47 protein-coding genes, 1 tRNA gene, 3 pseudogenes and 1 other annotated feature (1 of these 52 running past the window's edge) are annotated in these 57,671 nt (G+C 57.0%); of the genes and pseudogenes, 24 read left to right on the top strand and 27 right to left on the bottom strand.

Going from position 1 to position 57,671, the window contains the following annotated elements; genetic code table 11:
• The first annotated feature begins 313 nt into the window (after positions 1–313).
• The 3 genes from ACN0VD_RS13620 (at position 314) to ACN0VD_RS13630 (ending at position 7,001) form a co-directional block, all read left to right on the top strand.
• Positions 314–1,405 (top strand): efflux RND transporter periplasmic adaptor subunit, encoded by a 1,092-nt coding sequence (locus tag ACN0VD_RS13620; protein WP_417595167.1) that lies wholly within the window; start codon positions 314–316, stop codon positions 1,403–1,405.
• Positions 1,402–4,518 (top strand): efflux RND transporter permease subunit, encoded by a 3,117-nt coding sequence (locus ACN0VD_RS13625; RefSeq protein ID WP_417595169.1) that lies wholly within the window; start codon positions 1,402–1,404, stop codon positions 4,516–4,518. Before ACN0VD_RS13620 ends, ACN0VD_RS13625 begins: the two co-directional genes overlap by 4 nt.
• Positions 4,519–4,775: 257 nt before the next feature.
• Complete coding sequence (locus ACN0VD_RS13630; protein ID WP_417595171.1) at positions 4,776–7,001, top strand: hypothetical protein; 2,226 nt, start codon at positions 4,776–4,778, stop codon at positions 6,999–7,001.
• A gap of 14 nt (positions 7,002–7,015) precedes the next feature.
• Here the strand turns inward: ACN0VD_RS13630 and ACN0VD_RS13635 are convergent.
• The 7 genes and pseudogenes from ACN0VD_RS13635 to ACN0VD_RS13665 form a co-directional block, all read right to left on the bottom strand.
• Positions 7,016–8,234: pseudogene (locus ACN0VD_RS13635) on the bottom strand (IS3 family transposase).
• Positions 7,838–7,954: a sequence feature (AL1L pseudoknot), on the bottom strand. It overlaps the preceding pseudogene by 117 nt.
• Before the next feature lie 442 nt (positions 8,235–8,676).
• On the bottom strand, positions 8,677–9,063 hold the full coding sequence (locus ACN0VD_RS13640; RefSeq protein WP_417595301.1) for a MarR family winged helix-turn-helix transcriptional regulator: 387 nt from the start codon (positions 9,061–9,063) through the stop codon (positions 8,677–8,679).
• A 143-nt stretch (positions 9,064–9,206) separates the two neighbouring features.
• Positions 9,207–9,779 carry an NADPH-dependent FMN reductase gene (locus tag ACN0VD_RS13645; RefSeq protein ID WP_417595173.1) on the bottom strand — a complete coding sequence of 191 codons (573 nt, stop codon included), beginning with the start codon at positions 9,777–9,779 and terminating at the stop codon, positions 9,207–9,209.
• A gap of 23 nt (positions 9,780–9,802) precedes the next feature.
• Positions 9,803–12,052, bottom strand: a complete 2,250-nt coding sequence (locus tag ACN0VD_RS13650) for a TonB-dependent receptor (RefSeq protein ID WP_417595175.1) — start codon at positions 12,050–12,052, stop codon at positions 9,803–9,805.
• 26 nt (positions 12,053–12,078) lie between these two features.
• Entirely contained in the window at positions 12,079–13,656 is a 1,578-nt protein-coding gene (locus ACN0VD_RS13655) for a sulfatase-like hydrolase/transferase (RefSeq protein ID WP_417595177.1), read from the bottom strand.
• Between the two features lie 281 nt (positions 13,657–13,937).
• Entirely contained in the window at positions 13,938–15,206 is a 1,269-nt protein-coding gene (locus ACN0VD_RS13660) for a hypothetical protein (RefSeq protein WP_417595179.1), read from the bottom strand.
• Between the two features lie 93 nt (positions 15,207–15,299).
• Positions 15,300–15,773 (bottom strand): MarR family winged helix-turn-helix transcriptional regulator, encoded by a 474-nt coding sequence (locus ACN0VD_RS13665; RefSeq protein WP_417595181.1) that lies wholly within the window; start codon positions 15,771–15,773, stop codon positions 15,300–15,302.
• Positions 15,774–16,030: 257 nt separating this feature from the next.
• Here ACN0VD_RS13665 and ACN0VD_RS13670 point away from each other — a divergent pair.
• The 3 genes and pseudogenes from ACN0VD_RS13670 to ACN0VD_RS13680 all read left to right on the top strand — a co-directional run bounded on the left by ACN0VD_RS13670 (position 16,031) and on the right by ACN0VD_RS13680 (position 18,558).
• Positions 16,031–16,948, top strand: a pseudogene (locus ACN0VD_RS13670) (transposase).
• 219 nt (positions 16,949–17,167) lie between these two features.
• Positions 17,168–18,160 carry a lyase gene (locus ACN0VD_RS13675; RefSeq protein ID WP_417595183.1) on the top strand — a complete coding sequence of 331 codons (993 nt, stop codon included), beginning with the start codon at positions 17,168–17,170 and terminating at the stop codon, positions 18,158–18,160.
• Between the two features lie 92 nt (positions 18,161–18,252).
• On the top strand, positions 18,253–18,558 hold the full coding sequence (locus ACN0VD_RS13680; RefSeq protein WP_417595185.1) for a c-type cytochrome: 306 nt from the start codon (positions 18,253–18,255) through the stop codon (positions 18,556–18,558).
• A 186-nt stretch (positions 18,559–18,744) separates the two neighbouring features.
• Here ACN0VD_RS13680 and ACN0VD_RS13685 read toward each other — a convergent pair whose 3' ends face one another.
• From ACN0VD_RS13685 to ACN0VD_RS13695, 3 genes are all read right to left on the bottom strand, one after another.
• Positions 18,745–19,305 carry a manganese efflux pump MntP family protein gene (locus ACN0VD_RS13685; RefSeq protein WP_417595187.1) on the bottom strand — a complete coding sequence of 187 codons (561 nt, stop codon included), beginning with the start codon at positions 19,303–19,305 and terminating at the stop codon, positions 18,745–18,747.
• Between the two features lie 211 nt (positions 19,306–19,516).
• Positions 19,517–19,759: a hypothetical protein gene (locus tag ACN0VD_RS13690; RefSeq protein ID WP_417595189.1), complete on the bottom strand. Its 243-nt coding sequence runs from the start codon at positions 19,757–19,759 to the stop codon at positions 19,517–19,519.
• A gap of 66 nt (positions 19,760–19,825) precedes the next feature.
• A complete protein-coding gene (locus ACN0VD_RS13695) occupies positions 19,826–20,404 on the bottom strand; it encodes a tyrosine-type recombinase/integrase (RefSeq protein ID WP_417595190.1) in 579 nt (192 codons plus the stop codon).
• A 64-nt stretch (positions 20,405–20,468) separates the two neighbouring features.
• Between ACN0VD_RS13695 and ACN0VD_RS13700 the strand changes: the two genes are divergently transcribed.
• Together ACN0VD_RS13700 and ACN0VD_RS13705 are read left to right on the top strand one after the other, a co-directional pair.
• Positions 20,469–20,789, top strand: coding sequence for a hypothetical protein (locus ACN0VD_RS13700; RefSeq protein ID WP_417595191.1), 321 nt, complete (start codon positions 20,469–20,471; stop codon positions 20,787–20,789).
• A gap of 355 nt (positions 20,790–21,144) precedes the next feature.
• Complete coding sequence (locus ACN0VD_RS13705; RefSeq protein WP_417595193.1) at positions 21,145–22,467, top strand: tyrosine-type recombinase/integrase; 1,323 nt, start codon at positions 21,145–21,147, stop codon at positions 22,465–22,467.
• 122 nt (positions 22,468–22,589) lie between these two features.
• Here ACN0VD_RS13705 and ACN0VD_RS13710 read toward each other — a convergent pair whose 3' ends face one another.
• The 5 genes from ACN0VD_RS13710 to ACN0VD_RS13730 form a co-directional block, all read right to left on the bottom strand.
• Positions 22,590–26,834, bottom strand: coding sequence for an NACHT domain-containing protein (locus ACN0VD_RS13710; RefSeq protein WP_417595195.1), 4,245 nt, complete (start codon positions 26,832–26,834; stop codon positions 22,590–22,592).
• A 121-nt stretch (positions 26,835–26,955) separates the two neighbouring features.
• Positions 26,956–30,894 carry a hypothetical protein gene (locus tag ACN0VD_RS13715; RefSeq protein WP_417595197.1) on the bottom strand — a complete coding sequence of 1,313 codons (3,939 nt, stop codon included), beginning with the start codon at positions 30,892–30,894 and terminating at the stop codon, positions 26,956–26,958.
• Entirely contained in the window at positions 30,887–31,966 is a 1,080-nt protein-coding gene (locus ACN0VD_RS13720; RefSeq protein WP_417595199.1) for a nucleotidyl transferase AbiEii/AbiGii toxin family protein, read from the bottom strand. Before ACN0VD_RS13720 ends, ACN0VD_RS13715 begins: the two co-directional genes overlap by 8 nt.
• Positions 31,963–32,490, bottom strand: a complete 528-nt coding sequence (locus ACN0VD_RS13725; RefSeq protein ID WP_417595201.1) for a DUF6088 family protein — start codon at positions 32,488–32,490, stop codon at positions 31,963–31,965. The genes ACN0VD_RS13720 and ACN0VD_RS13725 overlap by 4 nt, the downstream gene beginning before the upstream one ends.
• Positions 32,491–32,708: 218 nt before the next feature.
• Positions 32,709–34,238 carry an SAVED domain-containing protein gene (locus ACN0VD_RS13730; protein WP_417595203.1) on the bottom strand — a complete coding sequence of 510 codons (1,530 nt, stop codon included), beginning with the start codon at positions 34,236–34,238 and terminating at the stop codon, positions 32,709–32,711.
• Positions 34,239–34,285: 47 nt separating this feature from the next.
• On the opposite strand from ACN0VD_RS13730, the gene ACN0VD_RS13735 reads away from it, so the two are divergent.
• The 13 genes and pseudogenes from ACN0VD_RS13735 to ACN0VD_RS13795 all read left to right on the top strand — a co-directional run bounded on the left by ACN0VD_RS13735 (position 34,286) and on the right by ACN0VD_RS13795 (position 44,950).
• Positions 34,286–34,969, top strand: coding sequence for a pyridoxal-dependent decarboxylase (locus ACN0VD_RS13735; RefSeq protein ID WP_417595205.1), 684 nt, complete (start codon positions 34,286–34,288; stop codon positions 34,967–34,969).
• Positions 34,970–35,075: 106 nt separating this feature from the next.
• Positions 35,076–37,739 (top strand): toprim domain-containing protein, encoded by a 2,664-nt coding sequence (locus tag ACN0VD_RS13740; protein WP_417595207.1) that lies wholly within the window; start codon positions 35,076–35,078, stop codon positions 37,737–37,739.
• A 321-nt stretch (positions 37,740–38,060) separates the two neighbouring features.
• The gene (locus ACN0VD_RS13745; RefSeq protein ID WP_417595209.1) at positions 38,061–39,029 is read left to right on the top strand and encodes a DUF2493 domain-containing protein; all 969 of its coding nucleotides are present in this window, start codon (positions 38,061–38,063) and stop codon (positions 39,027–39,029) included.
• A complete protein-coding gene (locus ACN0VD_RS13750; RefSeq protein WP_417595211.1) occupies positions 38,953–39,819 on the top strand; it encodes an NAD(P)H-binding protein in 867 nt (288 codons plus the stop codon). Before ACN0VD_RS13745 ends, ACN0VD_RS13750 begins: the two co-directional genes overlap by 77 nt.
• 131 nt (positions 39,820–39,950) lie before the next feature.
• Positions 39,951–40,055: pseudogene (locus ACN0VD_RS13755) on the top strand (transcriptional regulator domain-containing protein); the annotation flags it as partial.
• 4 nt (positions 40,056–40,059) lie between these two features.
• Positions 40,060–40,665 (top strand): DUF2285 domain-containing protein, encoded by a 606-nt coding sequence (locus tag ACN0VD_RS13760; protein ID WP_417595213.1) that lies wholly within the window; start codon positions 40,060–40,062, stop codon positions 40,663–40,665.
• Between the two features lie 202 nt (positions 40,666–40,867).
• Positions 40,868–41,587 carry a hypothetical protein gene (locus ACN0VD_RS13765; RefSeq protein WP_417595215.1) on the top strand — a complete coding sequence of 240 codons (720 nt, stop codon included), beginning with the start codon at positions 40,868–40,870 and terminating at the stop codon, positions 41,585–41,587.
• 155 nt (positions 41,588–41,742) lie between these two features.
• The gene (locus ACN0VD_RS13770) at positions 41,743–42,027 is read left to right on the top strand and encodes a helix-turn-helix transcriptional regulator (RefSeq protein WP_104829948.1); all 285 of its coding nucleotides are present in this window, start codon (positions 41,743–41,745) and stop codon (positions 42,025–42,027) included.
• Positions 42,024–42,530 (top strand): DUF2840 domain-containing protein, encoded by a 507-nt coding sequence (locus tag ACN0VD_RS13775; RefSeq protein WP_417595217.1) that lies wholly within the window; start codon positions 42,024–42,026, stop codon positions 42,528–42,530. Before ACN0VD_RS13770 ends, ACN0VD_RS13775 begins: the two co-directional genes overlap by 4 nt.
• Positions 42,527–43,084 carry a S26 family signal peptidase gene (locus ACN0VD_RS13780; RefSeq protein ID WP_417595219.1) on the top strand — a complete coding sequence of 186 codons (558 nt, stop codon included), beginning with the start codon at positions 42,527–42,529 and terminating at the stop codon, positions 43,082–43,084. The genes ACN0VD_RS13775 and ACN0VD_RS13780 overlap by 4 nt, the downstream gene beginning before the upstream one ends.
• A 34-nt stretch (positions 43,085–43,118) precedes the next feature.
• Entirely contained in the window at positions 43,119–43,466 is a 348-nt protein-coding gene (locus ACN0VD_RS13785) for a DUF736 domain-containing protein (RefSeq protein WP_121212513.1), read from the top strand.
• A complete protein-coding gene (locus ACN0VD_RS13790; RefSeq protein ID WP_417595221.1) occupies positions 43,453–44,175 on the top strand; it encodes a lytic transglycosylase domain-containing protein in 723 nt (240 codons plus the stop codon). The genes ACN0VD_RS13785 and ACN0VD_RS13790 overlap by 14 nt, the downstream gene beginning before the upstream one ends.
• 247 nt (positions 44,176–44,422) lie before the next feature.
• A complete protein-coding gene (locus ACN0VD_RS13795; RefSeq protein ID WP_417595223.1) occupies positions 44,423–44,950 on the top strand; it encodes a hypothetical protein in 528 nt (175 codons plus the stop codon).
• Here the strand turns inward: ACN0VD_RS13795 and ACN0VD_RS13800 are convergent.
• Together ACN0VD_RS13800 and ACN0VD_RS13805 are read right to left on the bottom strand one after the other, a co-directional pair.
• Positions 44,924–45,415, bottom strand: a complete 492-nt coding sequence (locus tag ACN0VD_RS13800) for a hypothetical protein (protein WP_417595225.1) — start codon at positions 45,413–45,415, stop codon at positions 44,924–44,926. The genes ACN0VD_RS13795 and ACN0VD_RS13800 overlap by 27 nt on opposite strands.
• A 13-nt stretch (positions 45,416–45,428) precedes the next feature.
• A complete protein-coding gene (locus ACN0VD_RS13805; protein ID WP_417595227.1) occupies positions 45,429–46,115 on the bottom strand; it encodes a DUF4386 domain-containing protein in 687 nt (228 codons plus the stop codon).
• 140 nt (positions 46,116–46,255) lie between these two features.
• Between ACN0VD_RS13805 and ACN0VD_RS13810 the strand changes: the two genes are divergently transcribed.
• A complete protein-coding gene (locus ACN0VD_RS13810) occupies positions 46,256–47,149 on the top strand; it encodes a LysR family transcriptional regulator (protein WP_417595229.1) in 894 nt (297 codons plus the stop codon).
• 25 nt (positions 47,150–47,174) lie between these two features.
• On the opposite strand, the gene ACN0VD_RS13815 is transcribed toward ACN0VD_RS13810, so the two are convergent.
• The 10 genes from ACN0VD_RS13815 to dapB all read right to left on the bottom strand — a co-directional run bounded on the left by ACN0VD_RS13815 (position 47,175) and on the right by dapB (position 56,582).
• Positions 47,175–47,251, bottom strand: a tRNA-Arg gene (locus ACN0VD_RS13815).
• A 271-nt stretch (positions 47,252–47,522) separates the two neighbouring features.
• On the bottom strand, positions 47,523–47,930 hold the full coding sequence (locus ACN0VD_RS13820; protein WP_417595231.1) for a hypothetical protein: 408 nt from the start codon (positions 47,928–47,930) through the stop codon (positions 47,523–47,525).
• Between the two features lie 82 nt (positions 47,931–48,012).
• Entirely contained in the window at positions 48,013–48,672 is a 660-nt protein-coding gene (gene nth / locus ACN0VD_RS13825; protein WP_417595233.1) for an endonuclease III, read from the bottom strand.
• A gap of 5 nt (positions 48,673–48,677) precedes the next feature.
• The gene (locus tag ACN0VD_RS13830) at positions 48,678–48,938 is read right to left on the bottom strand and encodes a hypothetical protein (protein ID WP_417595235.1); all 261 of its coding nucleotides are present in this window, start codon (positions 48,936–48,938) and stop codon (positions 48,678–48,680) included.
• 91 nt (positions 48,939–49,029) lie between these two features.
• Complete coding sequence (locus ACN0VD_RS13835) at positions 49,030–49,332, bottom strand: hypothetical protein (RefSeq protein ID WP_417595237.1); 303 nt, start codon at positions 49,330–49,332, stop codon at positions 49,030–49,032.
• Between the two features lie 47 nt (positions 49,333–49,379).
• Positions 49,380–50,207, bottom strand: a complete 828-nt coding sequence (locus tag ACN0VD_RS13840; RefSeq protein ID WP_417595239.1) for a hypothetical protein — start codon at positions 50,205–50,207, stop codon at positions 49,380–49,382.
• A 122-nt stretch (positions 50,208–50,329) separates the two neighbouring features.
• Positions 50,330–51,994 (bottom strand): hypothetical protein, encoded by a 1,665-nt coding sequence (locus ACN0VD_RS13845; RefSeq protein WP_417595241.1) that lies wholly within the window; start codon positions 51,992–51,994, stop codon positions 50,330–50,332.
• 144 nt (positions 51,995–52,138) lie between these two features.
• Positions 52,139–54,094 carry a putative bifunctional diguanylate cyclase/phosphodiesterase gene (locus ACN0VD_RS13850; RefSeq protein WP_417595243.1) on the bottom strand — a complete coding sequence of 652 codons (1,956 nt, stop codon included), beginning with the start codon at positions 54,092–54,094 and terminating at the stop codon, positions 52,139–52,141.
• Positions 54,095–54,574: 480 nt separating this feature from the next.
• Positions 54,575–55,804 (bottom strand): aspartyl protease family protein, encoded by a 1,230-nt coding sequence (locus ACN0VD_RS13855; RefSeq protein WP_417595245.1) that lies wholly within the window; start codon positions 55,802–55,804, stop codon positions 54,575–54,577.
• 49 nt (positions 55,805–55,853) lie between these two features.
• Positions 55,854–56,582: a 4-hydroxy-tetrahydrodipicolinate reductase gene (gene dapB / locus ACN0VD_RS13860; protein ID WP_417595247.1), complete on the bottom strand. Its 729-nt coding sequence runs from the start codon at positions 56,580–56,582 to the stop codon at positions 55,854–55,856.
• 133 nt (positions 56,583–56,715) lie between these two features.
• Here dapB and ACN0VD_RS13865 point away from each other — a divergent pair, with 133 nt between their 5' ends.
• The gene (locus tag ACN0VD_RS13865; RefSeq protein WP_417595249.1) at positions 56,716–57,432 is read left to right on the top strand and encodes an NAD-dependent deacylase; all 717 of its coding nucleotides are present in this window, start codon (positions 56,716–56,718) and stop codon (positions 57,430–57,432) included.
• Between the two features lie 51 nt (positions 57,433–57,483).
• Positions 57,484–57,671, top strand: partial view of a hypothetical protein gene (locus ACN0VD_RS13870; protein WP_417595251.1) — the start only. Its footprint extends 934 nt past the window's final position; only the first 188 of its 1,122 coding nucleotides appear in the window; it begins with the start codon at positions 57,484–57,486; the stop codon falls past the right edge of the window.

Genomic DNA, 57,671 nt, shown 5'->3' on the forward strand with positions numbered 1-57,671 from the left:
TTCGTCACTACGACGAGACCCAAATCCTCCTTAACTTACAACATCAAATTTGTGCCACAGGTGCTGACGGGGAACAGCCGCACAAGCGTCCATAATGTCATCGACCTTTGTCGCTTGGACGATCTGAAGGCGCACGCAATCCGCTAACGTTCGGCATCTCAACTACAGACTCTAATAGACTAGGATGAGAATGCATTATGATATATCGAATTGCAGATATTCTGGACGACGTGATTGGCGTCACGTTTTTCGGAGTTTGCAAATAAATGCGGAAATTTGATTATTTTGGATTAGTTTCAATGGATTTCTCAATATGAGCTTGCGCAAATTCTGGTTCGCCGGATTGATCTCAATCGGACTAGCGGCCTGCAGCGGTGGAGGTGATGAGCGCAGCGAACGGGGTGATGCGCCAACCGTCGTCGGCGGCACCGTTACTCAGGCTGAGTTTACAACCGATATCGAGGCTGTTGGCACCGCCTTTGCCAATGAACAGACCGTTATAACCTCTCCGGTAACCGAACGAATTGAGCGGCTCGGTTTTTCCGATGGCGATATTGTACAACGCGGCGCGATGATCGCGCAATTGTCACGTGGCGAAGAATCGGCTGACCTCAGCGCTATAGAGGCCCGCGCGAGGGAGGCTAACCAGCAACTCGAACGCTTGGTCTCCCTGCAAAAACGGGGCTTTGCGACCAATGCCGCCGTTGATCAGCAAACCGCATTGCGCGACGGAGCCATAGCCGACGCCAATGCTATTCGTTCACGCATTTCAGACCGGATCATCCGCGCACCTTTTGACGGTGTACTCAGCCTGCGAACCATTTCTCCAGGCACGGTGGTAACCTCCGGTAGCCCGATTGCCACGATCAGCGATATTTCCGCAATAAAGCTCGATTTTACTGTGCCCGAAGCTTATCTGACCGCCATCGAAAAAGGCCAGGTGATCGAAGCAATATCAACCGCCTATCCCGACCAAATCTTTTTCGGCACGATTAACAATATCGACCCGCTGGTGGACCCGCTTTCGCGCAGCGTAACTGTGCGCGCCATATTGCCGAACAACAGCCGTTTGCTTCGTCCGGGTATGTTGCTGACCGTAAAGATCGTTTCGGACAGTCGCATCAGTCTTGCAATCCCTGAAACCGCGCTAATCGCGCAAGGAGACGAGAACTTTGTCTTTGTCGTAGACAAGGAAAGAATTGCCCGGCGAACGTCCATCAAGACTGGTCTGCGTTCAGACGGTATGATTGAAGTCAAAAGCGGCGTCCGAAAGGGAACCAAGATTGTTGCCGACGGGACCGTGAAGGTTCGGGATGACGCACCAATCAATGCGGTTGTTCCGGGTCAGCAGAAACGACAGAAATCGGCCGGCCCAACTACGAAAGCAACTGGTGCATCGCGATGATCCTGTCTGATGTTTCTGTAAAACGGCCCGTTTTTGCGGTCGTTCTTAGCTTGGTGCTGGTACTTGCCGGAATAGTCGCCTTCCTGCAGCTACCGGTACGACAGTATCCTGCCATCGAGCCGCCCATTGTGTCGGTTGACGTCAATTATCCCGGAGCTGCGGCCAATGTGGTGGAATCGCGGATCACCCAGATTCTCGAAGATCGTATCGCAGGGATTGAGGGGATTGAACAAATCCGTTCCTCTTCGCGTGACGGCAGATCGGATATTACGGTTGAGTTTGCGCCCGACCGCGATGTCGACTCCGCGGCCAACGATATCCGTGATCGAGTGTCCGGCGCGCTTGATAACCTGCCGGAAGAATCCGACCCGCCCGAAATTAACAAGGTGGACGCCGATGCTCGTCCGATCATGTGGCTCAACCTCACTGGAAAAGGCCGGGATTCACTTTGGCTTGCTGATTATGTCGATCGCGTTCTGGTTGACCGATTTTCGTCGATAGATGGGGTTGCCCGTGTTCAAGGCGGCGGCGCCGCGCGACCTGCCATTCGCATCTGGCTCGATCGCAAATTAATGGCCGCGCGCGGTCTGTCTCCCAATGATATTGAGACCGCATTGCGCCGCGAAAATGTTGAATTGCCGGCAGGCCGTGTTGAATCATCTGATCTCAATCTGACCGTCCGTGTCGCCAGAGCCTATGAAAATGTCGATGATTTCAAAGCGCTGGTTATTCGACGCGGAGCTGATGGATCACAGTTGCGACTTGGCGATGTTGCACGGGTCGAACTGGGTCCGGAAAATGTTTATAGTCATTTCCGGTCCAACGGTCTTCCCGGTGTCGGCCTTGGCATCATTAGGCAATCTGGCGCCAACGAGCTCCAGGTCGCGAACGATATCAAGGACCGCATCGAAGAGATTGGTCCTCTCCTCCCGGACGGCGTTGAGCTCGCGGTCAGCTATGACAGCAGTGTTTTTATTCAAAAAGCGATTGAAAATGTTTGGGAAACTCTCGCCTTTGCCGCGTTTCTCGTGATCGCTGTCATTTACCTGTTTCTGGGGTCGCTACGCGCCACAATAATTCCAGCGGTTACGGTTCCAATTTCGCTGATTGGCTCCTTCTTCGTTCTCTGGTTACTTGGACTGTCGATCAACTTGCTAACATTGCTCGCTCTGGTGATGGCCATCGGTCTGGTGGTGGATGATGCCATTGTGGTGCTCGAAAATATCTATGCGCGAATCGAGCGCGGAGAAAGCCGCTTGGTCTCCGCTTTTGAAGGGGCGCGGCAGGTCGGTTTCGCTGTCATTGCAACAACCGCGGTCGTGATCGCGGTGTTCGTGCCCGTCATGTTTCTGCCCGGAGAAACGGGACTCTTGTTCCGCGAACTTGCGATCACGATGATTGTTGCCGTCTCGATTTCAACCTTTGTCGCCCTGACACTAATCCCGGTCATGTGCTCGAAAATTCTGAAAAAGGGTGGCGGGGAAACCCGATTGAGCCGCTATGTCGATGCCAAGTTTCAGGACACCAGCAGCGGCTATGAAAGCATATTGTCGCGTTGGATCCGCAGGCCGTTGCTACTCGGCGGAGTGGCGTTCGGATTGGCGGCTGTGTTGTCTGTCATCGGTTTGAGCACGCTCAAATCGGAAGTCGCACCGCCCGAAGATACAGGTTTCATGTTTGGTAATGCCTCGATATCCGAGGGCGCGGGCTGGGATAGGCTGGTCAAAGTTATGCTTGATGTCGAAGAAATATCAATGCCCTTCACCGAAGAGGAAGGGCCCCTGCGCCGGATGCTGTTCCGCGCACCAGCATCCTTCGGCCCTACCGGCGATTTCTCCGAAGGACGGATCATCATGTTTCTAAAGCCCTGGGACGAGCGGACCATGACCACCGCAGAGACCATCTCCGAACTGAATAAGCGTTTCAGCGAATATCCCGCGGCTAGAATATTTGTATCGGGCGGTTCCACGATTGGCGGACGCGGCGGGGAAGCAATTCGTTTCGTGATCGCGGGCGATACTTATGAAGAACTGACCCGGGCCCGAGACGCCCTGTTTGTGGCCGCCGATGAATATCCCGGCATTGCGACACTGGAATCCGATTACAAGGAAACCCGGCCGCAGGTGGTGGTGAATGTCGACACTGTCCGTGCGGCTGATCTGGGCGTTTCTGTTCAAGAAATCGGGCGAACGCTTGAGACGATGATGGGTTCGCGCAATGCCGGAACCTATGTCGATCGAGGCGAGGAATATGAAGTGATCATGCAGGCAGAACCGGAGGACCGGGTCACGGCCGAAGATCTGTCGAATGTTTATGTCCGCGCGCGCGAGGATATGCTGGTGCCTCTATCAGGACTGGTGACGCTGACCAACCGGGCAGAGGCCGGCGAACTCAACCGTTTTAATAAGCTGCGCGCGATAACGCTCGAAGGCACAGTGGCTGACGGCTATTCGCTTGGCGAAGCACTGACATTTCTGGACGAAGAAGCAGCATCTCTTCCCGAAGTTGTCGCCATTGGCTATGAAGGGCAAAGCCGGGCATTGCGGCAAACCGGCGGTTCAATATGGCTCGTTCTGGGATTTACGATCATTCTCGTCTATCTGGTACTCGCCGCGCAGTTTGAAAGTTTTGTCAGTCCACTGATTATCATCCTCGGCGTCCCGTTGGCCGTTAGCGGGGGCTTGTTGGGCCTCACGGTGATGGGCGGCACACTCAATCTCTACAGTCAGATCGGGTTGATCATGCTGGTCGGCCTAGCGGCTAAAAACGGCATTTTGATCGTCGAATTTGCCAATCAACTTCGCGATGAAGGCTTGGAATTCGAAAAGGCAATCCTTGAGTCTGCCAAACGCCGCTTCCGTCCGGTACTAATGACATCGATTGCCACCATTGCAGGTTCCATCCCGTTGATGCTGGCAACCGGAGCGGGGGCAGGGAGCCGCGAGGCGATAGGCGTTGTGATAGTCTGGGGTGTCGGTGTTTCGACCCTACTGACCCTGGTGATCATTCCGTCCTTCTATTACCTTTTGGCCAGGAAAACCGGAAGTCCCCTGGCAGTGACCCGACGACTCAGAGAGCAGCGGGAAGGAGCAGAAGCGGTTGAGGCGCTATGACTTATTAGTTATCGAAAAATTTGCAGTGCTTGAAAGCGCACAAGGATAGGGTTTTGTGTGTCTACTTTTGCGCCAACAGCTGACTCTAGAGCAGGATAATATGAATAGCCGGAACTTAGACGGAAGCGGAAGTTCCTGAAACGCAAGTCGCAACGTCTGCTTTGCCGGTTTGCAGATTAAATGCGGATAGTGGCGCAAGCTCTTGAGCGAATGCCGCCTGCTACGTTCGACAGTTTTGTCAAAATTCCAACCGCCGGTTGCAGAAATCTATCAGTCGAAGGTTAGGCTATCTGCATGACAGCCAGGATGCCGTCGCAACTGTGGGCCGTTGGCTTCAAACGGGTGGGCCCGTCGGCGATTTGCTTTGCGGCGATGACGAGGCTCTCCAAATACTCAAAAACATTGCACCGGTCGCGCCCGAAGCCGTCTTGTCTAAGATCGAGCAGGCCATTGCGGGCACAGACGGCCCAATCGTTTTGGACCCGCGCCGGGCTGGCCGTTGGCAAATCGCAGTAATCCTGAAATCGTTAGCTTACGATCCCCAGCTATTTGATCGAGCTGCAATCGCATTGGCAAAGCTCGTTGCAAGCGAGGCCGCCAACGAAAATCAAAACTCGGTCGAAGGTCTGTTCGAGGAGCTGTTCCATCTCTACCTTTCAGGAACTCAAGCGTCGCCTGCACAGCGTAGACAGCTAGTCGAGAGCATGTTCGCGCGAACAGACTTCGAAGGAAAGTCTTGCGGCGAGATTGCCGTAGCCGCATTGCTGAAATCTCAAATGTTCTCGTCGACTTCCAGCTTTGACTTCGGTGCGCGACCTCGAGATTTCGGGTGGCATCCCTCCACTCACAGCAACATTTGGAGTTGGTTTAGCGAGGCAATTGATTTGGCGGTCAAGCTCGGGCTTGAGCCTACCCAAAGACTCGCAATGCGAAGGATGCTCGGCGGTGCTCTCCGCGGGATATTGGACATCGAAGCTTGTCTAGATTCTATTGAGGCCGCCGTTGCCGAATTCCTCAAGGACGGTGAGTGGAGCGAAGCTTGGCTGACCGTTGGAAGTGCAATGAGATTTGACCAAGCCGAATGGCGTCCCGCTGTTCAGCAGAGAGTGTTGAATCTTGAGGCGCGACTTCGGCCTACCGATCCGCTTAATTTGGCGAGAGTATATGTCATCGAGGCACGCGGGTCAGGGTACAGTCTTGTGGACGCCGAAGAAGACGGCACAGATAGCCCTTCAGCCGCTTGGGAGCGTCTCAAAGTTAAAGTAGAAGAACTTGGGCAAGAGCTTGCGACACTCCCTGATGTGTTGAGCAGTTTCCTTCCGGAGGTCATGGTCGAAAGACAAGCGCCGGGTGCGTTTGAATTTGGCAGGGGGCTGGCCAATTCGGGAGCTGGCCGGAGTGAGATATGGGATCAGTTTCGTCGGGTCCTGGATGGATTGCCCGTCGGCCGGAGGAATGCGAGCGTCATGGGCGGCTTCATCTCGGTAATTGCCAAGGATGATAGCGAGCTTGCGGCAACGCTTTTGGAAGCAAGCATGGAAGACCACGCTATTCTGCCTCATTTCGTCTATCTGCAAGGCGTAGCCGGAATTGATTCCGCAGCCATTGGTAGATTGAGGCAGCTCATCCGGGATCATAAGCTCGAAGCGCACAACCTTTATGCGCTGGCCAATGGGCATGTCGCCTCAGCGCCACAATCGGATTTGTGTGATTTGCTGCGCGACATTGCCACACTCGAGCATGGCACGGACACTGCGATCGAAATTCTGCAAATGGCAATTTTCTGCCACAAGTCAGATAGCGTCGAAACCGATAGTCGGTTGTTCGACCTCGGCAACCAGCTGCTTATGCAGGCAGATTATGGCAGGGACGGCGGCATGCGAGAGTATCGCACACAAGAAACCAAAAAGGCTTGTTATGCTGGTCCGCGGGGTGAAGCCGGTGCAGCAGAGCTTTGTCGCCATATGTTTGCCCTGATCGACAAAAGAACAGTCTACTCGTTTCAACTCGATCATGTGATTGATGCTCTGTTTGAGGTTCAGCCAACAGTCACGCTCGATGAGCTGTTGCTCACCAATATTGAAGACGTGGATCATCCGATCTTCGGCAACTCGCCTATGTCGGGTCAGGGGCCCTTGGGGAAGGTCGATGACGCTGTTTTATGGGCTTGGGCAGACGTTGATCCGGCGGTGCGTTATCCCATTCTATCCCGTACTCTCGATCTCTTCGCTGGTGAGCGTTATGGCGACGACAAAGGTTTGTCAGACACATTCGTCGAGGCAATTGAACGCGCTCCTGATCGTGCTGCATTCCTTGACAATTTCGGCGGTCTCTTGAGTCCGAGCGGATGGTCTGGAAATCTTTCAGCCATTCTCGATAGGAGAGCTGAGTTTCTCATGCCTTTGCTGGAGCACTCAGACCCAGCAGTAGTTGGATGGGCGACTGAAGAGCGAAACGCCCCGGGATTGCCGGAGGCCATTTGATTTAAGTTAAGCGGTCATGTTGGTTTCGTCCAGCACGCGTAGTAGTTTTTCTCAGCTTCCACGGGCGGGATATTGCCGATGGGTTCCAGCAGCCTTTTATTGTTGAACCAGTCTACCCATTCCAGTGTGGCATATTCGACGGCCTCTAACGACCGCCATGGTCCGCACCGGTGGATTACCTCTGCCTTGTAAAGGCCATTGATTGTTTCGGCCAAAGCGTTGTCATAGCTGTCGCCGACGCTGCCGACCGATGGTTCGATGCCTGCCTCGGCCAAGCGTTCAGTATATTTGATCGATACATATTGACTTCCGCGATCGCTGTGATGGATCAGGCCGCCGCGATGCGTGGGCCTGCGATCATGTAAAGCCTGCTCCAAAGCATCGAGAACAAAGCTGGCATGGGCGGTTTGGCTCACCCGCCAGCCAACAATGTAGCGGGCGTAAACATCGATCACGAAGGTGACATAGACAAAGCCAGCCCAGGTTGCGACATAGGTAAAATCTGACACCCACAGCATATTGGGCGCTGGCGAGTGGAACTGCCGGTTCACATGGTCAAGCGGACAAGGCGCTGCTTTATCATTGACCGTGGTGCGCACTGGCTTCCCTCGTATCACGCCTGCCAAGCCCATGTCGTGCATCAGCCGTTCGACCGTGCAACGTGCAATATCATAGCCTTCACGCATCATCTGCCGCCAGACCTCGCGCACGCCATATACCCCGAAGTTCTCGGCAAACACTCGGGCCACCTCCGGCTTCAGCATTATGTCGCGCTGCGCGCGGGCTGACATGCGTGATGGATCCTGCCGCTTGGCCACATGACTATAATAGGTTGACGGGGCGATCGGCAGCAACTTGCAGATCGGCTCGCCCCCATAATATCCACGGTTATCGTCGATAAACGTGATCATCGCTTGAACGGGCGGTCGAACTCCGCCTGAGCAAAACAAGCCGATGCCTTACGTAAAATCTCGTTGGCCTGACGCAGTTCGCGGTTCTCGCGTTCCAGTGTTTTTAGCTTGTCAGCAACATCGCTGGGAACACCGGCGCGCGTGCCGCTATCCACTTCCGCCCGCTTGACCCATTCATGCAGTGTCGGCGGTGAGCAGCCGATCTTCTGAGAAATGGACACCACCGCTGCCCAGCGCGATGGATAATCCTGTCGGTGCTCCAGCACCATGCGGGTCCCCGTTCGCGAACCTCCGGTGAAAACTTGTTTGTGGTCTTGCTCATAATAGCTCCTTCTACTCAAGAGTTGGAGCCTCCGGCAATCCCGGGGCGGTTCAGTTCGCTTCGATTTCTAAAGTTCACTTACTGGTTTCTTTGCGACTCTTAGCCTAGAGGGCACCGAACAACTGAGACAAGGAAAGAGTAAATTATTACAAATCTTATCGTAATCAGTCTTACATGACCTTTACTGGAAAATTGTCCCGGTCAGCATTCGACAGACAGTGTTTGTTATCCCGGATGTGAGTGTTTTGGCTTCATCATAGTGACGTAAGGAACGAAGATGAGACCACAATATTTCCTGACCAACAACTTCAATTTTGGGACACACGCGGTGATCAAACAACAGACATCCAGGCAACGGCGTTTGCGCCACAGCAGGAGCGCTGCCTGATATCAGGCAAACAGACGGTGCCAAACACTCAACATAGAAAAAGACACATCTATCTCAAATCATCGGACGCCAGCCACTAGGAAGGTCCCTTTCCCCGGTCGCCAAATTGGCGATAGACCGCAGCAAAAGAGAGCGCAATATGTCGATCTCTTTGTCCGAGAAACCCTCCGTCGCTAGACTTTGGATATCAGCGGCGATGGTTAGCAGCGCCCGTTCCAAACGCTTGGCCTTTGGTGCAATGAATACGAGTTTTTCATGCCGGTTCAAGCGATTGACACAGCGATAAATTAATGAGGATTTCTCCATCGCTTGCAATGAAACGGATACTGTTGCGTCGCTGAGCGCCAACCGGAAACTGAGCTCTTTCTGGCTGATACCATCCTCGCGCCAAAGCTGACGCAGCAAGGCCCATTGTCCACTCGATATACCATATTCCCGCATCCGTACTGCTCGCAACTTTGAATAAAGCAGGAAAATATCGCGCGCTAAATCGCATAAATTGGATGCAATTATTACTGTCTCCTGACTATGCTCGGATAGGTGCCCGTTAACAATTATCACCACGTTACCGCGACAACTATTGTCTACGGCCCTGCCGCCGCGGCGACCGATTGCCCTATCTGGACAAGCAAATCCCGTAATTTGGGGTCTACCAGTTCGCCGTCAGCATCAAATGCACGATGGGCATGGGGAATGCTAAGCTGTTCCGGAACGACCCAAGCGTTGACCATGGTCAGAATTTGACGGAGCTGAGACAAACCACGCAGCCCACCAAAAGGACTGGATGATGCGGACAACATACCAAATGCCTTGCGACGAAAGGCGCTGTAAGCCTGAGGTGCCTCTCCCGGACCGGGACAGGACAGCCAGTCAATCGCATTCTTCAGCATCGCAGTGACCGAACCATTATGTTCGGGGCTTGCAACGATGACCGCATCGTGCCGCATAAACATCGATTTGAGCGCCAGCGCCTCTGGCACATCATCGATCCTTAGATCCTCCACACCATATAGGGGCAAGCGATAATCTGACAATGACAGGCGTGTCGCGCCAAGCCCCAACTCGTTCACGACACCGGCAGCACAACCAATCAGCTTTTCGTTAAGTGAGCCATTGCGAATTCCGCCGGCCAGCAACAAAATCTGCACCTTTTCCATCCCGCCCCATCCCGCTCTTGCCGTCAAAAATTTATCGACATTTGCACGGTCACAGTGCGCGGGGCCCCGACCAGAGCAAAATGGCTATTGCCGCCAAAAACCGGCGTGTTGAAACCCTGAGTGGTTGTGACTTTATTGGCGAGATTGCGTCCAATGAGCGCCAGTTCCCATTTACCATCTTGGTGGCCGACAGCCAGACGCGCATCAAATTTTACAAAGCCTGACTGTGAATTCAATGGATCCAAATCGGGTTGAAAATAGGATCGGGATTGCTGCGTCGCCGACACATGACCGAGCGCATAAAGGCTAGATGATATTGGATATTTGGCTTCAACAAATCCGCTCGTCGACCATTCAGGAGCCCGTGTCAGCCGTTCTCCGGCCAAGTTGTTGGTCACCGGCGAACAGGTGGCTGGGGCGTCGTAAAGGCAGGCACCGCCCGGATAATCCTTATAATGAGCATCAACATAACCCAGGCTGCCGCCAACACGCCAGAAATCACCAATCTTTATGTTGGTGTCAACTTCTACACCTCGCGAAATAGCCGACGCGGCATTCCCCGTAATGAAAGCAGTCCCATTATATTCGGACACCTGCAAATCACTAAAGTTGGTGTGGAACAGTGCCACGTTCAACTGCCCACGACCATCCATGAAACGGAATTTCCCGCCAAGCTCCCACGAACGAGCCCGCTCAGAACCATATTGGTACTTCGCGATACCTTTGTTGATATTGTCCAGCAACAAGGCATCGTTCGAGACAAAACCGCCGCCTTTGGTTCCTGTGGCGTAGCTCAAATAGACATAGGCAGATTTGGAGAATTCATAACGTGCTCGCATCGAATAATCCCACAGGCTTTCAGGACGCGTCTCGGTCAAATCAAAGGGAAGATAGGTCGGAGGGAATACACCGACATTCTGCGATCGAGCGCGCCCGACACGACGTTCTTTCGAATAGCGCAGACTGCCGCTCAACATGATCTGTTCGGATACCGGCACCTCCAGCGACAGGAAAGGTGACCAGGATTTTGCACTTTGATCAAACTGACGCCTCGACAGTCCGTTCAACGGAATTGGGAGTCCAGCGCTCGCCGCGTCAAACAGCGAAGCTTGTTGTACATGAAGATCGGCATCAATGTAGGTCAGGCCCGCGATGAACGAACCGCCGTCACCAATGTCACGCTGGGCCCGCACTTCTTGAAACACGGCATTTGACTGTTCGGTAATGTCGGATTCCAGAAAGGTCAGCGGGCCATCGTAATCGGAATTCACCCCCGCATTGAGCTTTTGATAGGCAGTGACCGATGTAAATGCCCAATCGCCGAGCGTCAGGTTCATCGTCAATTGCGCTAATGTCGTCCGGGTGTTGTCATATTCGGGATTGACCGTATTAGAGACTCGACTGAAGGAAGGATATTCAGGCGTATTCGTACCGGAATTGCGAACCTGGTTGCATAAGAAGCAACTGGCATCGCCAATATTATTGAACACAAGCGCGCCGCCGTCCATACGGTTGGACGCATGCTCGACCTTGACCAGCGCGTTAAAATTGTCGGATGGTTCCCATAGCAATTGACCGCGGACACCCTCATAACGTGATCCATTTTCATGGCGCTGCGCAAGGGTGTTATACATGGTATCGCCGATGGCCCCGATGCGCCCCGTTAAACGGACGCTGACAGTATCCGAAACGGGTCCCGATACGGCACCTTCCAGATTCCAGCCACCATGTTCGAGTTCACCACTTGTGCGGGCAAAGCCCTCCAAATGGCGCGTGGGTTTGCGGGTGATGACGCTAATCGCTCCAGCATTGGTGTTTTTCCCAAACAAAGCCCCCTGCGGACCACGGACTACTTCGACCCGTTCGACATCGAGAAGCGGATTCTGGAACGACCGGGCGCGACTAAGATAGACGCCGTCGAGGAACAGGCCAACCGACTGATCAAACGAAAGATTACCTGTCCCCGCACCGAGACCACGCATCGTGATCGCAAAATTACCATTGGTGCGGTCTATCTGCAGGTTCGGAACGGATGCCTGAAGATCGTCAAACAACAAAATGCCCGACGTTTCGATCTGCTCACCACCGATCACCGCGACTGAGATCGGCACTTCCTGCAATGTCTGCTCGCGCCGCGTCGCGGTTACGACGATCGTTTCCGAATCACTCCGTGACGCGGCAGTTTCTGTCCCCATGTCCTGCACAGTGTCTTGTGCGACTGCCGGCGACGAGATTGCCACTGCCAATGCGCTGCTAAAAAACAAATATTTCATAACTATCCCTCCCAAGATTGCGTAAATTATATGAGTTTTAATGTGTTATATTGCGAAGCTGGGCCCGGATATTCTGCCCCATTATCGACACCAATCTCATTGCTGATCAGAGCATTGGTTTGCTCATTCAAACTCATGATGATTTTTTTATGCGCTTCAGGTTTCCACGCGAGGTTATTGAGCTCGTCGGGGTCAGTCTGCGTATCGTAAAGCTCAAGATCATTATAGGTGACAAGGTCATCCCATCTCTGCGGGATATGATGTTGAGCAGGAGCGAAATATCGCGCAAATTTATACCGTCCATCATGAACACCGCGATGAAGACGGCGAAGCATTAGATCGGGCTTCGGCAGAACTTTGGTTTCCTTCACACCGTCCGGTACGTTCGGGGCACGCCAGCCATAGCGGACCGCAAAATTATAAAGGACGCCGGCTTGATCGCGAGCTGTCCGCGCATTTGATGAAAAAATGGCCGCTGAAAGATCGTGACCTACCAACCGCGGATGATGTTGGCGCCGCTCATCCTCGGTCACACCCGCAAGCGATAGCATCGTCGGTACGAGATCGACAGCACTTCCAAGCGCGGCCCTCGTCTGTCCCCCGGGTACATCGGGATGGACGACGATCAATGGTACGCCCACATCTTCCTTATAAATTGTGCCACCTTTTTGGCGCATTCGGTGAGCACCGGCCCTTTCACCATGATCGGCAGTGAACAGGATGATTGTATTGTCGAGTTGACCCGACGCATCCAGCGCATCGAGCACTGTTTTCATGTGCCTGTCGACATCGCGTATACAGTTAAAATAGTAATTTTGATTGCGCTTCCAGACCGCTTCGTCCTCGTGTCGCATCCGGCCGTAAAAGCCCCCTCCACTAGCCGTAATTGCCATATGGGCCGACGGCTTGCGCGAGAGATCATCAAGGTAATAGCTGCGCGGAAGGGGGAAATCCCAATTGTCATCATATATGGGATCACCTGGTTCAGCGAGGAGCGGTGAGATTAGATTCGGCTGTGCCCGCGTTTCTTCGCCGACCCCGGTTGAGTCAAAAAACATAATGTCGTGCGGATTAACGAAATTGACCGCCATGAACCAAGGGGCCGCATCATCGCCGTCGACATAGGCCCGCAACTGGTTGACCGCTTCGGCAGCCGTTGCGCCATCGGACATAAAACCGTCCCAAGTCAATCCGACGCGTTCACCGTCGAAATTATAGTGGGAGAAGCCATAAGGTTCGAGACTGTCCTCCGTGTTGGGGAAAACACCACCTGCGACACCGCCAAAATGCAACCCCTCGTTGATATTGGATACATGCCATTTACCTTTATAGGCGGTGCGATATCCCACGCGCCGCAGCATCGTACCGATCGTCGGAATTTCAGTGCTGAGTTGCGGGTGAGGTGGCGAATTGGGGTTTGCATAAACGCCGGTATGCTGCGTGTGCAATCCGGTATAGATGGTCGAACGAGACGGCCCGCACGGAGTTGTATTCACGTAGAAGCGGTCAAACGAAACCCCCTTTCGCCGAAGCCAGTCATGCCCAGGCAAAGGCAATTTAGACGGAATGTCGGCGAGCGCGCGCTCCTGATCATTGACGATCAAAAGGATGTTCGGCCGTCGCCCGCTCGCCGATTTTGGCTTTTGGGCCGCCGGATCCATTGCGTCCGCAGATCCAGCGATAGCACTTCGCGAGGAAGCCAAGGCTAAAGCGCTTGCCGCCAATACAGTTCGCCGATTAACCCCACTTTTTTCGCGCATGCCGCATCCCCTAAGCCCAACACATTTTTGCGTTTAGTTAGTAATCTAACCTACTCCCGCGCTCTAAATTTGTCAATTATTTTGCACATATTTCTATCAGGCACGTGGAGCTTGACGTCCCGCAGTCAGAAGACTCGTGTATTAGGCTCCAGCCCGATCATTGATCGACCAAGCAGCTCGGTCGCACCATCAAAGTCATATACGATATGGCTCGCCATAACGTTGATATCACGCAAAGCTCTCTGCAGCGGGTTCGCCGTCATATGGGCGCTGGAGCCAGAGCCCTCAGCAACGAGGCGAACGGCCTTGCGACACAAATCCATGGCAAGCGCAACTTGGGCGCGCATTGCGATCCGGTCTTCCGCACCCACAAGCCCGTCCTGTGACGCCAATGCCACATTGCGATGGCCGACTTTGCGCAATATCATTTCCGCCGTCTCGGTCAACGCGGCAGCTTCTCCCAACCGCATATGCGCTGACGCCTTTTCACTTTGCTTTACCGTTGTTCCAAGCATCACCCGGACACCGATTCGCTCCTTGAAATGATCCAGCGCCGATCGTGCCACGCCCACGGCAGCAATAGCAGCAGTAATGGCCAGAAATGGCGTCATCGGCATCCGATATATTGGGTTGTTCCCATGGATTTTGGCGCCTGGAGCGTTGCCCATCCGCATCTCACCCATATCCATGACGCGATACTCGGGGACAAAGACATCCTTGCATCGAATGTCATTGCTACCAGTCCCGAGCATGCCAGCAACGTGCCAAGTATCAAGGACTTCTACTTCATCCGCTGGCAGCCCCATGAACAGTTGACGCGGCTCGCTTTCGCCCGGAATATTACCGACGAGCAAGACCCAGTCCGCGTGCATGACACCGGTACCCCACTTCCAGAGTCCAGATAGCAAATAGCCACCTTCTACAGGCACTGCAGTACCTGGCGGATTGGTTGCCCCCGGCGCTATGATATAAGGAAAATCCCCACCAAAGGTTTCGTCTTGGAACTGCTTGGGAAATTGTGAAAGCATCCAATTATGCTCGACGCAGAAGGCCGTGACCCAGCCCGTCGACGCACATCCTTCGGCAATAGGAAGCATCGCATCGATAAAACTGTCAATGTCGAACTCCAGTCCACCGTAGCATTTCGGAACGAAATGATAGAAACAGCCGGTCGCGCGAATGGCATTCCACACCTCATCCACCGGTCGACGCAATTGCTCACATTCCATTGCATGCGCCGCAACGAGTGGCTTAAGCGCTGTCGTTCGGCGGATCAGCTCCTCTGCGGTCAAAGAGTCCAACTCTTCACGCGAAAGCCAGTCACCGCCGTCTGGAATGCGGCGATCAGCCAGCACTTCCCCACTATCTTTGTGTGATTGAACGGAAATATTCATCGCGCCTTCTCTCCCCTGCACCATATGAAAATATGACCGAAAGGATAAGCTGACGCGCATTATTGTCAAGATATTTAACAATATTTTGGCGAACTAGGACTTCTCTGGAGCAGAAACATCCGAGTGTACGACATGTGGCGGGACATGGGGAGGCTCGCCCCAATCAGTCATCATCGCATCGCGTAGGCCGTGATATTTCGGCAGACCAATACGTTCGATCAGCTCACTTTCCAGATAATAGAGAATCTTCGCTGCTGCCCGGCTCGTCTCATTGCCATCCTTTGGAAAACGCACCTTTCGGGCCCGCCGATCGTTACTATCAATCACCGTTTCAACAATACCGCGGGCTTCCAATTCGCTAATCATGAGGCTGATGGCTTGGCGGGTAACACCCAAATTGCGGGCAATTCGGGTCGCTCGGGATTCGCCCGCAGATATATTCGCGATAAGCATCGACTGCGCACGGGTGACATTGGGGATATTGGCCTCCTTCAATGCGTTCTGTAATGCTTCGTCAAACCAATAGACGGCACTCAAAAGATTCATCATTAACAAAGGATTTTTCATTCGATCTTCTTTCTAAAGAGGCGATATGGGCCTGTTCACATTAACTTTACGGGCAAATGAAGAAAAGGTGCGATATTTTGCATGAATGTACAAAATATCGCACCAACAGAATCGGGACTGATGAAGTTCAGAAGCGACAGCTTGGTCAACTCCATCTTTCAGTCTCTCCCTGTCCCCTGTCAGCATTCAATAGACAGACTGGCTGCATAAAATAAGTGAGTGTTTTGGTTTCATTGCAGTGATTGTAAGGAACGGAAATGAAGCCAAAACACTCAAAAGCCCCCGCGCAAGCGGTGGTCAAAGATATCCGTAGAGCCACGCGCAAGCAGTATAGCGCAGGGCGTATATTACAAATGGTCGAAGGATTTTATGGAAGCTGGCAAGCGCCGGCTTGCCGGCGATACATCGCGCGCTGCCAATAGCGACGAGGTCCGTGATCTTCGTAAGGAAGCCCGCGATCTGAAAGAGGTGGTCGCTGAACAGATGCTCGAGAACCGCCTGATCAAAAAAAGCATGATCGGGGATGGGGGCGACGACGAATGAGATATCCCGCATCCGAAAAGCTGGAGATCATCCGCATCGTCGAGCGGTCACATCTACCTGCTAAACAGACATTGGACAGGCTGGGCATTGCTCGGCCTACCTTTTACCGCTGATATTATCTGTCGACGATCTTCGATGACTACAGCCGATATATTATCAGCTGGAAGCTGTGCACGACCATGCGCGCAGAAGATGTCACCGATACGCTGGAGCTCGCTCTTGAGGCATCAGGCTGTGACCAGGCGCATGTGCTGCACAAGCCGCGCTTGCTGTCGGATAATGGCCCCAGCTATGTTACTGGCGAGTTCGCTGATTATCTAGCCGACAAGAAGATGCGCCATGTGCGCGGTGCACCGTTCCATCCGCAAACCCAAGGCAAGATCGAGCGTTTGCACCAGATCCTCAAAAACCGCATCCTGCTCGAAAATTATTATCTGCCCGGCGATCTCGAAGCGCAGGTCGAGGCGTTCGTCGAGCATTATAACCACCAGCGATATCACGAGAGCCTGAAAAACGTCACACCCGCTGACGCCTACTTCGGTCGTGCAGAAGCAATCATCAAACAGCGAGAAAGGATCAAACGAAAAACCATCGAACATCGGCGCTTGCAATACCGCAAGATCACCGCCTAATATCAACCAACCAGATGGAACCGAATACTCGCCTATTCTAAACCCGCATCAGTCTCAAATTATCTGACGACGGACACCCCCCCCCCCCCGTTTTCGGTAATCCACCAAAGCGTGATCGAGGGATATTGCTCTGATACGCTGTTGGTATTTCGTCCTTCACAACGCGCATTTTCGAGATTACGAATGTTCCATTCGAAAAAATTATGCTGGGAGAAGCTTATGCGTAACTTGCTGATCGTGCTGACTTTAGGAATGACAACGGCAATCGCCGCCGTACAAGCTCAGGATAATATCGCAGAAACACCGGATTTTGAGTTTGCGACCAAGGTAATCCAGTTGCCCGATGGCGCCCGGCCGCACGACGCTTCGCCCGGTTCACCAGGGCAAATCTGGTATACTGCGCAGCGCCAAGGGGCGCTCGGCATTATTGATATTGATGACTGGACTTTCCGCCAAGTGCCGCTCGGTGAAAGCTCTGCGCCGCATGGTGTTGTGCTGGGGCCGGACGGGAACGCCTGGATAACAGACGGTGGCCAGAATGCCATTGTTCGTTACGATCCCCGCACTGGTCAGGCCAACGTGTGGAAGCTTCCTGAGGATACCGGCTATACCAACCTTAATACCGGTGCTTTCGACAAGGATGGTGTGCACTGGTTTACCGGCCAGAATGGCATTTACGGCAGCGTCGATGCGAGCGGACAAGTGCAAGTCTGGAAGGATCCGAAAGGCCGTGGACCCTATGGCATAGACGACACGCCGGATGGCGAGATATGGTATGTCTCCCTGGCCGGTAGCCACTTGGCGAAGGTAGATCGTACGGACGGCACGGTGACTATAATCGAACCACCAGACGCTAACGCCGGTCTGCGCCGGGTATGGTCGGATTCGAAAGGCGACCTGTGGATATCCGGCTGGAACAATGGCAAGCTGTATCGCTATCAGCCGGAGAGCGGTAACTGGACGTCCTGGATGTTGCCGGGGGATAAGCCGCAAGCCTATGCAGTCTATGTGGACGAGCGCGACGACGTCTGGGTATCGGATTTTTCCAGCAACAACACTCTGGTGTTTGACATAGCCACTGAAAAATTCGTGGCTACGATCCCTGGCAGTGGTCCCAAAGCGCAAGTGCGGCAGATCCTCGGTCGGGACAATGAAATCTACCTGCCGGAATCGGGTACCGACCGGTTGATGATGGTGACCGTCGGCGGATGAAGCCTGGCATTGCTGCGGCTCTTGGTCTGCTCTGTTGCGGCGCGGCCAGCTGTATTCAGTCCGTGAATGCGGCAAAGCCCGATGCTGGCATATTGGCGGCAGGCGAACGAGCCTATCAGAAGTGCTATTCCTGCCACTCGCTAGAAAGCCCGAATGCCAACACCCAAGGTCCTTCCCTCAGGCAAATTCTGGGTCGTCCCGTGGCGTCGGAGAGCGGCTTTGATTATTCGCCGGCAATGCAAGCCTTTGCCCAACAACAATCCAATTGGACAAGCGGCGCGCTGAACGATTTTATCGCTGATCCGGAAGGTCTGATACCAGAAACCGAAATGGGCTTTGTTGGAATTGCGGACGCGTCTGAACGTCACGCACTGATCATCTATCTCTCCACCAAATAACATGGCTTTGGTCGAGCGGCTGCAGGTTTTCAAACGTTGAACCGAAACAGCCTGCAGCTAAAATCCTCTTTTTGGGATGAAGCCTTGGAGGTCATTGGTTTTAATGACCGCTTTCCAGCCAGCGCTGGCAACCCCCACTGTCAGCCGTGAACGGGAAGAAAAGCGTAGTAAGCGGTCAAGCTTTCATCAGACCCCAAAGACCTGACTTGCCATGAAGATCTTAATTCCAAGACCGATCAAAATCACCCCTCCTAGAACTTCGGCCCATTTGCCGATTCTCGCCCCGACGACCGCACCCAGAAACACGCCAGGGTATGTCAGAGCGGACGTGGTCAAACCGATAACAACGCAGGCTAGGACAATCGGTGCTCCAAAGCTTGGTAAGGTAATGCCAGCAACGGCAGCATCAATGCTTGTGGCAATTGCCACCACCAGCAGAGGCCATAACGCCAATTCTTTCATCGCCTCTTCAGGGTCGCGGTCAAAACCTTCCTTGATCATTCGGAGGCCGAGACTGCTCAAGAGAACGAGCGCGATCCAGTGAGCAGCCGTCTCTATAAAAGAGGCAAATGCAACCCCGAGCGCCCAGCCGAGCAAAGGCATTATTGCCTGGGCCAATCCAAAGGCAATGCTCATCCGTAGCGCGGTAGCAGGGCTAGGGCGACTTGACGCGCCCTGCGCAACCGCAGCCGCGAAGGCATCCATTGCCAAACCCAAGGAGAGCAGAAGAAGGGGTATCATGATCATATATTTCTGTAGAAACGTCCGGGAACGAACTCAACAAATTCGTATACTAGAAGTCCACTACGGAATAGTCAGCGGCCGAGAGGATGTCATCGCCTCAATGTCCGCGAGTTGTCAATCATCAACCACGAGCGGACATTCCGCTTCCCACCCACTTGCGGTCATTCGACAAGGAAAGAACTGGAGTCCGCTTATGAGATTAGGCAGGCTTTGGTTAATCTTCAAAACGCTGCTGAATAGGCTCGATTGGGTTTTGTTTTTTAGCTCTGGTTTTTGTAATCTGGGCTGCTGCAGAGGAGGTTATGGTTTGGCCATAGTGTTTTTCAAGCATTTCAATCGACGTCCCCATTTGCTTTGCCAGATGAAACGGAGATACATCCTCATATAATCTCTGCGTGGCGTAAAGGTGGCGCAGGGAATAGATGGTCCGAGCTGTCCCGTTTTTTATTATCGGCACATTTGCAAATTCCAGCAACGAGTGAAAAGACCGTTTGAAGGTTTTAATCTCAGTCCCATCAGGATGTTAGAATACCAATTGATCCCGATGGGGTTTCCAGAGTTCAGGATTATCTGGATGCTGTTCTTTCAACTCCGCGCAGCGCAGATCGATAATCTGGTTGAAGATCCTGCCGGTTCCCTTTTGACAGACAACTTCGCGACTACCTGTTTTGCCACGAACTTCAGCAACGACATATTTGGCATCATCATCTTCTATGGGTCTTAGATCGCCCCATTTGAGTTTTCTGAGCTCACCAACGCGAAGTCCGGTATTCACCAAAACGAGAAAATAGAGCTTCGCCAAAATGCGATCTTTGGAGGTGGCTTTCTGCTCGCCGTCTTTAAGCCATCCATCCATTGCTCGGATAATGGCTTTCCATTCCTGATCCGTAAATGTTGGCCTTCGTTCTCCGTTATTTTTCGGCGGTGTGGAATCTGGAATTTTTGCCAGATGCCCTATTTCAACGGCGAAATTGAACAGAGAGCGAATTGATGTTCGTTCACGGCCCAGTGTGGCATTTGATGGTATCTTCTTGGCATAATTTTCTTTTCGCCAAAGCCAGTAGTTTTGAAAATCGGTTGGACCAATTTGATCAATCTTCATCGACCCAAAATATTCAAGAGCATATGATCGGACGCGATCGATTGTCGAAGTCCAAGAACCGCCGTTGGAAGTAGGTCCCATCAAAGTTATGGATTTTTCCCCTTCTTCGAAGACCTTTGCAAAGGTCTTGGTTTTTTATGGAACCACCCATTCTTACATGATGATCAAGGTCATCATAGAGATTGGCCGCGAAACGTTCCGCATCACGAAGGATAGCTGTTTTTGTGGAAATGCTTTTATAACCGGAAGCACCGGGGACCCGAATACGGGCTTGCCATTTAGGGTTTTTCAAACCTTCTCGTTTGTACAAAATGATGCGCCCATCACCGCGAAGGTCAATTCGCTCGTCAGCATCAGTGCGGCCAGATCGGTTGCTTTCCACTAAGATTCTATAAACTAAAATGAATTTCCCGGGAACAGTTTTTTGTATAACTTTTGTATATAGGAAAAATGCACAAATTCACACATTTGCGGAATTCTGATTTCCGCTAAAGTGTTGGAATATATAGAAAAGGTGGTGCACCCGAGAGGATTCGAACCTCTGGCCTCTGCCTTCGGAGCTGGCCTAATGGCCTTTCCGAATTGCGCGACAGAGTACGCCAGAGCACGATAAAGTACTGTTTCCAATAGACTTTCCAAAATCGCGATCCGAAGACTCTATCCCGCGACAACCCCGGAATTTGCTCCCAAGTGCTTACGTGGTGCTTACGCGAAATCCGGGTCCGACTGGGACCGAGACGATGGCAAAGATCACGAAACGAACCGTAGACGGCGCCGAAGCGCAGACCAAGGATTACATCATCTGGGACGATGAACTGCCTGGCTTCGGGCTGCGCGTCTTCCCGTCCGGCAAACGTAGCTACCTCATTCAGTATCGAGCGCGCGGGCGGTCACGCCGCTACTCGATCGGCTTGCACGGGGTGTGGACCCCGGAAACTGCCCGGCGCGAGGCAAAGATCCGTTTGGGTGACGTCGCCCAAGGCGATGACCCCGCAGCAGAGCGGGAGGAAGAGCGTCGCGCGGTGACCGTTCGCGAGCTCTGCGAGCAATACATCGCCGACATGGAGGCGGGCCTCGTTCTTGGGAAAGGCGGTCGCCCCAAGAAGGCCACCACGGTCGCGACCGACGTCGGCCGCATCCGCAGGCACATTATCCCATTGCTCGGCACACGGAGGATAAAGGACGTTACCAAGCCGGACATGAACAATCTTATGAAGGACATCATCGCCGGCAAGACGCGCGTCGTGATGAAGACGGAGAAGCTGCGCGGCAAAGCGATCGTACGCGGCGGACGCGGCACCGCCATCCGCACTATGGGCCTTCTTGGCGGCATCTTTTCCTACGCGATCGAAGCCGGGATCATCGACCAGAACCCAACGCACGGCCTCAAGAAGCCGAGATATAGGGTGCGTGACCGACGTCTGAGTGAAGCCGAGTATCGGACGCTGGGTCGCATTCTTAAGGAGGTCCAGGATGACCGCCACTACGGCATCCACGCCGAGATCCTGCGCCTCATCGCCCTGACTGGCTGCAGGCGTGGCGAGATCATCGGGCTAAGGTGGAGCGAAGTCGATATCGACGGCAGCTGTCTACGCCTGAAAGATAGCAAGGAAGGTGCTTCCGTGCGTCCGGTCGGCCTGCCGGTCATTGACTATCTGGAGGCCGCACGCTCGACGCGAAACGGGACGTTCGTCTTCCCCGGCCAAGGAGAGGACAACGCGGTCGGAAACTTCCCGCAGAGCTGGAAGAAGCTCTTCGCTGATACACCGCTCTGGGATGTCACGCCGCATGTCCTGCGGCACAGCTTCGCTAGCATTGCCAACGATCTCGGTTTTACCGAGATCACCATCGCCGCGCTTATCGGGCACGCAAAGGGCTCGGTCACGAGCAAATACGTTCACACGCTGGATTCGACGCTGATTATGGCCGCCGACACCGTATCGGGTTACGTGAAGGCGCTTCTCGACGGGGTCGAGTTCAGGCGAAACACGTACACGCTCGACCGGCAGACACGGCGGAATGCTATCGACGACATGCTGATCGAGGCACGGCCGCGCACCTAAAGGATGCTTTCGATCACGCCTCCTCGGTCCGCTAACTGTCATATTTGACAGCCAAACCAAATTTAGCTGTCAAATATGGCAGTTAGGACCCTGCATTTGATGACTCCGTTTGCCCCGCTGTATCACTTCCCGTCCTCTGCATCCGGATCGGGGGTCAAGATCGGCCAGGGGCGTTCCGACGCAAGATCCGGATGGCGTGGTTCCGATTCTGGAGCACCGTACTCGTCCCGGAGCTTGTCTATGACGTTGAGACAGCGGGCGGCGGGGTCATCCTTGCCGCCGCTGCTCGTCATCGCCAGCAGCTTCCGGCGCAGCTCGACTGCCGGAACGGGCACGACATTGTAAGCACCCTCCCAGTTCTCTGCCGGGACGTGCTCCGTGACAGCGCTTTGGATCGACTGCCACGTCATGAACGAACGTCCGGTTTTCATCTCAAAATCGATCAGCATCAGTACGCCGTCCGCGCCAGGGTCTTCGGCGACTGCGCTAGATAGCAAAGCAAGCTGCTTCGTTGTCGGTCCATCCTTCAAGAGGTCGTAGACATAGGTGCGGACCTCGGAAAACTCCGAAATCAATCCACCCAATTCGCGTTGCCAATGCCATCCGTCGTATGATTTGCCGTCGAGCGCGCCGCTGATCGTCAAGTCAACAAGGCGGCGCGCGGCGGAGACGGTGCCGAACCTCAAAGCGGTCGTGCGCCACTGATGGTTCTGGTAGAGACGCGGGTCTTCTTCCGCGAGTGTGAAAGTCACTCCTTCTGCGTCGTCCGAGCACGAACTGTTGAGTCCGCCGACCATCTCTTCGAGCATTCGTGGGTCGCGTTGCGCGTCCGGCATGCCGCGCACGATGGCGGGCAGATCGGTGACAGGCGTGGCGAACGGCAAAAGGCGCAACCAAGCACGTAGCTGATACGCATCGCTCTGAGTCAGAATCCAGGTCTCCTTCTTGGCCGCCTCAAAGGTCTCAGCTATGCCGTCGGCCACGAGCTTGATGTCGATGTCCTCGCCAGAGAGGATCAGCGACAACAGCAAGGCTGCGCGCGCCTGCCTCGGCGCGAGAGAAATGAGCTTCTGGATCGTCACGTCACGCTGGCCGTGGGGGAGCCGTGATCCGACAACGCCGAGCGCAACCCCCAGCTTCATCTGCGCATCCGTCGAACCATCGACAATCAATGTGTCGATTGCGTCGAAGATCGCCTCCGCCTCGGCTGATGTCGCTGCGGGATCGACGGCGCGGGCCTCGCGGCGCTTTTCCACGCGCGAGAAATCTTCGCCGCTCCGGAATTTCTTGTCGTCCTTGGGTTCGTTGGCCTCGAACCACTGGAAGGCCAGCACACGCGCAGCCAACTCGCCAAAATGCTCATCCGTCAGGTATTCACGCATCAGCGCAGCGGTCTCCGGCGCATTGATCGCCAAGAACGCACGTTGGTACTCATGCATGTGTGGATGCTGCGCTTCGTGCACCGCGTCGCGATCCTTCCAGCCGCTCGCGGTCGCTATCTCGCGGAAAGCCCGATAGCGACGTAAATTGTCGTCAAGCATGCTCTTCAAGAGTGGAAGATGCGCGACGGACGGTGCGTGGCTCATCATCGTTGCAATGGTAGCCACTCGCCAACGCTTCTCATCCCCGGCGGCGAGCATGCGCTCTGCCCATTCGCGCGCCAGCACTCCGATTGCGGCCAAGCCTTCCACATTGAAGGGTCGCGCCCGCTCTTCGTCGCCGTAGGTCTCACGGGAAAACAGCTCGGCCAGTTGGACGATTTCCTCATTGTCAGCGCTTACCGCCCGCGCCTGAACGGCGGCCACCAAACTTGCGCCCGGCGTGTGGCCGATACGGGCGCGCAGATCGTGATAGCGATCACCAGCCTCCTGGTTGTACTTCCCGCTGGCGTCGCGCACGACTTTCCCAGCTGCAAGATACGCGTCGATCAGCCGGCCAACAGCGTTTGGTCCGAGCACTGAAGCGGCGGCCTCGGCGCGGTCATCGTGCCGGCTTGTTTCTTCGACGGCGATCCCGAGCAGCGCGTCGTCCTCAAGGACAAACCCGGCGGCCGCAAGAATATCGTCCGCGCCGTAGAAGAGTTCGCGGTGCTCGCGCACGCGGCGCAGTAGTCCCCCAGCGATAGCCTCCGGATATCGCTTTCGCGCTTCATACAACAAGTGCATTTCGCCATCGCGTTTCCGGTCGATCTCCATTTCGGCAACAATCTCAGTAATCTCGGTATCGTGGGCATCTTCGACCGGCGCGTGAACGAGCGTGCGCAGGCGCTGAAAGTGCGAAATTCCAGCAACCTTGCGCCGTTCGCGCGCTCGCCGAAGTTCCTGCTGGACGGCATCGACTGCAATGTCGTCGAGGTGACCCTTTTCGGCGAGGATGTCGTAGGTCGCGTCGCCTGCGTCAGCGAGCAAGTCGGCGACGTGACGATCCGCCCGTCGAAATGAGAGCGCATCGACCACTGTCGCCTTCACGTCCGGATCGCTGTCGGTCTTCGCGATTGCGGTCGCAAGGTCGAGGCCGTCGATCCCGCCATACGATGCGATTTCATGCAGTACGTTCTTGCGGATTTCCGGTGGCAGCGCTGCGATGCACGCCGGCGCGTCGTTCCCAAGCACGGATGAGCGAAATCGCTTCGCCGCCCGGAGGGCGGGCAGGTGCACTTGGGTGTTTGCGTGCGAAATAAGCGGCCAAAGAAAATCGGCGAATTCCGGCCTGCCGGACGTGATCATGAAACGCACCGCGCGATCCACCTTGCCTGGCGCGTGCCACTGCTCGGCGAGGCTCCGCATTTCGGTGCCGATCGGTGCCCATACCTCGTCGGTGGCGCGGAAGATCATCTCGCCCGCGAGGACAGGATCGACTTCAAAAGCTGCGCGGATGGCGGCGCTGCATGCGGTCTTATATATGGCGTCTCCGCGTGCGCTCCGTTCGACTGCGAACAGAACTGCTTCTTCCCACGGGCGCTGATCGAGCACGTCGACCTTCAGTTTCTCGCGTGCTGCCGGATCGCTGACGGCCTGTAGCATCAGTCGTTCGACGTAGTGCGAGGCGTACCATTCCTGAAATTGTTGGTGCTGGAACGAGTAGCCCGGCGTGTCGCCGGAGCGCGTCAGAACGTGATTGCTAACAAGCGTGTCGAGCAACGTGTCGGGCTGTGTGGAGATGGTGATTTGTCCGTCGTCCACCAGAACCCGCGCGGTGTTGGCGACCGATTTGCGCGCGTTGCTGTCCGTGATCGCCGTGTTGGCCGTTGTCGTAGCAAACACGGCGAGGTCATCCAAATAATCCTGCTGGAAGCCGAGAGCCACGGCATGAAGCGCCGCCGCACGGCGGGCTTCCTGCTCGTGTGCGGCAATGAAGCGCCGTAGCACTTCTTCCTTTGTTGTCGGAAAAGGCGCGCCCTCTGGCAGCGAAAGAAGTGCCGTGAGGTAGAGAGGGATGGTCACAAGATCCCGTACACCCGCTGTCCGCCACGCCTGATCGACGAGCTGTGCGCCAGCGTCGCCCCGCATGCCGTGCGCGATCTCCATTTGCTGATCTTCATCAAGCGGCAGTAAGTCGACCCGCGTCCCGCCGAACGGAATGTCGAGCGCCTGCCTGCGTGTGGAAATGACAAGACCGAGCTCCGGCAATTCAGCCTTGAGAGCAGTGATTTGCACGCGCGCGCGTTCGCGTGCGGCGGCATCCAGTTCGTTCCAGCCGTCAAGAAGCAGCACGACGCCGGGGTTCGCCGCGACGGCGCGGAAGTCCTGCTCGGAAATTCCGTTGAATGCGGGGCGTTTCAGGATGGATACGAGCAATGCCTCGCCTTCGGTGGCCCAATCCCCCAACGGCACGATAAGCGGCGTGCCATTGCCGATTTCCAACAGACCGTCGGCGACCTGAAAGAGAGTTGTCGTCTTTCCCATTCCGGGCGCCGCGACAAGGATGAGGTCATCCAGTGTGGTCACCGCGTCAGCAAGCGCGCGCGTACTAAGCGCCTCGTTCACATGCTTCACCTTTAACGTCAGCGTGAGCGCCACGTTCGTGCCCGGCCATTTGGGTGTTCGACGGAACACAGCCAAGTCCGCAGCGGCAGCTTTTTGAAAGCGTGCACTGATTTCCGAAACGGTCGGCGGCATGGTCGGGCCGAAGGGAAGCTTGTCGATAACGCTGCGCCACATGTCCTCAGAGTGCTTCTGCTTCCAAGAGTGCAGAAATGCCTCGGTGAAAATGGGATCGTCTGAATCAATTGCCTTTGCACAGTCTTGGCAAAGCCAAATCCCGTTCTCATGCGATTTCCGTTGGTCAGGCGTCATATCGGCGCGATAGCGGCGCGCACCAACTCCGGGGGCTGCAGCGCAGATATGAGCGGCAACTCCGATATTCATTTCCTTTGAGCCATCGCTGGTCGGCGCTGACGTCAGCTTCCTGCAACTAGGATTGCTACAATGATACCGGGCTTGCTTCGCGAGGCGATTCTTGGTCGCCTGACTGAAGTCGTCCCTATTGTTACTCTTGGTCATCGACGGTCTGCTCGGATTCGGTCGTGTGAACACTTTTGATAGTTTGCCCATCGATGGGCATTTCGCCGATCTCGGCTGACATCAAGAGCAGAGACACATATCCCGCTGTCTCGGCGATGTTGCTTGAAGTCCCGCCAATCGCAGCCTGCGCTTCAGCGGCGAAGTCAACGTCCCCAGTTCGCAGGTGCTCGATCAATTCGGACACATCCGATTGCAGGGCTTGGTCAAAAGCATTGAGCCGTCGGGTCAGTTCTTCGTACTTTCTTGCGAAGGTGGCCTCCAAGCTCCGACGGGCAGCAACCTCTTCTTCGGGACGAGGCTCATTGCCGAGCCGTTTTTGATCCATTGCTCCAAGTTCGCTGGCAAGGCTCAGCACCTCCCCAAACATGCTTGCCATAACAGATGGGGCTTGTGGCAATCCGAGTTGTTCAGCCCAGAAGGCAGCACCTTCCACGTCCGGAAGGAGGGTCTGGTAACCAGACTTTGCGAGCGCCGGGAACGCGACACCCTCAATGTTAGGCATGATCGTCAGGTGGATCGACGAATCCACCAATGACCGCACGAGTTCAGCTTGTTCAGCGAGCGTGACCACCGCATCTGCAATGTTGGGCACGGGCAACAGCGCGAGAACGTCTGCTGGTGGCCACGGTAGAATACCCTTGGTGTTAACGCGAAGATGGAACTGTGCGACAACTCCGGCTTCCTCTGCCAAGCGCTCAATTTCTGCCTTTCGCTGAGCTAGTCGTGTTTCCCCGGCAGCTTTGGCAGAGAGGGATACGAGCCGAACGGAGTTGCCTACTCGCGCGCCTTTGCCGCGCGCCGCCCAAGTTACCGCTGGCGCTTGCTTCCTTTCATGGGCTTCTCCGGCCAGAACTCGCAACGTGTCCAATAGCGTCTTAAGTCCGGTAAGCATCGGTGGAGGACCGTCGGCGATGAGCTGCCAAGGCTCTTCGGCAGCTGCAGTGTCGATATCGGCGATGAGATCGCCCAACCAGGCAATGTATGCGCCAGCTTGGTCGGGCAGTATTGCGAACCTCTTGACGAGATTGACGCTTGCGCTGTGTAGGAGGTTCTGGAACTTGGTGACGGCGGTGTTAGCCTCTCCGCGCCCCGCGCCTGACGCTTCCAATGATGAAACAGCGGGAGGCGTCAGTGCTTCAGTTTCCGCATTGAGTGAATTCAGCTTGTCGGCGAGATTGCCGAGTGCATCCTTTCCTCGAAAATGTGCGTCGAAGACCTTCTCCAACGTCGGCACAAGGGCATCGAGAACGGCCACGCCTCTTGCGAGATAGTCGCTATAGTTAGCAGCAGCGATGCGGCGGGAAATCAGATCTCCCCATTGCTTGTTCCACTGCGGTACAGAGGCTGGCGGGAGATTTTCTCGAGGTATTCGTTTTGTGGCGAGCGGCAACTGGACAATGCCTGCCAGCTCACCGCTTGCCGTAATGGCGTTGGACACCGCAATTTCTGCTGATGGGCACAGCGCTAAGATCAACTCGCACAAGCTCACAACTGCGTCATGCGGATTCTCCTGCACGGAGCCGGCGACATACCAAAAATCACAATGGACGATCACTCCATCATCAGCAGATTCAATCGAGACGGGGCCCGCCCAAGCCCTCTCTTCCTCGATCTTTGCAAAGAGTGCTTCTTGCCCGAGTTCCTCACCCCAACGAGTTGCAGTTTCACGGTCAAGTGCGGCTAGAGTAGCCATAATCGACCCGACAAGATTCAGATCGGCAACGAGAAAATCCGACGGAGGGAGGGCTATAGCGGACTTCATCACCTCCGGTATGAATACGCCAACTAATGCCTTGAGGAGCTCCTCAAGACCTATCAAATCGGCGCTTTTGCCTAAGTTGGACAAAGTGGATGGAGCCAAATGTTCTATCAACAGGCGACGAGGGTCATCTTCCGGTGAACCTTTGATCTGCGAAAGTCGATTCGCCGCGGCCTGGACCTCCGGGATGGTGCTGAGACTACTCAGATCAATATCCGCAATCCCGAACATTGCCGCAGTGCCGACTTGCGTTCGCGGCAGTGCACGCGCTTCAGGCGTGTCCAGCCATTCGTCGACGCCCGAAGAAACGCGGCCCGAACCCAGACCCCGGAGCGCTGAAGCCAACGCTCGCGCATCCTGTTCGCCCTCCAAGCGGGCAATTAAGCCATTGAGCACCGCCGGAATAGGTAAGCGCCGCTCAGATAGCGTGTCCGCGACCAAGGGCGCGAGATCGGTGGCGGGCACACTTGCGACTGTCCGCTCGAAACTCGTTTCGAGGGTCGGCAATGTTGTCTGGTGTGTGAACTGCAACAATTTTTCGGATCGCAGCTTGTGCAGGCCGGTGACCGCGCCCGGAGCAGGTGAACGAACCAGATGTTCCTGGATGAGGCGCTGTAAGGCGCGTGACAGATCGGCCTCACTGACCGAAAGCGCGCGCGCCAATCGCGATGCATCGACTTCAGCATTCGCTGCGCCTGCCCAGGCGCCGGATCGCAGAATATCCAGTTCAAGGGAACGCTTCGGATCTGAAATCCTGGCCGCAACCTGGTCGGCGAGGAGTTCGTGCATCCTCTGTCCGCGCGTCAGGATATGGACATATTCGAGAAGAAGACCATCGCTCATCTTCCACGGCTCGCGCCAACCCACCCAGTCCGTCTTTTCAGCTTCGCGTAGTTCTCGCCAGAGTCGTTCTGCGAGTTCATCATCGGGATCAGCGCGTATCTCGGCTGCACGGGCGCGCTCGGCAATCAGCGTGACATCTTCTTCCCGGACCGAACCGAGCAGGACGACGCCGGGCACAGACATCGCCTCTTTGAGCAAGGCGCCCCAGCTTTCCAGCCCGTTCCGACCGACATCATCCATGACGAAGCCCAGGGGGCTGTCTACTGAAGCGCGAAACGTCCGGACCAACTGGCGCAGAGATGGAATATCCTCCGTGCTCAGACGATGGATACGAAACCACCGCACCGTATGGCGCAACGCGTTGGCGGCCTCCCACATTAAAGCGGATTTTCCGGCCCCTGACGGTCCGACGATCAACGCGGCCCGGCGTTGTTCAATACCTTCCACCAAAGCCGACCTGCTTCGGGGGCGTTCCGCCACCAAACCTGCCGCGATGTGACCGGGTTCTACATCGACCCCGAGATAGAAGTTCGGATCGTTGAGAGGCGTAAGGAAATCTACTGGTTCGCAGACGCCATCCCTGAGGGCGCGTTCGATCGCATCAATGTCGATAGCGGCCAAGACATCGCGGATTGACGTTTCGGTGTCGGAGATCGAAACGCCACGATAGTTCTCCGGTGCCAATCGGCCATTGGCGTCTGCCAGGGCACCCACGCGGACCAGCAGATCGGCAAAGCACATCTGGGCTGCAATTGGGGCGCAGTTCAATCGATCTACGATCAGGCTGATCGCCCATTCCTGTGGTGAGGTCGTCACGATGATCGATGTTCTTGGGAGAAGATCGGAGACCCCACCGAACTGTGAAAGTCTGGTGCTGATCGGACCTTCGATTGAGCGGACTGCGGGGTGATCGTCGAGGGGACTGAGGCCCGCCACCCCCCGCTCAAGAATGAGTTCCAATCGCTGCGGCTGCGGTGCGGAGCCAAGCGACCGATTCCACAGGTCCTCAATGTGTCCAACCGTCTCGCCTTCCGTATAGTCCCCAAGGTGTTCCCGCCGGCTCTTGACCTGGACAAAGCTCGTTTCTTCGCCACGCAGCTCAATGTCGTCACCACCTTCTGGAATCACGATGGCGGGCGCTCGCTGACCAGCCCATATTTCCACAGCTAACCAAGCAGACACGGCATCCTGGTAACGAAAGCCCCGGCCTGCATTGGATCCGGCCCTGGATGCAGCCTTGCCCGATTTGGACGATGGCTGTGGATTTCGGCGCGGCTTCGGGCCTTTTGTCTTTTTAGCCATGTTCCTGGCCATCGCTTTCTTCAGCCCCTTCCGTCGGAGCATTCAGGCTTTCTTCAATCTCTCCGATTGATGACATTATGTCTTCAAAGTTCGGTGCATCACCGAAGATCATGGCCCTGGTATTGTCATAGTCACGAGCCAGTCGTTCAATCATATCGCCAACGGGCCGAAGCGAAAATGAACCTGGCGCAGCAGACGCGAGATCGAAATCCGGCCTATTGAAGAATGTCTGTGCATGCACAATGCAATCTGCTCCAAGAGCTAGATCCGCAAGAGCGGCGGCACCAGCGTTCGATTTCAGCAGTGAATGCAGATCGTAGTAATGACGCGAAATTCGCTGCCCGTCCTGACGCAATTCACCACGTCGCTCGAACCAGTTGCGTAGCCCGTGTGCAATGACGATCTTGTCCCAAAACGTCCGTTCTGCATCAATGGTCGTGACACCCGGTACGCTAAGATCAAATGTCTTAAGGTCATCGTCGATATAAGGCGTGATCGTAAGGGGGTGGTTCGGATCAAGCGCGGATTTCGCTCCGGACTCGATCTTCACAGCCGCTTGCACATATGCTGTTTCGGACGTATCCACCCGTGGGTACCAGACGAGTAAGGTCTGATTGCTCGGATCAGTTTCGTCGACTTCCACGCGGCCCAGGCCTTTCGTGTCGCCATCAAGAATTTCAGCGACCGCAGTACGAAGGTCAGTCGTGATGTAGTTGCTGCAGTCAGCAGCGATTGCGTCGAGCGCAGCCTTCCTTTTTTTGTTGGATAGCGCTGCAATTTCCGCAGTGGTCCCCGGATGGCCAAGATCATCTCGGAAAACCGTCACGTCGATGTCTTCTGAGAACCGGCTGATCAAGCCATAGGCCTTCGATAAAGACGTGCCGCCTTTGAAGAGTAGGCGTGGTCCGTTACCAGGAAGTCGATTATAGAGCGTGTTGAGTGTCCAACACACCCAAAAGTCCTTCTCGATGTTGATGAGCGGCGCGCCCAGACGCTGGGCAGTTGTCAGGAATAAATCTGCACGATCTGCCGGTTCCGCGCGAATGATTTCCTTGAAGGCATCTGTACTCATTCTTGCGACCCCGCGCTGGCCGCAGCGAGTGGATTGCGCAATATCTCCTGCATCCAGATAGGCATCGCTGCTAGGCCAGTGCGCAAGTCTTCGGTGAGTTGTGGTCCGTTCTTCTCATCTGCAAGAAGCTTCCGAATAGTGCGATCGAGCTTGGAACGCTCAACTTCACTTCGCGTTGCGTCGTGGATCCAGTACAGCGCTTGCACGAGATACATGCCAGGTCGTCCGGCCCAATAGAGACGGCTTGGTGCAGCATGCTTGAAGACAATTTTTTGGTTTCCAAGTTCAATCGGTTTCAAGCGTGCATCCACCAGGACCTCGATCTTTGCTGGCACAGCATTTGTAAGGCCCAAGGTGTTGGCTGCCGTCATTCCGTCAACGACAAAACGGGCCTTATCGCGTCGCGCAACAGCCTCAATAACCGCGCGATAGTCTGGTACCGAGCGGCTCTGGGTCAGTTTGTTCATCTTCGGCTTATCGTAAAGACCGCGTTCGATGCGTCGAAGTTCGCCTGATTTGACCATGCGCTGTAGCGCCTTATCGACGGCCTCTCGTGGACCGAGGTCTGCGAAATCTGGAGGAGTCCAGACTTTTGCAGGCTCGGCTACGATCCGATCCAAGATGAGTGTCGGCAGACTTTGCTGGGCATTGTGTCTGGTCATGTCCGAAGTATGTCACATTGTTCGGACATTAGCGAGTCCGAAACCTACTACATATTTCGGACATTGGTTCCAGAGAACCGTCACTGCGTCAAAACCGGAAGGTTCAGTGATGGGCGGTAACTGCGGTCACGGCCCCCCTCAAAGTCGAATTCATAAAGGCGCACGCGCCCGAGCACTGGCGCCTGCTGGCCAAGGAAGAACGTCAACGCATTCGGCGCGGCGACAAACAGGTGAGAGACCGACCCCGGCCGCTGCCCGCAGTTTGCTGATCGCATCGCTTCCTTCGCCGATTGCGCAAGATCGAATGCGTGCCGCCCTGCGGCAACAACCTGCGATCCTGAACCCGTCGAGGGCCGGAGGACCACCAATCGCCCGACGGACGGAAGCTGATCTTCAACGTATCGCCGCACATCGCCGGTGATGTCGTGGGTTATGCTAAAGGCTACCGCAATGTCCGGGGCGTCCGGCTTCATCTCAATCACGGTCGGATCAAGCGTCGGCCAATCCGGATCAGTCGGAACATCGTCGGCGGCCCAGACGCTCCGCTCTAGCGTTCGCTGCTCCAGTTCCACGGCCCGTCCGGACTTGATGTTAAGCACGCTCCCGGCAGCGAAAGCCAAGGTTGTGTGCGCATCAAGCGCTAGCCGCAGCCTTGACCGATCACTTGCTGCAGACCGAAGAAAGTTGGAGAGGCCAGGATAAAGCGTAGCCGACCAGTCAGCGTCATCCCGTATGAACCGCTCATCGAAAACCGAGACAACATTGAGCACTTCATCGCACCGATCTTCCAGCCGGTCGAATGCGTGCTCGAAAGATTTCACGCCAAAAACTTTTGGTCGCTCAGATGAAGCGCCGAATAGATCTTCACTGGCACACAAGGCTTTGAAGCTCTCGCGATCGTATTCAACCCGTCCCTGACTCATCCACTGAAAGACGAGGTCATCATAAGAAAAAGCGCTTTCATGCGGCGGCACTCGACGCAGCCCGACGAAGGCGAAAAGCATATCCAACATATCGCGCAAATCGCCCAGAGTTTCCGAGGTATGTCCAAACGCCATCGTACCAGCGAGGAGCCGCAGCTCATTCTCGTCAATGTCTAGATGTTCCCGCCAGGCTTTTCGGATTCTGCCAGCAGCACTGTTGTCCGTCTTGGTCCCGTAAAGACGATCAAGCCGAATAGCTCCTGACCTCTGGCTAATCACCGGATTGAGCGCATCCGCACGATCAAGTTGCCAATTCGTCACCAGTTTGAACTGAGCTCCGGCTCCATCTGGAGCAATTTTCGCCTGTGCTTCACGCGCGCGCTGAAGTAGCGAGCGGGCGTTCGCATTGATGAACTCGGGGTTCACCAAATCGGAATAACCGTAGGTGCCGGGAGAAACATGCCACTTACATTGCATGTGCCCGCGCTTCAGCGGTCGGCCCAACGAGTCCTTGGGTTCGCGACCGGCAGCATATTCCACCCAGACATCGTCGAAGCTCTTCGGGCCGCTTTCAAATCCAACACGAACAATCGGACTGTCTGGGTCAAGCAACCGTGCAGCACGAAGCCAAAACTGACGTGCCTGATATGTATCCCCATCGCGCCGAACAGTGACTGCTTGCGTCATAGCTGCAGCCTAACCGCTCGCCGGGCTATCTTGGAACGGCGGCGTCGGTGACATGCTGCGAGCAATTTCCACCGCACGCGCACCATCCACGGGTCGCGACGGATACGAGCACGGGTGCAATAGACTCATTCGAATTTATCGGCCGGGCGGCATGGACACATATCGACGCGGCTTGGGCAGGACCGCTCAGACTTTGTGATCGCTATGCGGACCGTTTGGCGGGAGTAGAAAAAGCGGATTCGGTTGCAATATCCGCGCACAAATGGCTATTCCAGCCCAAAGAAGCGGGACTTATCCTCTTCCAGGATGTCGATGCTGCTCACCAGGCTATTTGCTTCGGCGGTGCCTATCTCACGAGGCCAAATGTTGGCGTTTTGGGCTCGCACGGCGCGAACGCCGTCGCACTTCTGGCAACGCTCCTGGCACTTGGCCGCCAGGGCATCGCTGAACGGATCGAACGCTGTGTGGCGATCGCTGAACACTTTGCCTCTTTCGTCGCCGATGATGCCCGTCTTGAACTGCATGAGTGGCCCACTGCCGGCGTCGTGAACTGGCGCCCCATCATTGGCGATACCAAAGACCTGCTGGAAAGGCTTCCAGATGGATCGACCTCAACTACCCGCCTCTCAGGCGATATCTGGCTCAGAAACGTTGCAGCCAATCCAAACGTCGACATCAAGGCATTTATCCAAAGCGTCGAATGTGCGCTTCCCGCCCGATCTGGCGGCTAACAGTCGGGCAAGGTCGAACTTTCAGAGGAAGAGGCGGGCCGGGTTTTCGTGACGGGTTTGGAGGTCGAGAGAGAGGCTTTCGGCCAGCCCGTCGCGGAGAACTGATATGACCAAGTCTCAGAAAATCACCCTCAGCGCCTCGCGCGACATCCCTTTCAACAAGCTGGTGCTGAGCCAGTCCAATGTCCGCCGCGTCAAGGCTGGCGTCTCGATCGAGGAGCTCGCCGAGGACATCGCCCGGCGCACACTCCTGTCCTCGATCACCGTCCGGCCGGTGCTGGACGAGGACGGCGCTGAAACCGGCATGTTCGAGATCCCGGCCGGCGGACGCCGCTACCGGGCGCTCGAACTTCTGGTGAAGCAGAAGCGCCTGAACCGCACCGCGCCGGTGCCCTGCATCATGCGCACGGACGGCCTCGCCGAAGAAGACAGTCTCGCCGAGAATGTTCAGCGAGCGCCGCTTCATCCGCTCGACCAGTTCCGCGCCTTCCAGACGATGCGCGAGAAAGGCAGACACGAGGAAGAAATCGCGGCGGCCTTCTTCGTCTCGGCGAACGTCGTCAAGCAGCGGCTCAAGCTCGCCGCTATCGCGCCATCGCTTCTCGACGCCTACGCCGAGGAGGAACTGACCCTCGACCAACTCATGGCCTTCACGGTCAATCCCGACCAGGAGCGTCAGGAGCAGGTCTGGGAGTCGATCAAACGGACTTACGCGAAACGGCCCTATGAGATCCGCCGCATGCTGACCGAAGGCGCCGTGCGCGCCTCCGACCGGCGGGCGCAGTTCGTCGGGCTCAACGCCTATGAGGCGGCCGGCGGCGTCATCCTTCGCGATCTTTTCCAGTCCGATGATGGCGGCTGGCTGCAGGATGCAGGCCTCCTTGCGAAACTCGTCGATGAAAAGCTCGCAACAGAGGCACAAGCGATCCGCGCCGAGGGCTGGAAATGGATCGAGATCGGCACGGACTTCCCCTACGGCCACACCTACGGCCTGCGCCGGATCATCGGCGAGACCGAGCCGATGAGCGAGGACGAGATCGCGAGCTTCCACGCGCTGAAGGCCGAATACGACACGCTCGAAGACGACTACGCCGACGCGGAGGAGTTTCCCGAAGAGATCGACAGTCGGCTCGGCGAGATCGAAACGGCGATGGAAGCCTTGCAAGAGCGGCCCGTCTGCTTCGAGCCGGACGAAATCGCCGTGGCCGGCGTCTTCGTCAGCATCGGCCATGACGGCCGCCTGCGCGCCGAACGTGGCTATGTCCGTCCCGAGGATGAACCTTCCGTCGAATCCGATGGGCAGGATGAGGTCGACGGGATCGACGCCTCCGCCGAGGAGGACGTCGGTGACGTTACGACCCCCGACGCCAGCGAAGAGGCGGAAGAGGAAGACGATGGCCTGAAGCCGCTCTCCGACCGCCTCGTCATGGAATTGACGGCGCATCGCACGCTCGCCCTTCGCGACGCGCTCGCCAACGATCCGCAGACGGCGTTCCTCGCCGCCCTGCACGCGATGACGCTCCGGCTCTTCTACCACTATCCGCTGGATAGCTGCGTCGAGATCACCCCGCACAGCACCGGTTTTGGCGCCCAGGCGCCAGGCCTTGACGACACGGCTTACGCGCTCAGCATAGACGATCGCACGACGAGCTGGCTAGGGGCGCTGCCGAAAGCGCCTGAGGATCTGTGGGAGGCGCTGGTCGGGTTCGACAACGATAGCCGCGAGGCGCTGTTCGCGCATTGCGTCGCCATGACCGTCAACGCCGTCCAGGAGCCCTACAACCGCCGTCCGCGGGCGCTCGCCCACGCAGACGTGCTGACGGCGACGCTCGGGCTCGACATGGCGGCGGCCGGCTGGGCGCCGACGGGCGAGAGCTATCTCGCTCGCGTCACCAAGGCCCGCATTCTGGAGGCCGTGCGCGAAGCGAAGGGCGAGAATGCATCCGACCGCATCGCCGGCCTCAAGAAACCGGACATGGTCGCGGCGGCCGAAGAGCTTCTCGAAGGAACCGGTTGGTTGTTCCTGAGCCTCCGGCGACCCGAACCGCCAACTCGCGAACGCGTGGTTGCCTCCACCGGATCGCCGGAGGCTGCACGGCGCCTCTTCGCCATGGGAAGACCGGTCGGTGGAACGCTCGCCGAGCGCTATCTTCATCGACGCGGTCTTTCCGGGCTTGGCGACGCGCCAGCTCTGCGATTTCATCCGTGCTGCTACTATTGGCGAGAAGGTCAGCCCAAAGACACCCCGCCGGAGACCTGGCCAGCACTGCTCGCCAAGGTCACGGACGGGAACGGCAAATTGACCGGCGTCCATCGCACCTGGCTCGATCCGGCGACGGCTCGCAAGGCGCCCCTCGATCCATCACGCAAGGCGATGGGGAACCTGCTCGGCCATGGCGTGCGGATCGGAACTGCGAGCGACATCCTCGCTGCTGGCGAAGGGCTGGAAAGCACGCTCTCCGTACGCATGGCGTTGCCCAACATGCCCGTTATATCCGCGTTGTCGGCCAATCATCTCGCCGCGCTGATCCTGCCGACCGGGCTTAAGCGTCTCTACATCGCCGCCGACGCCGACGAAGCAGGCGACATGGCCACCGCTAATCTGATCGAACGCGCAGGAGCCGTCGGTATCGAGACGATCCGGCTTATTTCTCTTGGCGGCGACTTCAACGAAGACCTCCGCAAGCTCGGACGGGACGACCTAAGGACGCATCTGGGTCAGCAACTGGCCGAGCCCGATCTATCGCGGCTGCTTTCCGACGAACACTGAGCGGCTGGGCGAACCTGTCACTGGTCTGGTCGCCATTGTCAGAGCGCTTCCTATTTCGAGAGCCACCCCTTCGGCCTTCCGAGAGGAGCGAGACGGAGCGGAGACTGGCCGGGCCGGCAACGGCTGCGGCGACACTCTTTTCCGCCGCCGGGCATATAGGCCCGGCTTTGCATCGCGAAACAAAAGAGCGCCGCCTCCGCCGTCCTCCGCCTCTGGCTCCGGCCGCCGTGACCGGCGGTGCAGTCCCGGCCAGCCCCCGCTTTCCCGTCGCTCGGGAAGGCCGCGAGAGGCGCGGCCTCACGCCGAACAGGAGACGATCCCATGACCGCCGAGACCACCGAACCAATGGCCAGCTCCGCAACCGCGGCCGTACTCGAAGAATTGCAGCTCTATGGCTATCGGCCTTTCGCCGACGAACCCGACCCGAGACCCTTGCCCGAAGCCGACGCCCTCCAGGGTGCGATCGCCGACATCTTCGACGCGCTCGCCGCCACGCTGGAAGACACGCGTCTCGAACCGGATCTCGAAGACCTGCTCTGGTCCGTGACCAACCTGTTTCATCGCACAGCGGCCCGTGTCGACCGCGACCTCGACGACAACGAGCAGGCCCAGAAACGATCACAGCGTGAACAGGACGGGTCGGAAATTCGCTCGGTCGAACTTGAAGCCCTGACGGCGCAGGGCGTCACGCTGATCGAGCGGCGCAACACTTACGAGCTCATGCGCGATATCGCCGCCGATCACTTCGAGACCCATATCGGTCAGACCTGGCGACCGCACTCGGGATCACGGATCAGTCACCACACGCTGACGGCGGCCATGATCGACAGCCGCGACTATCTCTCGGCGAAGCGACGCGCGGAGATCGAACCCCTCCTGCCAACCGGACCACGGGTCGCGTTCTCCGGCGGGCTCGACGTCACCGACCATCGGGCGATCTGGGATGCGCTGGACCGTGTGATGGCCAAGCATGCCGACATGGTGCTCCTGCATGGCGGCTCGCCCAAAGGCGCGGAGAAGATCGCCGCGTGCTGGGCCGATAACCGCAAATGCCAGCAAATTGTCTTCAAGCCGGACTGGAAGCGCCACGGCAAGGCGGCGCCGTTCAAGCGCAACGACGCGCTTCTTGAGGCGATGCCTATCCTGGCGGGCGGCGCTTCCACTTCGCCGACCCTAACGGAAATGAGCTGGCGATCTGGACCGAGGCGAAGCCATGAGCGTTGTTGTGACCGGAGCAACCGGGACCATTGGCCGCGATGTGGTGCGACTGCTGGCCGAGACTGGCCATGAGGTGCGTGCACTTGGGCGTTCCGAAGCAAAACTGGCGGAAATCGACGGCCCGAATGTAGCGCCAGTCGCGGCGGACAATCTGGATACCGCGGCAGTTTCCGACGCCGCAAAGCGCGCCGACGTAATGGTCATGATCACTGCGGCGGCGCCTGATGCAGCCGCGCAGGCATTCTCCCTTCTATCGGCAGCAAAGCAGGCGGGCGTTCGCAAAGTCGTGCGCGTGTCAGCAATAAAGGCCGCGCCCGACGGCCCCACGGACAACACGCGACAGCATGCGCAAACCGAGGCTGATATCTGCGCCTCGGGCCTGGAATATGTATTCCTTCGCCCAAGCTATTTCATGCAGAACATGTTCATGGCCGCTGAGACAATCGCGGGGGACGGCAGTTTCTCTTTTGCAATGGGCGAAGGATCTATCGGGATGATCGATACCCGCGATATTGCCGCTTGCGCCATGCATTGCACGTTGAGCGATCAATGGAACGGACAAACGCTCGAATTGACCGGTCCGGAGTCAATCAGCTTTGACGAGATCGCCCGACGCCTCGCCACCGCGCTGAAAAAGCCTGTCAGCTACAACCCGATCACGCCTCAAGCAGCCTATGAGTTCATCGATGGTTCCGGCTGGGGCGCTTGGATGGCGGCGCTGACCCGAGATTATGGTGCAGCTTACGCCTCCGGCTGGGGAGATTTCGTGACCGAACATGTGGCCCAAATCACAGGACGCGCACCGAGCAGTTTTGAGCGCTTTGCTGCTGATATGTTCCAGCCATCCGTGGGCAGTGCATGAGCAAGCGGATGATGCGTGGATCGCATCACGCGATATTTGAGGCCATTCTATGCAGCCGCAAATGAATGGCGGAACACCTCAAGCAGCCGACGTAACGTCACATGCCGGCTCTTGATTGGGAGGAGTTCGCCATGCCAGCCGACTGGCGCGACGATCAACAATACGATCATTTCGATGATCTCGGCATCTCCGGACTGGCTTGGGAATGCCTTCGGCGCAACACGAGCTATCGCGCCGACTATGACCGAATGCAAAAGGACGGCGGTGCGCCTTCCGACTGGGGGTTGCGATTTCCCTGTGAACCCAGAAATCGATTCACGCGTCGCGCGCGTTTTCTGGTTGCCCGCAGCCGCTCCCGCCGTGGCTCATCTCATCGCCGCTCTTCCGGAAATCGGCTTGACCGCATCCATACCTCCCGAAAGCATCGCGAACTGCAAGATAGACGCCGAGGGACTGTCATGGGTTCAGCTGAAGGAAGGCGCCAATCTTGTCGGCGATCAGATCGGTGACCGGCCCGTTGGCCTCCTGCTTCCTCTGGATGGCAAATGGCCCATTCGGCTCGCTGCGGCAGATCGGCTGTATCACCAACTTATCGACCGCGATGCCGATTCGCCAATCACTCAGCAACGACGTGACCGCTTAAAACGCGCCCTGCGAACAATCGACGGACGCGAGAGCGGCGCCAGCTATCGCGACGTCGCCAGCGCCTTCTTTGGCGCCGATCACGTCGCCGCCGAACCCTGGAAGACCAGTTCACTCAAGGCGCAGGTTGCGCGCTTGGCATCCTATGGCCGGATGATGATTGATCGTGGTTACACGAAGCTTCTTCTAGGCAAGTACCGCTGAAACTGCCTTTATCTCACAGCGCCTGTGTCGTTCGAGAAGTTTCAGTTATGTTCATCTGATGACGCAACCTTCGCAATCACTCGACTCAAACCTTCCTAGAATAATGGGACGTACGCGCCGGCTACCATCTCAGCAACGAGTCATCTTCGACCAGATATTTCACAGTGGAGGCGGATATGTCCTCAACTTCTCCGACCGAACCATGGCCGAGTGGTTTGAGGAGAATATCGACATTCAGATTTTTCAACCGCGCTTCCAGGTGGAAGGGGCGAGCAAGGGTAAGACGCTCAGAGGGTTTGTCGAGGTCGCTGAACCGCGTCTCGTTGCTCAGGTTCTACGCATTTTGTGGGCGTATCGCTGCAGTCTTGATGGTTGCATGGACGCGGACGCCGCAAAAGAAGAACGTCTAAAAGTATGGCTTGAACAGTTCACGAACGAGTTGGAAAACGCGTCTGCGCTTAACCTCGACGACGCATTCAAGGACTTCTCACGCGACACCACGCTTCCCAAACTGCGTGCGTCCATCGCCGCCGATCTTGTCGCAGAGAAGCCCGATGTAGCGCTGGACCGTGTGCATACCTACTGCGTCAAACGCTTCCGCGATCTGCTCGCATCGCGCAATCAGGCCGTCGATGCAAAGACCCCGCTCGACGCCATATTCGGTGCATATGGCAAGGCATTACGTGATGAAGGCGCGGTGAGCGAATTCGCCCTGCCGACACTCCGCGTTCAGCACAAGCTCTTCAACAGCCTGAACCAGGCCCGCAACAAGCGCTCCTTCGCGCACGACAATGAGCTTCTCGAGGTTTCCGAAGCCCAGTTCATCATCGATTGCGTCCTCGCTTCGCTTGCATTCATCGAACGCATAGAAGCCTCGCGGCAGACACCGGCCGCCGATTTGGATGATGAAATCCCGTTCTGATCGAACCTGCGAGAAACCGGTACCGCCAATTATTTGGGGGTGACGTTCTCGCCGCGCGCTGATCGTCATCCCTCCCGGCGCGCATCTTACGCTTTTCTCGTCTCCGACGGTCCCGCGCATCCCGCAGCGGGATGGCCTAACCGGAGACGCGACCCATGCCCGATCCCAATGCCGGACTTCCCCCACGCTATTTAAGAACGCCTGAAGCGGCCCGTTTTCTCGGTCTTTCGGGGCGGACGCTCGAAAAACATCGCACCTACGGGACGGGACCACGCTACTCGAAGATCGGAGGCCGTGTCGTCTACGCGATCGAGGATCTGCAGGCCTGGGTCAGCCGCGGGGAGAAGAATTCGACCTCGGATGACACGGGCGACGAGGTGTTGCCCGCCAAGCGGCATGCAGCGATCTCGCCCGCCTATGCACGGAAAGCCGGCTCATGAGCGGCGGCGCCACTGTCGATCTCGTCTGGATCCAAAAACAGATCGAGCACTGGATTCGCTTCGGCAGAATCGTCCGGACAACGATTCTGAGCCGCAGTCGCAGCACCGTCGCTTTCGACCCCGGCACCGTCTTCGCCTTCGTCCGCTGGCAGGCAAATGATTTCGGTACGGCGCAAAGCCGGATCGACATTCTGCGCGCGCCCAGAGCAGGTGAGCCCTATGCAACCGTGCCGTACGTGACGTCCGGCGGCGACAGTCTGTTGCGTCTCTCCGGCTGGCCCAAAGTCGAACGGGTTCTTCAGTTCGCCGATGCGATCGAAGCGCTCGGCATCGAGCCGGCTGACGCCGCGCCGGACTATTGGCGCCACGTTCACAACAGGCTGTCTGCAGGCTTGGAGCCGCGCGGCTACACAGCCACTCAGCATCACGCCTGGCTTCTGCGCCAAGCCTGTCCGCCCGATCCACTGACATTGCGCGCGGCGTCGGCGGGGAGCGCGTCATGACCCGGTTCGGTTACGTCATGACGACCTATTTCTCGGTGCTCGCGATCGGCGGACTGGCCCTGGTTCATGTCAGCCCTAAGCTGATCTGGAACGCGTCCGCAAGCGCGCCGATCGGACTCTACGCCGTCGCGTTGGACGACGATCTTTCTGTCGGCGATCTGGTTGTTGTCGATCCTCCGAAATCGCTTGCGATCTATCTCGACAATCGTGGCTACCTGCCTGAAGGCGTACCTCTTCTGAAGCATATCGCCGCGCTTCCCGGACAGAGCGTCTGCCGCGATGGCGCCGCTGTCGCTGTCGATAATATCACCGTGGCGCAGGCGCAGCCAAGCGACCACCTCGGCCGAGATCTGCCCGTTTGGCAGGGCTGCCAAATCGTCGCCAGCACAGAACTCTTCCTCCTTAATCCCAGCCATCCCGACAGTCTCGACGGTCGCTATTTCGGCGCACTCCCGGCGGACGCCGTGATCGGACGCGCCGTTCCGATCCTCACCGATGAAGACGGCGACGGCCGGTATGCCTGGCGCACCGAACGCGACGCCGACGCTCCCTAGAATTCTTCCGACCGCAAATGAAAGGAACTTACCCATGGCTCAGATCGGTCAATTCACCCGCACGGACTCTGGCTTCACCGGACGCCTTCACACGCTCATTCTCTACCGAGAACTCACCCTCGTTCCGGCAACACCGTCGGACAGCGAGAACGCACCCGATTATCGCGTCCATCACGGCGATGATGACGGGCCGGAAATCGGCGCAGGCTGGAAGCGCACCGGCGAGAAGGCCGGTGAATACATCTCTTTGCAGATCGACGACCCGACTTTCGCTTTTCCGATCCGCGCTAATCTCTTCAAGACGGACGCCGAAGACGGACATTGGGCGCTCTATTGGAACCGCCCCACAAAGCGGCCCGAGAAGCGCGATGAGCGCGGCTAGACCGTCTCGCCGCTACGCGATGATGGCGAGGTTCCTCCTCTGCGGTCTGCTCTCCGGCGTGGTTTTCGCGCACGCCGTATCTGCAGAGACCTCGTCCTCCGGGACCGAACACGGCGGTAATTCCTATGCTGCCTATATCTCCGAAGCTGCGCAGCGGTTCGGCATTCCGACGCATTGGATTCTCGCCGTCATGCGCCAGGAAAGCGCCGGCGATGCGCGCGCCGTGAGTCCTGAGAAAGGCGCAATGGGACTGATGCAGATCTTGCCCCGGACATGGGATGAACTGCGCGCGCGTTACGCTCTGGGGCGCGATCCGTTCGATCCGCGCGACAACATTCTCGCAGGCGCAGCTTATCTGCGCGAACTGCACGACCGCTTCGGATCACCGGGCTTTCTCGCAGCCTACAATGCCGGGCCGACACGCTATGCCGGGCATCTCGCAACGGGTCGCCGGCTACCCCGAGAAACCCGCGATTATGTTGCGGCGCTAGCGCCGCTCATCGGCGCATCGGTTGCAGCGGAACGGCATGAACAGAGTGCGGTTCTGACCGTGGACTGGCGCACGGCGCCGCTCTTCACCACGCATAGGGATCGACAGGCGTCTGCTGATGAGGTGCCCCAAAGCAGCGATATGGACGCTTATCCTCCGCACACATCCCACGCTTCGGATAGCCTATTCCCACCACATGGAACCGGGGATCAGCGATGACCCCGCTGATCGCACTCTCGCGCGGTCCGTCACGTTACAGCGTGTTCCCGGCAAGGAGCACCGGGACGGACAGTGCAACAACAACGGGAGGGCGAGATAAAAGGCGCGGCACTGATGCCCGCTATGCCTTTGTTGTTGTTGGGTATTTCGCCCGCTGCGGTCATGGGCACAGTGCCGCCCCACGGCCCAACCCACTGTTTTCACGCGGAATTCACCGTGCCGCGCGCTTTCAAGCGGACACCATGACATGAGCGACCGCGACAATGACATGCGCATCCGGCCCGGTCGCATCCGCAACAAGGGAACAAGCGCCCGCAAGGCGCAAAGCTTCGTCGGCCAGGTCATGGGCGCCGCCCGCAAGGCCGGACACACCGGATATAAGCTGAACGGTTCGAAAGGAGGCGGGCGCGGATCGCAATTCGGCCGCGGCCGTTTCGCCGGCGCAGCGCGCGGACTGTCACGCACCCAGCGGCGCGTCGTCATCAAGGCGCGCGTCGTCCGTCATCGTGGCGCACATTTCCGTTCCGCCCCGCTCGCCAAACACATCGCCTATCTCAAGCGTGAGGGTGTGACCCGCGACGGGCGTGATGCGGGCATGTTCAACGCCGAAGCGGACAGCGTCGATGATCGCGCCTTCGTCGAACGCTGCGAAGAGGACCGGCATCATTTCCGCTTCATCGTCTCGCCTGAAGACGCCGACCGCCTCGAAGACCTGCGCGCCTACGCCGCTCGCCGAAGTGCGGGAAAACTACAAGATGGAGCTGGTCTGCTTTGACCCGTCTGGCACATCGCGCACAACGAACCAATAGCCCCAGACGATCAGTAGTATCTGCAAAGGGGCGCGAACGGCCAGATAAACCGGCCCCCACTGGTGTCCGCCAAGACCTGCGCCATTGAGGGCTGCGTAGATATTGGCCGGAAAAAACAGGACGAGCACGGCGATGCACGCCAGTCCCGCCTGCTTGCGCAAAAAAGGGACAAGCAGCCCAATCGCCAGCAAGGCCTCCAACACGCCGGTCGCATAGATGATCATGGTCTTTTGCGGCACGAAACTCGGCAGCATCGCCGCCATGCTATCCGTTTTCACAAAATGTCCGACCGCGAAGAATGCGAAAGCCATGGCGAAGGCGATGCGTCCAACGAGGCGATAGAACCCTGGACGACCCACAAGACGCCCGATAATCACAGCCATCAGTGTGGGCAGGAACAGGATCGCCAGAATGATGAGAGGCGTCGTCACCGAACTTATTCCTTCATCCAGACCCACTAAGTCCTGGGCGGGTCGCAGAGTTGTTGAACCCACTGACGATCAGCCAGAGACTTAAAGTAATTTCAAACAAGCCGCCGGGTATGACGCTGACGGTTGCAACAAGCTCGTCCGGGCCAAAAAGCTGATAGATCGAGCCTGCCAGTAAAACCGGATAGCCGATCATGCCCCACACGGACATCCATCTCGGAACCAGGCGGGATTGAAAGAGCGCCGCGCAAAACAACACGCCGCCAACGCTCCAGAGCGCCATGCCCAGATGATAGGCCGCGACGCCGCCAGCCTTCAGCGCCGAGGCGGCGGCATAGTCCTGCGGGCTGGGCGCTTCACCTCCTAATGGCGACAACATCAAGGACAGCAATGCGCCCACGGCGAGAATGACGGTCGCCGCAATCGCCGCGCTGAAATAGCCAAAAGCGAGTCGCTCGCTGAACGGCTTCATGATCGGCAGCATGATCACCGCCAAGCCGATATTCAAGACGGTGTGCACCAGCCCGGTCAGTATGACGCCGATGACAATCCGCCTTTCATTTTCGGCCATATGCAGCAGGAAATCCGCGTCCGTCACCGCCGCATCGATCAACCCCAGACCAACGCCATAGGACACAAATGTCAGGATGAAGAACATCCCGAACAGGGCGGCTGACAGGCGATGAGGCGTTGTTCGGGCCATGACTTTTCAATCGTTTCAGAAAACAGCGCCGACGCGGCCGCTCGGACTATAGCCATCTATATATCGGTTAGAATAATCATTGTTAACGTCCGCCTATTGGCCATAGTGGATAATAAATTGACCATTGGGCGGAGCCGCATATGCATCACTGGAAACAAATCCCCTATTTCCTGTCTGTCGCCCGTACGGGCGGGTTTCGCGCGGCGGCGGACGATCTTGGCGCCACCCACGCCACGGTGCGCAGCCATATCATCGCGCTTGAGAATAGTTTGGGGACACAATTGTTTCGGCGGTCAAAAAAGGGACTGGAACTGACCCGCGCAGGGCGCATCCTGCTGACAAACGCGCAGGACGCTGAAAAACAACTTGAAACGGGTCGAAATAGTGTTCAGGGCGTAGACCGTCAGGCCAGCGGTCTTGTTCGCGTCTCCGCCGAGCCCATGACAGGACACCTGCTTTTGGCGCCGATATTCGCTGAGTTCAGCAAGCTCTATCCCGATATCGAGCTGGAAATCCGGCTGACCTACGACATTGAGGACATCAATGGGTTGGAAACCGACATCTCGATCAGAAATGCGGAAGCGGTGTCCGAAGATGTGACGGCGCGAAAATTGTTCCCCACCGCGTCCTGCGTCTACGCCTCCCGCGATTATATCGATGCGCACTTTCCCGGCGCCGGTTCGCGCGGTGAAAACCTCCAATGGATCGGCTATGGGGCGGAGCCGGAACAAAAGATCTGGATCGATCAGTCACCGTTTCCTGATGCGCGGCTTCGCCATATCGCACGCGATGTGGAAATGCATCTGCACCTCGTACGCAGCGGGCTGGGCATGAGCTTTCTGCCGGTCTGGTGCGAAACACTGTTTCCTGAACTTCGCCGCGTGCCGGGTGCAGACATCGTGTTGAGGCGCAACACCTGGATCCTGCTGCATTCCGACCTGCGCAAGGTCGCCCGCATCCGCATGTTTGTGGATTTTGTCGCCCAGGCGCTGCGCAACGTGAACGCCCAACTGACGCAACAGCGAAACAGGTGAGAAGCCTATGCTGGCAAAGGAGAGATGGCGCACCCGACAGGATTCGAACCTGTGACCTTCGGCTTCGGAGGCCGACACTCTATCCAGCTGAGCTACGGGTGCTTACCGTGTCGCAACTGCTTACGCAGTGCTTACGTGAACTTTTCGCGAGTTTATAGATTAAAACGAGGGCCTCGCAAATCCTTGTTCCTGTAGTCCTTTTTCGTCTCCTCTTTGTCACGCGCCCCGTTGACATCCGCCTTCGGAGGGCAGCGCTCTATCCAGCTGAGCTACGGGTGCCGGGGCGTCGTTCCGCCGGGTGCGCATCTAGCAGCGGATTTGCCGCTTTGCCAATAGATTATTCGAGGGGTGCAAATCGCTTCCGGTTCGGGCCCTATTCTTCGCTTTTCTGTTTCGGAGTTTTCTCGATCTTCTGGAATTTTCCGAGGCCGCAGGCGCCACGGGTTTCTATTCTCCCGGCGGTTTGGTCGAGCACGTGGATAATATCGACGCTGCACAGCTGGTTGGTCGAGGTTTTGTAGGAAAAAGCTTTTTCAAAGCCAAGACCGCTGCATTTTTGCGGCAATATGTTGCGATAGATGTCGCCGTTGTTCATCTTGAAATCGATCGTCTGGTCGTCGATCACATCGGTCGACCGGATGCTCGATCGGGTGATGCAGTTTTTCGGTTCGTCGATCATCCTGATTTCATATTTGTCATCCTTGGACGCTTTCTCTGCGGCAAAGGCGATGCTGCCAGCGGCCAGCGCGGAGGCAATGACGATCATGGTGGGAAGATGCATGTTTCTCTCCTGTCAGATTGCTCTGGGCGTCGGGTAATATATGTCTGATCACATTTAGGGAGGCTGAATGATATCCGCAATTTTACGGATCAGCATGCCATCCGTCCGGCGCCGGTGTCTTTTTCTTGTAGCGACACAGATCGGAGACCGGACAGCGCCAGCATTCCGGCTTGCGCGCCTTGCAGATATAGCGGCCGTGCAGGATCAGCCAGTGATGGGCATGGACGCGAAAGGGTTGCGGGGTCTGCTTCTCGAGCTTTTTCTCTACCTCCAGCACGGTCTTGCCCGGGGCCAGCCCAGTGCGGTTGCCGACCCGGAAAATATGGGTGTCAACGGCGAAGGTCTCCGCGCCAAAGGCACAGTTCATGACGACATTGGCCGTCTTGCGCCCGACCCCGGGCAGCTTGACCAGTTCATCGCGATCCGCCGGGACTTCCCCCCCATAGTCAGCGATCAGCTTCTCGGACAAGGCGATCACGTTTTTTGCCTTGGTATTGTAGAGTCCGATCGTCTTGATATGCTCTTTCAGCCCGTCCAGGCCCAGATCGACCATCTGCTGCGGGGTTTTAACCTCGGCGAACAGTGTGCGAGTCGCCTTGTTGACGCCAATGTCGGTCGATTGCGCGGACAGGGCCACCGCGACCACCAGTTGATAGACATTGCCGTAGTTGAGTTCGGTCTCCGGTGACGGATTATCGGCGGCGAGGCGGGAATAAAATTCGAAAATATCGGCTTTTTTCATGGCGCTCAGTCTCCCGGAACCCGGTCCATCAGGTCCATGAAGTTTCGCGCGCTATTGCGGTCGGCTTCATTCTCGAACGCCTTGTCCAGATCGATACGGGTACCGAGCATATAGAACACCGCCCACAGGGCAAAGCGCCGCCCGCGGTCCTTTTCAAGACCGAAATCCACCCGCATATGCTCGATGCCGGCGTTCATCGCCTCCGGCTCGATCGCGGTCAGATCGGTGGTGCCGAAATATCGTTGTAACTGATCATCAAAATCCATCCGGCAGGCCTATTGTGTCCCCACGACCTTGGCAAGCGGATTGGCTGAAGCGATTGCAGGCCTTTCCTTGCCCGCAATCGCCTCTACCGGCCTATTTTACGCAATATTTGCCGGAGGTTTTCAGTCCGCTTGAGCAGCTGCCGCTTCTGACTTCGGCATAGTCGCCTTTATCACCAACGCAATAATTGGCGGACGATTTGAAGCCTGAGGGACAGGATCCGATTTTGACAATGGCGACCTTGCCGGAACTCGATTTGCAAGAGCTTCCAGATGATTTGAAGCCGGTCGGGCAGCTGCCGTCCTTGGCCACGGTCGTGCTGCTCGACTGGGCAAAAGCCGCCGGGACGGCGAGGCTGGAAATGATCAGTGATGACAGGGCGATTGTGTAACGCATATTATGGTTCCTTCCGTGTGGTTCGATAAATGGTCGTGCGCTGGATATCAGCGCGCCGGTGCGCTCAGATATTCGAATGCGACCAGGCTTTTGCCCGTTCGCTTGTTATAATATTGACAGTAGAGCTTCTCTGTTCTCGCGTTGCTGTGCTCGTTGAGGCGGGCGAGAAAGCTGATGCCATATTTGCCGCGCTTTTTCCGGTCGGCGGTATAGGCGGAGGCGCGCGAGGAATTGCTGCCGGTGGCGCAGTCGCTGACCCCCTGATCGTTGCCGCAGTGCAATTTCATATGTGAATCGCCAAGATACTGGTCGCTATGCCATGTCCAGTAATCGACCGTACCGGCGCCGGGGTTATCCGATTTCACGCACTGCCAGACAAAGTCATTGCCCTTGTCCATCGCCTTATACTGTTTCTCGTCGACTTCAAAATAGAGAACTTCCTGCGGTTGCAGGGACGGCGCGATGCACGAACCGCTCACGGTGCCCGGCTTGCGGTTGATAAAGCCGGTCCGTTTCTCTTTGCTGAAACCCTGCTGGAACGTGTAGCTGCCGAGATTGCCGACGGTCACGTTGGAAAGGGCGATGCCGGTACATTGCGTTTGCGATGTCAGGTTCGAAGAAGGCGTTCCCAACGCGACCGAGCCGCCGCTACTGCCGCTTTTTCCAATCTGCGCTCCTTTGCCCGTTTTGCCGCGGATTGCATTGTTGATAGCATTTTCCGCTTCGTTCACGGCTTCCCGCTCCGCATCGCGCTTGGTTTGTTTCGCTTCCTTCTTGATCGCCTTGCCCAGACCGCCAAATTGCGCGTGGGCTGTTCCGCTGCCGAGTATGGAAACGGCGAATAATGCTGCGATAGCCGGTTTCAATAATTTCATTGTTGATCTCCATTGCATTTACCGAGGCAGGTAATGGAGTCGCGGGGGCTTTAGAATATACCATATGGTACATAGCAGCCCGTTATCTGATCAAAAAATCCCGAGCGATGGGGCGGGCAGGTTCAATCAAGAGGGATTTTGGCGGCTTCCTCAAAGATTTCGTTGGGGACTTGCTGAATCGCCAGGCTGCCCACGTCCTGCAACGGCCCGATCAGATTGAAACCGTAGCGATCGCAGAATTTCTTCACCATCTCCGGTGGTGCCAGCCGGTCTTCGGAGCCAGCAATAACGGTCACCGGCACTTCCAGATCGCGACACCATTTCGACCAGTCGCTTGCCGTTAAAATCGCCTGTTGCGCGGTCGATTCATAGCCATCCTCAAAGGTGCGCTTCATCGAGCGCTGCATGAGTTCCGCGACGTCGGGCCGGTTGAGGGTGCGCATGTCGGCTGCGCTTTCGCCGTATATGCTCTGGAAATAGGCCATGCTTTTTCCGCGCCGGACCATGGTCGAGATGGCTGCAAAATAGAGCCGCACGAAAGACGGCGCGATCCGCGCGAGCCGCAAGGGCGCGCGGTAGCCCATTGCAAGGTGCGAGAAATCATTGCTGTCGTCCGCTGGCAGGATCGTGCCCGCCATGACCAATCCGCAAAACCGGTCGGGATGGCGACGGATCGCCGCCATCCCGTAGGGAGCGGCCACTCTGGCAGAGATCACCGAACAGCTTCCGATTTCCAGCTGGTCCAGCAGATAGACAAGCCGGTCAACAAATTCGTCCACCACCGCGAGGCCCGTGGTTGCCATTGTGCTGCCGGCATAAAAGGGGAGCCAGGGAGCGATGATCCGCAGTTTCTGCCGCGAGGCCGCTTCCTGCTGTCTTGCCGTCAAATAGGCACCATCGATCGTCGCATGGAGATATAAAACCGGCTTGCCATCCGGCTTGCCGTAAATTTCAAAAGGCAAATCGCTGCCATCTGCCAGAGCCAGTTTGTGGCTTGAACGGGTGGGCGCGGGTTTGTGATCTCTTGATTCGGCATCGGCGAACGCGTTGCTGAAACCGGCATAGAGAGCGATAAGATCGGTTTGTGAACCGATGCCCAGCTTGCGAAGCAGCGCTTTCAGCTGGTTGCGGGCGGTCCCCAAAGCGCGCCCGCGATCCGACGCAAATTCTATGACAGACAGGCCATTGACGAGATATTCTGCCAACTGCTTCTCCGTTGCGGTGAGCTCCAGCGATTTTGCAAAGGCCTTGCCAATCGTCTCATTCCAGCGCAGGCGCATGATCCGGAAATCCAGTTCGGCGCTGCCCGCTGTGGTCAATTGTGCCGCGAACAGAACGCCCCTGTCATCTTCCCGATCTGTATAGAGCCGGACAATGGCGGGGCTGGCCTTGCCACGGCCTTCCATCAGTTTTTCGACCTGTGCATAAGATTCACGATCAACACCGAACAGCCAGTCTGGTATCGATTGCCCGCGGTTGAGCTCGGAACTCTTGAATATTTGCTCGTCGACGCTCAACACGGTCATTGACGTGCTGAGCTTCAGCTCGGGTAGCCTCAACTGACCGCTCGCGCCGTCAAGGTCCTGACCATAGGTCGAAAAGTCATCCCCGACACTGGGGTCTATTTCGGTCAGCAGCTCGGTGACATTGGCAAAATGGGGCTGTAGCGAACCTTCGTCCTCAACGACGGGGTTCTGCAAAACCGTCAATAATTTCATCAACCGTTCCGGTTGGGCGGCGATGGCATAGGCATCGCGGATCATCGGATCGAGAGAATCATTTTTCATATTGTTTGACTATAGAAGGTTGCAACGCAGGAAAAGCATATCGCGCTGTTTTGACCGGTTTTGCATTGGTGCGGGAGGGGCCGAAACCGCCCGCTTGTGCGTCGGTAACAGCGAGCAGCATCCACAAGACTGGAAAACTGCCGATTAACCCGCTCGTGAAGCGGGAATGACGAAGTCATTATCTTTCGCAACAGCTCTTGCGCCACGCTTCGCCCAGCCGGTGATGGGGCGTCCGGGAATGTCGTTTTCCGGTCCAGCTTTTGCCGGCACGGCATGCTGTGCATGATTTATCAGCAATGTGGTTGCGGATGCGGGTCTTACAGCTCTCGAGAACAGATAACCCTGTCCCAATGTGCAGCCGATCTTTGCCAGCAAATGCGCCTGATCCTCTGTCTCAATCCCCTCTGCGACCACCCGGATGTCCAGTTTCCGTGCGATGTCGAGCAGACCTTCGATGATTGCTATGCTCCGGTCGTCGACCCGCAACTGGCTGACGAAGGACCGGTCAATTTTTATAATATCCACCGGCACCGTCAATAAATGGGTCAGCGATGCAAAGCCGGTCCCGAAATCGTCGAGAGCGATCCGCAGGCCGTGCGCGCGAAGCGACTTGATTTCCTGTGCCACAACCGGATCATTTTGCCCGAGATAGACCGATTCGGTAACCTCGAGCACGATGTGCTTGAGCGGAACCTTTTCCCGTCCAAAGGCCGATTGGATGCGGTCAAAGAGCGTGCCGCTATGAAAGTCCGCAGCCGAGATGTTGATGGCGACATGCTGGAACGGGATGCCAGCATCCAGCCATGACCGGACATCAGCAGCGGCCAGTGCGAGCATGCGCTGGGTCAGTTTGGCGGCCACATTCACGTCGGTCGTGGCCTGGTGAAAGGCGCCCGCCGAAACGATATTCCCTTCTGGCTGCCGCAGACGGCACAGCGCTTCCATGGCGACGACTTCCCTTGTGTCGAGCCGGATTACCGGCTGGTAATAGACCTCAATCCGATCTTCGTGCAGCGCGCTATCGACATCCTGAATCACCTCGATCCGCTTTTTGATCGCTGTACCAATGCCGGGCCAGTACCGGACAAACCCGCCGCGACCGGTTTCCTTGGCATGGTAAAGCGCGAAATCGGCATGTCGATGGACCATTTCAGCATCGTGATCGCCGGGACAGAAAGCTGCCCCTCCGATGGTCGCGCGAGGCTGGATCATGTGCCCGCTACAGCTGGTGACGCCGCCCAGGGCATCGAGAATCCGTGACGCGGTTGCATCAAGATCGGCCACCGCTCCGGTTTCCTGCAGGATTACCGCGAACTCGTCGCCGCCAAGCCGGAAGGCATGATCGGGTTGGACATTTCTCCGGATACGCTGTGCGACGCTTTGCAGCAGTTCGTCGCCGGCCTGATGCCCGAATGTGTCGTTGATCGTCTTGAGATTGTCGAGATCGACAACCAGCAAAGCCCATGCGCCCGGCTCGTCGCAGGGCAGGCGGCTGAGGGCGGAATCAAAACTGGCGCGATTCGGCAAGTCGGTCAGCGCGTCGATCGAGGCCCGCCGCTCGCGCTCGAGCATCCGGTGATGCTGTTCCAGAGCAATCGCACAAAGATGGATGCAGGCACTGACGAGTTCCTCTTCGCGTGCGCTCGGCACCCTCTTCTGCTTGAAATACAGGCCGAAGGTCCCAAAGACGTGATTGTCTGCGTTGAAGATCGGAACCGACCAGCAGGCTCTGTAGCCGGATGGCAGAACATGGTCCTTGAACGCAGCCCAGCGCCGGTCATTCTCGATATCGGTAACAATCACGGATTCGCGCAGATAGGCCGCGCTGCCGCAGGAGCCGATATTGGGGCCGATCATGGTCCCCGTGATCAGTTCGGCGAATTGTTCGGTCAAACGCGGCGCGGCAAGAGGAAAAAGCAATCCGCTCGGCTCGACCCGAAGAACCGAGCAGGCGACATCCGGCAGAAGACGCTCGATCTCGCGACACAATTGTTGCGCGGTAGCATCCAGCGAGACGCCGGTAGCAATCATTTCGAGAATGGTATTTTGAAAACGCAGCAACAAATCGGACCCTTTTTCGCGCGGAAATATACCGGTCAATCCTAGGGTCCCGAAGTAAAGATAAGATGAAGCGGCGCTGCGGCGTCATGGCCAGCCCTCATCCGGTTTCCGGACAACGTAGCGCCAATACCCGCCATCGGGGCATGATCTCCAATCATCTCGCGGTCCGGAACTTGACAGTGGGACCCTGTTTTATTTTCTGTGACCTTTGCATTTGCTTCGTTAACTGCCGCCAGAACCATGCGGACCGCCGTCAACGCCAATATTATATCCAGTTTGTCAAAGAGCCTGCCGCGATTTTAGACGATAGGTGTGGATGTAGGACAGGATTTTTCCGGGGCTGTCGGTAGCTTTGTTATCCCAGCGCAGGCTGGGATCCAAACCAATCTATTGTGCATAGAGGACGGCTGGGCCAGGACCCAGCCTTCGCTGGGGCAACTGCGTAGTTTGATGGGGTGTACTGTCACTGCAATTTCGCATCATTCCCGCAAGCAAGGACTGGTCTATGTAAGCATAGGTTCAGTTGGCGGCCGGAAGGTTGAACTGGTGCGGACCATCCTCCCGCTGGACGATCACCGTAGCCGCTTCGTGCGTATCGAATTCAGTCACCAGCCATTTTACCGTGTCGCAATATCCCGGCCCGTCAAGCTGTGTCAGGGAACGGCCCTGTGCCGCGATCACATGGTCGCCCAGTTTCAATCCCGCGCGCTCTGCCGCTGACCCGGCGAACAGTCTCACAACTACCGCTCGCCCGTCGATCATCGCGATCCCGTAACCGGGATCGTGTCGTGCCGCTTCGGGCCGGGTGCGCTTCTCCAGAAGCATCTGTTTCCCTGGATAATCCAGTGTAATAATGTAGTCGCGCAGCAAACCGGCCCCGAACAGTGTCGGAGGCATTGCCCGGACAATCGATTCCGTCGCGCCCAGTTGCCCGGAGGCGAACGATATCTTCCCGATTTCAAACCGCGTCAGCGACCCGCTCTCGCTTAGTCCGCCGGCCGATTCCCCTTCATAGCCTTCTCCCCGCACCAGCGTACCTGCGACGACCGCTTTTCGTATGGATGGATGGTCGGCGGCCGGTTTGAAAAACGAGATCTTGGCGCTATTGCCGGTGTCGAACATCGCCTTGTCGGTCAGATCGCCAACCGAATATTCGATGATGGGGGCGTGGGGATAGCCCGTATCATAAAGTCCGGTGCGCAGCGGTTTGCTGGCCGGTGCGGGAAGATCGCCGGCTGTGGCGGCGATTGAAAGGCGGTTCGTTTGCGTATCGATACGCCAGACGCTGGCCGGAAAAATCTCCGACCCGATCAGACCATTGCCGATCATGCATCGGCCCATGTCGTTGTCCGAAAAGTCGTGAATGAGCACCGGTACCCGGCGGAAGGTTACGTCGCCGAGGGTCAGGCGATCGACAACGGCGATCTCCATCGTCACCACGTTCCCGTGTGAATCGCTCCCGACATTGCGCCCGATAATCTCGAGATTCAGCGTGTCTGCGAAATGCTTGGCCAGTACCGTGGGCGAACCGGTATCGAACAGGAATTCCCGCGGCTGGCCGTCCACCGTCGCTTCGATGCGCAGCTTGCCACCGCTCAGGCTGATCGGGATATGGGTGACGGATGCCTGCCGCTCGATCGCAATCGGGGACGCAAATATCTCTGCCGGAGCACTGCTCTCCGCCTGCGCCAGAGCAGAACGGAGGGCAAATGTCATGATGACCGTTGTCATAAATACGAGCCGCATCATGAACTTCTGCAGCCTGAAATTATGGTGATCGCCCACAAAAGCGACTTGATCACAACCCCAACACCCCATCCATCCCGTACCTTCCGGCATTCTGCCCGACCAGCCACCCAGCCGCCTTCACCGCGCCGCGCGCGAAGATCATGCGGTTTTCCGCGCGGTGGGTCAGTTCGATGCGTTCCTCGTCGCTCGCCAATATCACCGTATGATCGCCGGCGACTGATCCGCCGCGCAGGGCGGCAAAGCCTATCGCGCCCTTTTCGCGCGCGCCGGTGATGCCGTCGCGGCCGCTCTCGCTATGCGCCGCCAGATCGATACCGCGGCCGCGTGCGGCGGCTTCGCCCAGTAATTTCGCGGTGCCGCTGGGGGCGTCGACCTTGTGGCGGTGGTGCATTTCGACGATTTCGATATCCCAGTCATCGCCCAGCCGGCTCGCCGCCTGCTCGACCAGCGCTGCCAGCATATTGACGCCGAGCGAGGTGTTGCCGGTCTGCAGCACGGGGATTTTGGTCGCCGCCTCGTCGATCGCGGCGTGATGCGCGGTCTCCAGTCCGGTGGTGCCGATGACGATCGGCTTGTTCGCCGCGACGCAGGCATCGAGCGTTGCCTGCAGCGCTTTTGGCGAGGAGAAATCGACCAGCACATCGCTCGCCGCGACCAGCGCCGCAACATCATCGCCCTGATCCGCGCCGCCCGCATGGCTGTGGTCCGCTTCCGCTATGGCCGCGGCCAGCGCCTGTCCCATGCGGCCCTTGCTGCCGATAATTCCGATCTTCGTCATTCTGTATGTTCCCGTTTGTCCTGAGCGCGCTCTCGTCATCCTGAACTTGTTTCAGGATCCACTTATCCTCTAAGCAGTTTCTATGAGACGAAATGGATGCTGAAACAAGTTCGGCATGACGAAGAAAGGCAATATGCGAAACACTATCAACAATATCGTCATCCTGACCGGCGCCGGCGTCAGCGCCGAGAGCGGGGTCGCCACGTTTCGCGGGCCGGATGGTCTGTGGGAGGGGCATCGGGTCGAGGATGTCGCCACGCCGGAAGCCTTTGTCCGCGACCCCGATCTGGTGCAAAAATTCTATGACGAGCGCCGCGCCAAGCTCAAGACCGTCGAGCCCAACGCAGCGCATCAGGCGCTGGCAAGGCTCGACAAGACATGGGCGGGTGAGCTGCTGCTGGTCACGCAAAATGTCGATGACCTGCACGACCGCGCCGGGTCAAAACGGCTGCTCCACATGCATGGCGAGCTGAACAGCGCCTGGTGTCGCGCCTGCGACGCGCATTTTGCCTTTCAAGGCGAGATGGCCAGCGGCCCCGTCTGCCCGCACTGCCATGTGCCCGGCTGTCTGCGTCCGGACATCGTCTGGTTCGGCGAAATGCCTTATCAGATGGAGCGGATCGAGCAGGCGCTGAGCCAGTGCGACCTGTTCGTGTCGATCGGCACATCGGGCGCGGTCTATCCGGCGGCCGGCTTCGTCCAGACCGCCCGCTATCACGGCGCCCGCACGCTGGAGATGAATCTCGATCCGTCGGAGGGCAGTTTCCATTTCCATGAAAGCCGGATGGGCAAAGCGGGGGATCTGGTGCCGGACTGGGTGGAGGAAGTTCTGTCGCACGGACTATGTTGAGGGCCGTCGTCGACACATGCGCAATATTTGCTGTACAATGGGAGTCTGACTTTGCGAAGCCTATCGATCTATTTGCCGTCGATCATCTGCGCCCTCGCTCTGGCGCCGGTCGCGCTGGCCCAGCCAGCTCAGGATAGCGGCAGCCCGACGGTCAGCAGTCTGGCTGGAAATTATCGCCTTGCCGGGGTGATGGAAACCGCGGCAGAGCTGCAGCTCGATGCCGATGGCAGCTATAAATG

Origin of the sequence: Parasphingorhabdus sp. (assembly GCF_048267785.1) — a bacterium.
Taxonomy (GTDB): Bacteria; Pseudomonadota; Alphaproteobacteria; order Sphingomonadales; family Sphingomonadaceae; genus Parasphingorhabdus.

What these genes read in the sequence shown, in the direction of transcription:
- ACN0VD_RS13620 (WP_417595167.1), top strand. Translation starts at nt 314, where the DNA reads ATGAGCTTGCGCAAATTCTGGTTCGCCGGATTGATCTCAATCGGACTA.
- ACN0VD_RS13625 (WP_417595169.1), top strand. Translation starts at nt 1,402, where the DNA reads ATGATCCTGTCTGATGTTTCTGTAAAACGGCCCGTTTTTGCGGTCGTT.
- ACN0VD_RS13640 (WP_417595301.1), bottom strand. Translation starts at nt 9,063, where the DNA reads ATGCGGGAATATGGTATATCGAGTGGACAATGGGCCTTGCTGCGTCAG.
- ACN0VD_RS13645 (WP_417595173.1), bottom strand. Translation starts at nt 9,779, where the DNA reads ATGGAAAAGGTGCAGATTTTGTTGCTGGCCGGCGGAATTCGCAATGGC.
- ACN0VD_RS13650 (WP_417595175.1), bottom strand. Translation starts at nt 12,052, where the DNA reads ATGAAATATTTGTTTTTTAGCAGCGCATTGGCAGTGGCAATCTCGTCG.
- ACN0VD_RS13660 (WP_417595179.1), bottom strand. Translation starts at nt 15,206, where the DNA reads ATGAATATTTCCGTTCAATCACACAAAGATAGTGGGGAAGTGCTGGCT.
- ACN0VD_RS13665 (WP_417595181.1), bottom strand. Translation starts at nt 15,773, where the DNA reads ATGAAAAATCCTTTGTTAATGATGAATCTTTTGAGTGCCGTCTATTGG.
- ACN0VD_RS13675 (WP_417595183.1), top strand. Translation starts at nt 17,168, where the DNA reads ATGCGTAACTTGCTGATCGTGCTGACTTTAGGAATGACAACGGCAATC.
- ACN0VD_RS13685 (WP_417595187.1), bottom strand. Translation starts at nt 19,305, where the DNA reads ATGATCATGATACCCCTTCTTCTGCTCTCCTTGGGTTTGGCAATGGAT.
- ACN0VD_RS13695 (WP_417595190.1), bottom strand. Translation starts at nt 20,404, where the DNA reads ATGAAGATTGATCAAATTGGTCCAACCGATTTTCAAAACTACTGGCTT.
- ACN0VD_RS13705 (WP_417595193.1), top strand. Translation starts at nt 21,145, where the DNA reads ATGGCAAAGATCACGAAACGAACCGTAGACGGCGCCGAAGCGCAGACC.
- ACN0VD_RS13710 (WP_417595195.1), bottom strand. Translation starts at nt 26,834, where the DNA reads ATGAATATCGGAGTTGCCGCTCATATCTGCGCTGCAGCCCCCGGAGTT.
- ACN0VD_RS13715 (WP_417595197.1), bottom strand. Translation starts at nt 30,894, where the DNA reads ATGGCTAAAAAGACAAAAGGCCCGAAGCCGCGCCGAAATCCACAGCCA.
- ACN0VD_RS13720 (WP_417595199.1), bottom strand. Translation starts at nt 31,966, where the DNA reads ATGAGTACAGATGCCTTCAAGGAAATCATTCGCGCGGAACCGGCAGAT.
- ACN0VD_RS13725 (WP_417595201.1), bottom strand. Translation starts at nt 32,490, where the DNA reads ATGGTCAAATCAGGCGAACTTCGACGCATCGAACGCGGTCTTTACGAT.
- ACN0VD_RS13730 (WP_417595203.1), bottom strand. Translation starts at nt 34,238, where the DNA reads ATGACGCAAGCAGTCACTGTTCGGCGCGATGGGGATACATATCAGGCA.
- ACN0VD_RS13740 (WP_417595207.1), top strand. Translation starts at nt 35,076, where the DNA reads ATGACCAAGTCTCAGAAAATCACCCTCAGCGCCTCGCGCGACATCCCT.
- ACN0VD_RS13745 (WP_417595209.1), top strand. Translation starts at nt 38,061, where the DNA reads ATGACCGCCGAGACCACCGAACCAATGGCCAGCTCCGCAACCGCGGCC.
- ACN0VD_RS13750 (WP_417595211.1), top strand. Translation starts at nt 38,953, where the DNA reads ATGAGCGTTGTTGTGACCGGAGCAACCGGGACCATTGGCCGCGATGTG.
- ACN0VD_RS13760 (WP_417595213.1), top strand. Translation starts at nt 40,060, where the DNA reads ATGACCGAATGCAAAAGGACGGCGGTGCGCCTTCCGACTGGGGGTTGC.
- ACN0VD_RS13765 (WP_417595215.1), top strand. Translation starts at nt 40,868, where the DNA reads ATGGCCGAGTGGTTTGAGGAGAATATCGACATTCAGATTTTTCAACCG.
- ACN0VD_RS13770 (WP_104829948.1), top strand. Translation starts at nt 41,743, where the DNA reads ATGCCCGATCCCAATGCCGGACTTCCCCCACGCTATTTAAGAACGCCT.
- ACN0VD_RS13775 (WP_417595217.1), top strand. Translation starts at nt 42,024, where the DNA reads ATGAGCGGCGGCGCCACTGTCGATCTCGTCTGGATCCAAAAACAGATC.
- ACN0VD_RS13780 (WP_417595219.1), top strand. Translation starts at nt 42,527, where the DNA reads ATGACCCGGTTCGGTTACGTCATGACGACCTATTTCTCGGTGCTCGCG.
- ACN0VD_RS13785 (WP_121212513.1), top strand. Translation starts at nt 43,119, where the DNA reads ATGGCTCAGATCGGTCAATTCACCCGCACGGACTCTGGCTTCACCGGA.
- ACN0VD_RS13790 (WP_417595221.1), top strand. Translation starts at nt 43,453, where the DNA reads ATGAGCGCGGCTAGACCGTCTCGCCGCTACGCGATGATGGCGAGGTTC.
- ACN0VD_RS13795 (WP_417595223.1), top strand. Translation starts at nt 44,423, where the DNA reads ATGAGCGACCGCGACAATGACATGCGCATCCGGCCCGGTCGCATCCGC.
- ACN0VD_RS13805 (WP_417595227.1), bottom strand. Translation starts at nt 46,115, where the DNA reads ATGGCCCGAACAACGCCTCATCGCCTGTCAGCCGCCCTGTTCGGGATG.
- ACN0VD_RS13810 (WP_417595229.1), top strand. Translation starts at nt 46,256, where the DNA reads ATGCATCACTGGAAACAAATCCCCTATTTCCTGTCTGTCGCCCGTACG.
- ACN0VD_RS13820 (WP_417595231.1), bottom strand. Translation starts at nt 47,930, where the DNA reads ATGCATCTTCCCACCATGATCGTCATTGCCTCCGCGCTGGCCGCTGGC.
- nth (WP_417595233.1), bottom strand. Translation starts at nt 48,672, where the DNA reads ATGAAAAAAGCCGATATTTTCGAATTTTATTCCCGCCTCGCCGCCGAT.
- ACN0VD_RS13830 (WP_417595235.1), bottom strand. Translation starts at nt 48,938, where the DNA reads ATGGATTTTGATGATCAGTTACAACGATATTTCGGCACCACCGATCTG.
- ACN0VD_RS13835 (WP_417595237.1), bottom strand. Translation starts at nt 49,332, where the DNA reads ATGCGTTACACAATCGCCCTGTCATCACTGATCATTTCCAGCCTCGCC.
- ACN0VD_RS13840 (WP_417595239.1), bottom strand. Translation starts at nt 50,207, where the DNA reads ATGAAATTATTGAAACCGGCTATCGCAGCATTATTCGCCGTTTCCATA.
- ACN0VD_RS13845 (WP_417595241.1), bottom strand. Translation starts at nt 51,994, where the DNA reads ATGAAAAATGATTCTCTCGATCCGATGATCCGCGATGCCTATGCCATC.
- ACN0VD_RS13855 (WP_417595245.1), bottom strand. Translation starts at nt 55,804, where the DNA reads ATGATGCGGCTCGTATTTATGACAACGGTCATCATGACATTTGCCCTC.
- dapB (WP_417595247.1), bottom strand. Translation starts at nt 56,582, where the DNA reads ATGACGAAGATCGGAATTATCGGCAGCAAGGGCCGCATGGGACAGGCG.
- ACN0VD_RS13865 (WP_417595249.1), top strand. Translation starts at nt 56,716, where the DNA reads ATGCGAAACACTATCAACAATATCGTCATCCTGACCGGCGCCGGCGTC.